Consider the following 57,671-nt stretch of genomic DNA (forward strand, 5'->3'; position numbering starts at 1 on the left):
GCCGTCTCGGCATAGCCCTGGCGGCTCAGCAGATCGGTCATGCGCTGGGCGTCATAGACGTTCATCTGGCAGCCGAAAGACTGCACGAAGAGCTTTCGCCCGTGCGCGGGGGGCGCCGTCTCATCGGGATGTTCGCCGCTTGCGCGCGCCTGCCCCGACTCCAACTTCAAATCATCCAACTGAGACATCATCCCCGCGATCTTCGAGGCCGCAGCCTCGCATGCGTATTCTAAAGGCTAATGACGCTCGAAGAAATAGGCATCCTTACCTCCTTCAAACGCCGGGTCGAACCCTACGCTTCGACCGTTCTGCTAAAACCCGGTCTTGTCAGACTTGCCCACCCAAGTCCAGCCGCATCACGAGGGCGCTCGCCGGGCTCTCGCCCTGTTTGCGGTAGTAGGCCTTGCGCTCGCCGATCTGGCGAAAGCCCGCCGCATCATAAAGCGCGCGCGCGGCGGCGTTCTGGGTGTCTACTTCGAGAAAGAGCCGCCTGATGCCAAGTTTGGTGAGGCTGGCGATATGCGTTGCAAGTAGCGTGCGGCCAACGCCGTAACGCCGCCACGCCGGGGCGACGGCTATGGTCAAGATCTCGGCTTCATCCAAGGCTGCGCGCGACAGGATGAATGCGGCGAGGGCGCGATCATCCGCCTCGATGGCGCCATTCGCGACGATCTCCTGCCCCAGCAGCAATTGTTCAAAGTCGGCTTCGGCCCAAGGATAGGCGAAACTGCCGGCGTGGATCAATGCGCACTCCGCGCTGCGCTCGGCGCCGATTGGACGATAGGCCGGCGCCGATCCTTTGACGAACAGGCTGAACATGGGTCAAAGGCCCAATTTATCGAGGCTCATGGGGCGTCAGTCGGCAAAAACACGCTCCCCGCCTGGGGCTTCGCGTCGGCGGCTTTGAGATAGAGCGGCCGCGCGGGCGCCAGCGCCGGATCGGCGAAAAGCCCAAGTCTCGCAACAAAAGCAATATCGGGAACGAGATTTTCAGCGATAAGTTCGACATTCAGGCCAAGTTTTTCCGCCTCGGCCGCGAGAAGCGGCGCGCCGGAGCCGGCAAGCCGGACATCGCCGGGGCCAAGCGAATGGGCCGCCTCCAGAGCCGACGCGATACGGGGCGCCAGCAAAGCTCGCCCGTCCGGACCGAAAGCAGCGAAGAAAATATTGCCGTGACGGGCGTCGATCGCGACCGCGACGACGCCAGGCTTCTGCGCCACGATCAAGGGCGCCGCGAGAGCCGCCAGCGTCGAAACGCCGACGACGGGGATTTCGCAGGCGATGCCGATGGCGCGGGCGGCGGCGATCCCGATGCGCAATCCCGTAAACGAGCCGGGACCGACGGTGACCGCGACGCGGCCGAGGGCCTCGAAGCCGCCATCGACTCTCGCCATCACCCGGTCGATCAGCGGCAGCAGCGCTTCGGCATGCCCGCGCTCCATCGCGATGCTTTCGATCGCTTCGACTCCGCCCTCATCGTCCAGCACGCAGGCCGAAACCGCCGGAAGCGCGGTGTCGATCGCAAGGATTTTCAAGGGCGAACTCCGCCGGTCGCTTGCTTCGGCGCATCGTCGTCAGACGAAGCGGGATCTGCTTGGCGCAAGGCGGCTTGAAACGGCGATTTCGCTTCAGATCTGTTCGACGGCGCGTACATCCGGCACATAATGTTTGAGCAAGTTCTGAATTCCATGCTTGAGGGTCGCAGTAGAGGAGGGGCAGCCCGAACACGAACCCTTCATGGCGAGATAGACGGTTCCGTCGCGAAAACCGCGAAATTTGATGTCGCCGCCGTCATTGGCGACGGCGGGCCGCACATGGGATTCGATGAGTTGTTTGATCGTCGCGACGGTCTCGGAGTCGTCCGCGGCAAAAAATTCGTCCTCGCCTTGCAGTCCGTCGCCATGCTGCGCCGCCGCCTCCGCGTTGAGCAGCGGGGCGCCCGAGACGAAGTGCTCCATGATGGCGCCGAGAACGGTCGGCTTCAGTTCCTGCCAGTCGGCGCCTGAATTGGTGACCGAGATGAAATCGGACCCGAAAAAGACGCCGGAGACGCCGTCGAGCGCGAACAGCGCTTCCGCGAGCGGCGATTGCTGCGCGCCGGCGGCTTCGCGGATATCGAGCGTGCCGGCGCCCATGACGGTGCGGCCTGGCAGGAATTTCAATGTCGAAGGATTCGGCGTCGTTTCAGTCTGGATGAACATGGCTCTCTCCCAAACGTCCGGTTCAAGGCCGGAGCTGGATGCGGCGAATGAAGGCGACGGCGCGCTGCTGCGGCCGCCGTCCCACAAATAAATAAGCGTTCCGGATCAATATGGCGAGCGTGATATTTCGTCGAGCCCAAGCTTGCTGCGCGGCTTGCCTGCGGCGTCCTTTTGATGAGGATCGGCCGAGGGCCCAAGCGGCGTGGGCCGCGCCCGGCCGTTCCGTGTGACTTTCAGGGCATTTCGGCTCAGCAAGGGGCGGCTCGTCGAAAATTCTTTGATCGCGGCTGAAGGGCTCAGCGCGCGATCGTTCCCACGGCATCGCCGTCGCGCAGACGAAGATGGCCGGTCATCGCCCGCGCGCCATCGCTCGCATTGTCGTCCGCGTTGACGCGCATTGCGCCTCTATTGGCGGAGCCCGCGTCCGGCGACACGCCGCTTCGGCCGAAGCCGACGCGCAAATGGCCGCCGACCCATACGCAGCTTTCGCCGTTTTCGCTCGCGGTGAATCCCGGGCCATAGGCGGCGTCGCATTTGACCTGCGGGGAGGGTAAATCATCCGCCCGCGCGCCCGCGCCAAGGGCCAGGAGACCGGCGCCGACGCTTGAAAGAAACCAGACGGCCTTGGCGCGTAAGATCATGAAGAATCCCGAATCTTCGCTTCCCGACGAATCGCCATTGGAGTGACTTTATAATGGGGCGATTTAATGGTCGATTAACGAAAGCTGCGCCAATCTCCAAGACTGGCCTGGATCAGCGCCAGCGCCGCGACAGCCGCCGTATCGGCGCGCAGGATTCGGGGGCCGAGCGACAGGCGTAGCGCCTGCGGCATGGCAAGGAGTAATTGCCGCTCGTCCTCATCGAAGCCGCCTTCCGGGCCGATCAGAACGGCGAGCGGCCGAGGCCCGGCGCCGGGGACGGCGCGCAGCGCGTCTATGGGGTCCTGCACTGGCGCGTCTTCATCGCAGAAGATCAGCAGGCGCTCCGGGCTCCAGCCTTCGAGCAAAGCGCCGAGCCGGGCCGGAGGAAAAATCTCGGCGATCGACAGGATGCCGCATTGTTCCGCGGCCTCGATCGCGTTCGCGCGCATGCGCTCGAGATTGATTCGCTCGGCCTGCGTGCGCCGGGTGAGGACGGGGCGAAGCTGTCCCGCCCCCATTTCGACCGCTTTTTGCACCATATAGTCGAGCCGGGCATGTTTCAGCGGGGCGAACAGATAGTGCAGATCGAAGGGCGGATGCTGGGCGCGCGTCTGTTCATGCGCGATAAGCGCCGGCGATTTGCGGTTCGCCGCGTCGAGGCGCGCGCGCCATTCGCCGTCGCTTCCGTTGAAGACAAGAATTTCGGCGCCATCGTTCAGCCGCAGGACATTGCGCAGATAGTTCGCCCGTGGGGGGTCGAGAGCGACGCGCGCCTTCGGCGTCAGCGGCGCGTCGACGTAAAGGCGATGGGAGGTGAAATCAATGCGGGGCATTTCGTGCTCGACAAACGCAGGACGGGCGGCGCGCTTGCTTGATCGGGCGCGTTTTTGCTATGGAAACCGCTTAACGAACGGCAAACGCCGTTGAAAGGCTCGGACCATGATGGCGAATAGTCTTATCCTTGGCGTGCGTAAAGCCGCGGCGTTTGGCGCGCTGGCGATTTGCTTTGGTTTCGGCGGCGTCGCGCATGCCCTTGACTGCAACGAAGACATCGCATCGCTGACAAAGAAGCGCCAGGTCGTTATCGATGACTTGAATCGTCTCGCCAAGGGTTCAAAGAACCAGCTCGATCCCGTCGCCTCATGTCCTAAACTCAAGGCGCTGGTCGGCGCCGAGCGTGAGCTTCTCGCCTATCTCACCAAAAATAAGGAATGGTGTTCGGTTCCGGACAATGCGCTGGAAAACATCACCCTCAGCGCACAAAAGTCCGGCTCGGTAGCGGCGCAGGCCTGCAAGATCGCCGCGCAAGTGACGCAGATGAAAAAAGCGCAGGAGCAGGGCGGCGGCCTGCCGCAAGGCCAGAAGCTCCCGGCCGGCCCCCTGTGACGAAGACGGCGTCCGCGGTCCCTCGCTCAGGCGGCACGGCGCGTGAGGCGCCAGCGGACCCGTTGCGTCTGCCCGACGCTGACCAAAGGTCTTTGCTCTTCCGCCTGGCGCCGAAATCATGGGCGCCTTTTCTCCAGCTCGCCCGGATCGACCGCCCGATCGGCTGGTGGCTGCTCGTCTTGCCGTGCTGGCAATCGAGCGCGCTTGCGAGCGTTCATCAGGGCGTCCTGCCGCACGGCCGCGATCTCCTCCTGTTTCTGATAGGGTCCATCGCCATGCGCGGCGCGGGCTCGACCTATAACGACATTGTCGACCGCGGCATCGACGCGAAAGTCGAGCGCACGAGAGGCCGGCCGCTTCCCTCCGGCCGCGTCGGCGCGCCCGCCGCCGTCGTCTTTCTCGCCGTCCAGTGTCTCATCGGCCTCGCCGTTCTCTTGAGCTTCAATCGCTTCGCCATCCTGCTTGGCCTTTCGTCGCTCGGGTTCGTCGGCATTTACCCCTTCATGAAGCGGATCACGTCCTGGCCGCAGGCCGTTCTCGGGGCCGCCTTCGCCTGGGGCGGACTGATGGGCTGGGCGGCGGCGCTCGGATCGCTGGAACCCGCGCCCGTGCTTCTGTATGCGGGCGCGATATTCTGGACCATCGGCTATGACACGATCTATGCGATGATGGACGTCAAGGATGACGCTATCGTCGGCATAGGCTCGACCGCGCGGTTTTTCGGGCGCCGCGTGCGCGCCGGCGTGGCGTGCCTCTATGCCGTCTCGATCGCCTGCGTCGCAGCCGCCATATTCGCCGCAGGGGCGGGCGGCCTGGCGCTGGCGGGACTCGCTGGCTTTGCCGCCCATCTTGCCTGGCAGGTCGCTCATCTTCCCGCGCCCGCCGAAAGCCTGGATGAAGATGCGACCCCCGCCCTGCGTCTGTTCCGTTCGAACCGTGACGCGGGGCTTATTCTCTGCGCGGGTCTTTGCGGCGAGGCGGTTCGGCTGGCTTTGGGCTAGAGCGCTTTCCGATCGAATGGAGTCATTCGATCGAGAAATCGCTCCAGATTCAAAAGCTTGAGCATATTCTTGTCAATCAGATCGAACCCGATCTGATCGGAATATGCTCTAGGGCGTCATGCCCTAAAAAAAGCTCTCGAGGGAAATTGGCGCGTAGCCGGCGCGCTCCATTTCGATCACGAATGCGACGCTGCGGGCGATCAGGCGATCGCGCCTGCTGATGCCGGCGACCTCCGCGCCGGGGGATGGGACGATCTCCGCGACGTCAGCGCCTTTTGCGACCGCCACGCCATCGCGCGCCAGCCCGCGCAAGCGGCCAGAGACCGGCGCGAGGATGGCGGTTTCGCCGATGGAGCCGACGATGTCGCTTTTGGCGATCCGCTCGCCGAGCCGTTTTGCGCCGTGAAAGAGCCCATGATGGGGAGCGGCGATCATTCTGCCGTCGGCAAAGCGCTCTTCGTCGCGAGAATCCTGGCGCGTGATTGATCCGTTCCGCAGCACCGCGCCAGGATCGCGCGCTCCAATGTCGATCACAACGTCGCAATGCTCGCCAGCGACGAAGCCGCGGCCGAGTCCGATAGTGAACTCACTGAGATGACGCAATTTCTCAGGCGCGGCGCCGGTCCCGGCGCGCGCATCGACGATGACGTCCCAGGGCCAGCGCGTCGCCACATCCTCAAACGGATGCCAGAGCACTGGAATCGACGCGCCGCTTTTGAGCGAGTCGAGAAAATCCCGGGTCTTGTCAGCGCGGCGGGCTTCGACTCCTTCGAAACTGAAGGCGCCATCGGTCCAGGCGTCGACGAAAGCCATGCGCCGCCGGATGGTTCGAGGCGGCGTCGGCTGATGGATGGCGACGGCATAGCCGGAAAGATGAAGCTTGCGGGCGATCGCGGACGCCAGTTCGTCCATGCCGAGCACAAGAATGGAGGTTTCATCGCTCATCGCGCCGATCTCATCAAAGAAAAGCGCGGCGACTGTGTCAGCTTGGCGTCAAAAAGACAAGATGTCTCGAATATGCCTGAAGACCTTCGAATTGGGTCAACCCACTGCCCGAAGGTCGTTCGCCGCCATCCAGGCGTCAAGATCGCGAGACCCGCGGGCGCTGATCGCCGCCTTTTTCAGCGCGCCCTTCTCGGCGCCGCGCACGCGCCTGCCTTCCGGCGCGGCGAGCTTTTCCGTCAGGGGCGGAAACAGCCCGAAGTTGACGTTCATCGGCTGAAAAGAGGGGGGGCCTGCGTCGATCGTCTCGATATGTCCCGCCGTAATATGATTAATAAGTGAGCCGATCGCGGTCGTCGCGGGCAAAGGCGGGAACGCCTCGCCCTTTTCATCGGCCGCGGCCATGCGTCCTGCGATCAGCCCGATCGCCGCGCTTTCGACATAACCCTCGCATCCCGTGATCTGGCCGGCAAAGCGAAGTCTCGGGTCCGCCTTGAGGCGGAAGGCGCGGTCCAGCACTTTCGGGGAATTCAGGAACGTGTTGCGATGCAAGCCGCCGAGCCGCGCGAAATTCGCCTGCTCCAGCCCCGGAATGGCGCGAAACACCCCGACCTGCGCGCCATGCTTCAGCTTGGTCTGGAAGCCGACCATATTATAAAGCGTGCCGAGGGCGTTGTCCTGCCGCAGTTGCACGACGGCATAGGCCTTGACGCCGGGATTATGCGGATTGGTGAGGCCGAAGGGCTTCATCGGACCGTGGCGCAGGGTTTCGGCGCCGCGCTCGGCCATAATCTCGATCGGCAGGCAGCCGTTGAAATAGGGCGTATCCTCGAATTCCTTGAATTCGATTTTTTCCGCCCGGTTGAGCGCGTCGATGAAGGCGTAATACTGGTCTTTGTCGAGCGGACAATTGATGTAATCCGCGCCCGTGCCGCCCGGGCCCGCCTTGTCATAGCGCGACTGCATCCAGGCCTTGCTCATATCGATCGAGTCTCGATGCACCACAGGCGCGATCGCGTCGTAGAAAGCCAGATCGCGCTCGCCGGTGAGCGCGCCGATCGCCGCCGCGAGAGCCGGCGAGGTCAGAGGGCCGGTGGCGATGATGACGTTTTGCCAGTCGGCAGGCGGCAATCCCTCGATTTCCTCGCGGAAAATTTCGATCAGGGGATGGTTCGAAATCTGCGCCGTGATGTGAGCCGAAAATCCATTCCGGTCGACGGCGAGCGCGCCGCCCGCCGGCAGCTTGTGAGCGTCGGCAGCGCTCATGATGAGCGAACCCAGCGCGCGCATTTCCCGGTGCAGCATGCCGATGGCGCTGGTTTCGGGGTCGTCCGCCCGGAAGGAATTGGAGCAGACGAGTTCGGCGAGATCGCCGGAGCGATGCGCCGGCGTCTGTCGCACGGGTCGCATTTCATGCAGCGCGACGGGAATGTTCCGGCTGGCGATCTGCCAGGCGGCTTCCGCTCCGGCGAGGCCGCCGCCGATGACGTGGATGAGGGAGGAATTCTGGTTGGGCATGAGAGGACGTTAGAGCGTCAAGCGCTTCACGTCACCAGAAACCAGGCCGAAAGACCTGTGGCCTGCCGCTCGGCGATGGCGGATTCGATGGCCCATTTGCCCGGATTGTCGGCGATGAAGGCGAGATGCTTGGTTTTTCCGGCCGGGACCAGCACGCTGTCGCGCCAATAAGGCTCCCAGCCGTCGTCGAGATCATGGAGGAGCCGCATGGAATGGCCGTGGACGTGGATGTCCTGGATGAAGGCGGATCTGTTGACGATCGCAAGGGTCACGGGAGAGCCGCGCTTTACGGAGAACAGCGGCTTCGCGGAAAACGCAGCCGCCGCGACGCCGTTGATCGTCCAATAGAGAGGCTGGGTCCCTTCCGCGGACGCCTGTTTTGCGGGTTCGATCACGAGCTCCGCGCGCTTTGCATTCTGAAGCCTGATCTCGGCCGGGAGCGAAGGATTGACTGGAAGCGAGCCGATAGCGGGCAGGCTTTTGCGCGCTTCCCCTTCCGTCCTGAAGGACAAAAGCACGCGATCTGGCTCATTGTCGCCGCGCAGGATCAAACGCGCCTGCGCCGCCGCCTCTTCCGGAAGGTCGAACATCATGTCGAAACGCGCGCCGGGTCCGACGGGAATGGTCTGCCGGACGGGCTCGAAGGCGGAATCGGCCGGCTGTCCGTCGACCGCCAGGATGAGGGGCTTCAGGCCTTCAAAGGCAATCGACATGATCCGCGCGTTGACGGCGCTCAGAAGGCGCAGCCTGACGCGCGACCCCGGCGGCATTGTCTCCGCCACGGGAACAGCCGTCGAATTCAGTGTGACCAGTGAGCCGACGCGGCCGCGCCCCGCCGCGTCCTCTTTGGCATCGAAATCGGCGATGATCGCGCCCTTGTCGTCGAGACGCCAGTCGGCGATGACGGCGAGCATGTCGCGGTCGGCCTTCGGCGGATCGGGCTCATCGACGATGAGCGCGCCATAGAGGCCGCGGCCAAACTGTTCGCCGGCAAAGGGCAAAACCGCCGGTCTGTACCCGAACAGGCCGCTGTCAGGCGGCGTAAAGCGATAGTCGAAGCTTTCGCCGGGGGCGACCGGCTTCTGGGTCAGGCCGCCGACGCCGTCCATGCCATTTACGATGCGAACGCCCGGCCACGACAGACTCGTTGGCTGCTCAAGCCCGTTGACCAGCCGGATTTTGAGTTCTTCGCCTTTCTTGCAACGCAAAAGTGGGCCGGGGACCGCGCCGTTGAAGGCAAGGACCGGCGTCGGCGCGGCGGGCTCGGGCAGGAGGCGCAGGGAGCCTGGCGCCGCCTCGAGAATCAAAGACCCGTCCTGGCCCGCGGCCGGCTCGCCGCGCGCGGAACAATCAAAAAGACTGATCGCGAGGCCCGATCCGAGGAGGCGCCGGCGGCTGATCATTTTTGCGGGCATCGGCTGGCAAGGTTCGAGAGGGGACGGGCGTCGGCGAGAGCATTGAACGACGGGGCGGCGATCCGTGGTTCAGCCGGTTTAGGCGGCAAAGGCCGAATTTGGCAAGTGGACGGACGAGCTGAGCGCCTTGGCTCCAGGGTTTCGCGCCCTTCCGGAGATCGCGGGAAACGGGTAGTGTCTCAGTTTGAAATCTTAGCAGCCCGGCGGAATGCATCAGCGTCAAGAAGGACCGGATGGAAGGGTCGGCCGACCCTGCGCACATCTCCACGTCCTATGTGGAGCGCGGCAGTCTCACCATGCGGATGCATTTGCGCCGCTTCACTCGGCTGACCAACGCCTTCTCAAAGGAGGTCGAAAACCACGCTTATGCGGTCGCGCTCCACATGATGTATTACAATTTCGCCCGGCCTCATTTCAAGCTGCGAGTCACGCCTGCGATGGCCGCTGGCGTATCGGACCGGCTTTGGGAGATTAGCGATATTGTCGCGCTGGTCGAGGCTCAGGAAAACGTAGGGCGATCGGAAACAGGAAGGCAGTGGCATGAAGGCGCTCGCACCGTTGCTGGGATTGATTTCGGCAGGGCTTTGGTTTTGGTCTGCTGCGACGGCGATCCCGGCTAAGAGCTGGGACGACTTAAAAAAATTAGAGGGCAAACTAAAACGGTCCGCCCGCATCAACGGGGCGGCCGCTCTTGCTTCTGGGCTAGCGGTTTTAGCGACTGTCTTTTCAAACTGACCCACTACCCGAAAAACGCCCGGATTTGCCATTTTGCGCGGTCAAGCCTAATTGTGCTTTTTTTTGCTGCATCGGGCGCGGGCGATTGCTATAGAGCCCCACCCGAGGCGGTGAGGCGGACGTTCCCCTATTGCTGAAGGTTGCGCGAAAGTTGGTCGCGCGGGCGTGGCGGAACTGGTAGACGCGCCGGATTTAGGTTCCGGTGGTGAAAATCGTGGGGGTTCGAGTCCCTCCGCCCGCACCAGATCTCACCATCATCAGCTCGCGGCCGCGCCTGGCCAGCCGATGCGGATCGACATTTGAAATTTAGAGCAGGCGACGAAGTCGAAAAGGTTGGTCAGACGATGCAAGTCACGGAAACCCTCTCGCAGGGCCTCAAGCGCGAATTCAAGGTGGTGCTTCCCGCGACCGATCTCGCGACCCGCCTCGATAGCCAGCTCTCCGAGATCCAGGCAAAGGCCCGCATAAACGGCTTTCGTCCGGGCAAAGTGCCGGTTGCGCATCTGAAGCGGCTCTATGGCCGCTCGATCATGGCCGAGGTGGTGCAGGAGGCCGTCAACGAAGCCCATCGCAAGATTGTCGAGGACAATGCGCTGCGGCCCGCCTCGCAGCCGAAGATCGATTTTCCCGGCGAAAAGGACGAGCTCGAGAAAGCCTTCGAGGCGAAGGCGGATTTCGCCTTCACGGTGGCGCTCGAGGTCCTGCCGAAAATCGAGGTCGGCAGCTTCGAGGGCATTGAGATCGAACGCCTCGTCGCCGAGGTCAATGACGCCGAGGTGGATGAGGTCTTGAAGCGCCTCGCCGACCAGAGCCGGACCTATTCCCCGAAAGAAGGCGAAGGCGTCGCCGCGCAAAAGGGCGATAAGGCGACCATCGATTTCATCGGCAAGATCGACGGCGAGGCTTTTGAGGGCGGCGCCGGCGAGGGGATCGATCTCGTGCTCGGCAGCGGCAGTTTCATTCCCGGCTTCGAGGAGCAGCTCGAAGGGCTCGGCGTTGGCGAAAGCCGCACGGTTTCCGTGACTTTCCCCGAGGATTATTCGGCCGAGGCGCTGGCCGGCAAGGCCGCGACCTTCGAGGTGACGCTGAAGGGGCTTGCCGCGCCCGGCGAAGTCAATATCGACGATGAATTGGCCAAGGGCTTCGGGCTCGAGGATCTTGAGAAGCTGAAAGAGTCGATCAAGGCTAATATCGCGCGCGATTACGCCGCCGCCTCACGCCGCAAATGGAAGCGTGAGCTTCTTGACGCTCTCGACAAGAAATATTCCTTCGAACTTCCCGAAGGGCTGGTGACGCAGGAGTTCGACGCGGTGTGGCGCCGGGTTGAAGCCGAGCAGAGCCAGAGCGGACGCAGTTTCGAGGATGAAGGCACGACTGAGGAGGCGGCCCGCGCCGATTACCGCACGATCGCCGAGCGGCGCGTGCGCCTCGGGCTGCTGCTGGCCGACATTGGCGACGCCGCCGGCGTCAAGGTTGCCGACGAGGAAGTGAGCCAGGCCCTGTTCGAGCGCGCGCGCTCATTCCCGGGGCAGGAAAAGCTCATCTGGGAGTATTACCAGAAAAATCCCGCCGCGCTCGCCGAGATCAGGGCGCCGCTTTACGAGGAAAAAGTCATCGACCATATCCTCAGCCTGATCAAGGTGAACGACAAGACAGTCTCGAAGGAAGATCTCCTGGCGATCGAGGATGATGAGAACGAGATCGAGCGCAAGGACAGCGAAAAGGCGGAGGACGCGGCGCTCGCCTGAGCGAGGCTTTGCGGCCGGCTATTTTCAATGAGGTCGTTGCGAACTGACGCGAAGCGCTTATCTGCTTAACATGACGATTGTTTCGTTTTATCGGCCTGATTCTTGCCCCGTGACCAGCGACGAGACCCGATTCAATCGTCGATAAAGAGGAAAAGACCCCAATGCGCGACCGCGATCCGATCGAAATTTACGCCAATTATCTTATTCCGCAGGTCATTGAGAACACCAGCCGCGGCGAGCGGGGCTTCGACATCTATTCCCGCCTCCTCCGCGAGCGGATCATCTTCCTCACCGGTCCAGTGGAAGACAATATGGCGTCGGTGATCATCGCCCAGCTGCTCTTTCTGGAAGCGGAAAATCCGAAAAAAGAAATCTCGATGTACATCAATTCGCCGGGCGGCGTCGTCACGGCGGGCCTTGCGATTTACGACACCATGCAGTTCATCCGGCCGAAAGTATCGACCCTCTGCGTCGGACAGGCGGCTTCCATGGGGTCTCTTCTCCTCGCAGCGGGAGAGGCCGGGGCGCGCTTTGCCCTGCCGAACGCGCGCATCATGGTGCACCAGCCTTCCGGCGGCTTCCAGGGGCAAGCCTCCGACATTTTGCGTCACGCGGAAGACATCATGAAGGTGAAGAAGCGCCTGAATGATATTTATGTGAAGCATACGGGTCGCGATTACGAAACGATCGAGCGGACGCTCGACCGCGACCATTTCATGTCGTCGGACGACGCCAAGGAATTCGGCATCGTCGACAACGTCATCGCGCAAAGGCCCGATGACACGCCAGGGCACGAGAAGAAGTAGGCTTTTAGTTACTTTGTCAGATGCTTGACTGATTCGCTGCGTCGCCCTGATGCAGCGAACCCTGCGAGGCGCTGGCGGCGGCGGACCGCCCTGCCGGATTGCGGGGCGACTTGACAAACGCCGCACATGGCGCGGTTATTGCTTGGAAACTCCGGCTTGTTTTTCTGGCGCCGGAGAAAAAGACCGGCGCCGGCGATCATGCTGTCATTTCAGATCACGCGGCCTTTTGACGCGGCCTTGGCGGCGGCCGTCCAGACGACGCAAACCCTTGCTTCTCCGGCGCGAACATGATTGCATTTCAGTTCGGGTCGCAGTTTGAGGGAGAACGAGGCCAGGAAGAGAAGGAAACGGCTGGTTCGTGTGCGAATCCGCCGGCCAAAGTGGCGCTAGGATCGTCCGGTTGGCGGCGTCCTACTCAAGCATGACCGAGCGTCGCACATGATCTCGGTCGTTACGGAGACTATCCATGACCAAAGTTGGCGGCGGCGACGCGAAAAACACGCTCTACTGCTCGTTCTGCGGCAAGAGCCAGCATGAGGTCCGCAAACTGATTGCTGGTCCGACCGTGTTCATCTGCGATGAATGCGTCGAGCTTTGCATGGATATTATCCGCGAAGAGAACAAGTCGTCTCTCGTCAAGAGCCGCGACGGCATCCCGACCCCGAAGGAAATCTGCAAGGTCCTTGATGATTACGTGATCGGGCAGCCGCAAGCCAAGCGGGTGCTGTCGGTCGCCGTGCACAATCATTACAAGCGGCTCAATCATGCGACGAAGCACAATGACGTCGAACTGGCGAAGTCGAACATTCTGCTGATCGGACCGACCGGGTCCGGCAAGACGCTTCTCGCCCAGACGCTCGCGCGGATCCTCGACGTGCCTTTCACGATGGCCGACGCGACGACCTTGACCGAGGCCGGCTATGTCGGCGAGGACGTCGAGAACATCATCCTGAAGCTGCTTCAGGCCTCGGATTATAATGTCGAGCGGGCGCAGCGCGGCATCGTCTACATCGACGAAATCGACAAAATTTCGCGCAAATCCGACAATCCGTCGATCACCCGCGACGTCTCGGGCGAAGGCGTGCAGCAGGCGCTCCTCAAGATCATGGAAGGCACGGTCGCTTCCGTGCCGCCGCAAGGCGGACGCAAGCATCCGCAGCAAGAATTTCTGCAGGTCGATACGACCAATATTTTGTTCATTTGCGGCGGCGCCTTTGCCGGGCTCGAGAAAATCATCTCGATGCGTGGACGGGGCACGTCGATCGGGTTCAGCGCGGCCGTGCAGGCTCCCGACGATCGCCGGACCGGAGAAATCTTCCGTAAAGTGGAGCCGGAGGACTTGCTGAAGTTCGGCCTCATTCCGGAGTTCGTCGGACGCCTGCCTGTCATTGCGACGCTCGAGGATCTCGACGAAGAGGCGCTGAAGAAAATCCTGACCGAGCCGAAGAACGCGCTCGTCAAGCAATATCAGCGTCTGTTCGAAATGGAGAACACCGAGCTGACCTTCCAGGACGAGGCGTTGAACGTGGTCGCCAAAAAGGCCATCGAGCGGCGCACGGGCGCGCGCGGCTTGCGCTCCATCATGGAGGGCATTTTGCTCGACACCATGTTCGATCTGCCTGGCCTCGACAGCGTCGAGCAGGTCGTCATCGGCCCTGACGTCGTCGAGGGCAAATCGCGACCGCTCTATATCTATGCCGAGCGTAACGAAAAAAGCGGAACCAGCGCTTAAGGGGGGCCTTGCCGGTTGGGGGGCTTGGCTCGGCTATCATGAAATCCGATGAGCGCTTGAATCCGCGAGCGCTCATTGCCATCTGTTTTTTATAAATTCTTCACGCCAACAGGCCGAAACCGCGATGGCTCATCTGCGCGAGTGGCGCATCCCCGCCGGGGACGCAAATGAATCGGGGCGCGTTTCGAGATAGGAAAAAAAATGACACAGAAGCGTGAGCCCGCTCGCCCCGGAGCGGTGGAGAGCTACCCCGTCCTTCCCTTGCGCGACATCGTGGTTTTTCCCCATATGATCGTGCCGCTGTTCGTTGGCCGCGAAAAATCGATCCGCGCGCTCGAGGAAGTGATGAAGGCCGATAGCCTCATCCTTCTCGCCACTCAGATGAACGCCTCGGACGACGATCCGGCGACGGAAGCGATCTTCACCACCGGCACGCTCGCCTCGGTTCTGCAATTGCTGAAGCTGCCCGACGGCACGGTCAAAGTGCTCGTCGAGGGACAGGTCCGCGCCAAAGTGCAGGGCTATACCCGCACCGATGATTTCTATGAGGCCGACGCCGAAGTGATCGCCGACGACGCGGTCGACAAGGTCGAGGTTGAGGCGCTCGCCCGGTCCGTCGTCTCCGAGTTCGAGGGCTACGTCAAGCTCAACAAGAAAATCTCGCCCGAAGTCGCGGCGGCGGTCACGCAGATCGAGGACTACGCAAAGCTTGCGGATACGATCGCGTCGCATCTAGCCGTGAAGATCGCCGACAAGCAGGCGGTGCTGGAAACCACCTCGATCACCAAGAGGCTGGAGAAGTGCCTTGCCTTGATGGAGAGCGAAATCTCGGTGCTGCAGGTCGAGAAGCGCATTCGCACCCGCGTCAAGCGCCAGATGGAGAAGACTCAGCGCGAATATTATCTGAATGAGCAGATGAAGGCCATTCAGAAGGAGCTTGGCGACGAGGATGGCAAGGACGATCTCGCCGAACTCGACGAGCGCATCAAGTCGACCAAATTGTCGAAAGAGGCGCGGGACAAGGCGACGGTCGAGCTGAAAAAGCTGCGACAGATGTCGCCGATGTCGGCCGAAGCGACCGTCGTGCGCAATTATCTCGACTGGCTGCTGTCGATTCCGTGGAACAAGCGTTCGAAGGTCAAGAAGGATCTCGGCATAGCCGAAGACGTTCTCGACGCGGAACATTTCGGCCTTGAGAAGGTCAAGGAGCGCATCCTCGAATATCTTGCCGTGCAAACGCGCGCCAACAAGCTCAGCGGTCCGATTCTGTGTCTCGTCGGCCCCCCTGGCGTCGGCAAGACCTCGCTCGGCAAGTCGATCGCCAAGGCCACGGGCCGTGAATTCGTGCGCATGTCGCTTGGCGGCGTGCGCGACGAGGCCGAAATCCGTGGCCACCGGCGGACCTATATCGGCTCGATGCCGGGCAAGATCATCCAGTCGATGCGCAAGGCCAAGAGCTCCAATCCCCTTTTCCTGCTCGATGAGATCGACAAGATGGGGATGGATTTCCGCGGCGATCCGTCATCGGCTCTGCTCGAGGTCCTCGATCCCGAACAGAACCAGTCCTTCAACGATCATTACCTCGAGGTCGATTACGACCTGTCGAACGTGATGTTCGTGACGACGGCGAACACGCTGAACATTCCGGCGCCGCTGATGGACCGCATGGAGATCATTCGGATCGCGGGTTACACCGAGGACGAGAAGGTCGAGATCGCGCGCCGCCATCTCATTCCCGCGGCTCTGAAGAAACACGGTCTCGGTGAATCGGAATGGTCGATCGATGACGCCGGACTGATTCTGCTCATCCGCCGCTACACGCGTGAGGCGGGCGTGCGCAACCTCGAGCGCGAGGTGTCGAAGCTCGCGCGGAAGGCGGTCAAGCAGATTCTGACAAGCGACATTAAATCCGTGCAGGTCACGGCCGAAAACGTTCCCGACTTCCTGGGCGTGCCGCGCTTCCGTTATGGCGAGGCCGAGACCGAGGATCAGGTCGGGGTCGTCACGGGGCTTGCCTGGACCGAGGTTGGCGGCGAGCTGCTGACGATCGAAGGCGTCATGATGCCCGGCAAGGGGCGCATGACCGTCACCGGCAACCTGCGCGACGTGATGAAGGAGTCGATTTCTGCGGCGGCGTCCTATGTTCGCTCTCGCGCGGTCGATTTCGGCATCGAGCCGCCGCTGTTCGATCGTCGCGACATCCACGTGCATGTTCCCGAGGGAGCGACTCCCAAGGACGGACCGTCCGCCGGCGTCGCCATGGCGACGGCGATCGTGTCGATCATCACGGGCATTCCGATCCGGCGCGACATCGCCATGACAGGCGAGATCACGCTGCGGGGCAGGATTTTGCCGATCGGGGGGCTGAAGGAGAAGCTGCTCGCGGCCTTGCGCGGCGGTCTCAAGAAGGTTCTGATCCCGGAAGAGAACGCCAAGGATTTGGTGGATATTCCGAATTCGGTGAAGAACGCGCTGGAAATCGTGCCGGTCGCGCGCATGGACGAGGTTCTGGCCCACGCGCTGATTCGCCAGCCGAAACCGATCGTCTGGGAAGAAGATCTGAAGCCGGCGCGCGCGCTTGCCTCCGAGGATGACGCTTCGAGCGCCATCGCCCATTAGGCAGGCTGAATTTCGACGGAAGGGCCGCGGCGTGAGTCGCGGCCCTTTGCGTATGCGAGCTCGGCGCGGGCGAGACATTTCCGCGCAGATCCGGGTCAGGCTCCGCCGCGCTCGCCGTTGACCGGCGCGAGAACCTGTGCAATCCCCTCGACTGCGATCCGCCAGCGCGCGGACGGGCGGTTAGCTCAGTTGGTAGAGCATCTCGTTTACACCGAGAGGGTCGGCGGTTCGAGCCCGTCACCGCCCACCAGGTTTTCCCAAATACCGTCTGCCCCTCCTCACGCCGCGAGCGGCGCTATGCGTGTCGTGGAGGCGGCTCCGTCAACCGCGCGACGCGGCCGCGGCTTGGTTTTCACAACATCTTGCCGCCTATCTTTGCGGCGCCGGAGCGTTCCCGCTTGACTTGCGCGCCCGCGTATCCTATCCGGCATCCTCTCCGGTGCGGTTGTCACGACGCCGTATCTGCGGGGGAGTAGCTCAGTTGGTTAGAGCGCCGGCCTGTCACGCCGGAGGTCGCGGGTTCAAGTCCCGTCTCTCTCGCCATTTCGGACGCCGGCCGTCGATGCCGGGGCGGTCCCTGCGCTGGCCGCGGCGCACTCTACGGTGCGACAAAATGGCAAAGCGGCCCAGCATTGTGACGGCTCCGAGACGGCTCAGCTTAGACTGGTTTAAAACATCATCTTGCGCTGCGGTTGGCGCTGGGCTACGGATCGCTGGACAGCCGTAGCAAGAGGGGCGCGCCCCTTTCAGCCGGCAAATGTTCCCGACCGTGTCGGTCCAGACCGAGCTTGCCAATGCCGAGCCTTCTCGACCAGTATCTGCCGCTTGTCGTTTTCATGGCGGTCGCCGGCGTCATCTCCGCCGCTTTGCTGATCGCGCCCTTCCTGGTGGCGTTCAAGGCGCCCGACTCCGAAAAATTGTCCGCCTATGAATGCGGCTTCAACGCCTTCGACGATGCGCGCATGCAATTCGACGTGCGCTTTTATCTCGTGTCCTTGCTGTTCATCATCTTCGATCTCGAAGTCGCCTTTCTGTTTCCCTGGGCCGTGGCCTTTCATCAGGTCGGCGTCTTCGGCTTCTGGTCGATGATGATCTTTCTAGCGATTTTGACGATCGGTTTCGTTTACGAATGGAAGAAGGGCGCGCTCGAATGGGATTGAACCCTTTGCCCCAGGACCGCATCGCGATCAGCCCGGCGGCGGACCGGCCGCTCGCTGCAAACGATCCTTATTTCCTTTCGATCAATGACCAGCTCGCCGATAAGGGATTTTTGGTCACTTCCACGGACGAACTGATCAACTGGGCCCGCACCGGCTCGCTGATGTGGATGACCTTCGGCCTCGCCTGCTGCGCCGTCGAGATGATGCAGGCGTCAATGCCGCGCTATGACGTCGAGCGCTTCGGCTTCGCGCCGCGCGGTTCGCCGCGCCAGTCCGACGTCATGATCGTCGCCGGCACGCTGACCAATAAAATGGCGCCGGCGCTGCGCAAGGTCTACGATCAGATGCCCGAGCCGCGGTATGTGATCTCGATGGGCTCCTGCGCCAATGGCGGCGGCTACTACCATTATTCCTATTCCGTCGTGCGAGGCTGTGACCGCATCGTCCCAGTCGACATCTATGTTCCAGGTTGCCCGCCTTCAGCCGAAGCGCTTCTTTACGGGGTGCTTCTCTTGCAGAAAAAAATCCGCCGAACGGGCACGATCGAGCGCTAGAGCGGGGCGGCGGAAGAGTCTAGCCAGCACGGAACGAAGCTTGCGCGCCGCGCCTTGGGTTTCGGATCGAACGGGCTCGCGAAGTTGAAGGGTTGAGATGGACGAGGATCTGAAACACCTTGGAGACGCCATTGCCGCGTCCCTGCGCGGCTGGGTTGAATCCGCTTCCGTGGCGTTCGGCGAACTCACCTTGACCGTAAGAGCGGATTGTCTGATCGAGACGGTCGCCTATCTTCGCGACGATCCGAGCTGCCTTTTCGTCTCGTTCATTGATCTCACCGCCGTCGATTATCCGACCCGCGAAAAGCGCTTCGACGTCGTCACTCATCTGCTCTCGCCGAAACATAATCGCCGCATCCGCGTCAAGATCGCAACCGACGAGGATACGCCGGTTCCTTCGCTCTCGGGGCTTTATCCCGCGGCGAACTGGTTTGAGCGCGAGGCTTACGATCTTTTTGGCGTCTATTTCTCCGGTCATCCGGACTTGCGCCGCCTGCTCACCGATTATGGCTTCGATGGCCACCCCCTTCGCAAAGATTTCCCGATGACGGGCTATGTCGAGGTTCGTTACGACGACGAGCAGAAGCGCGTCCTCTATGAGCCGGTTCAACTGACGCAGGAATTCCGCAACTTCGACTTCCTGTCGCCGTGGGAGGGGGCAATCGACTATGTGCTGCCCGGCGATGAGAAGGCCAAGAGCAATCCGAACTGAGCCGTTCGAACGAAACCGCGCGTGAAAAAATCATGAACGATCAGGTCCGTAATTTCACGATCAATTTTGGCCCGCAGCATCCCGCGGCGCATGGCGTTTTGCGGCTCGTCCTTGAACTCGACGGCGAAGTGGTCGAGCGCGTCGATCCGCATATCGGCCTGCTCCATCGCGGTACGGAAAAGCTGATGGAGGCGCGGACCTATCTGCAGAACGTGCCCTATTTCGACAGGCTCGATTATGTCGCGCCGATGAACCAGGAGCACGCTTTCTGCCTTGCGATCGAGAGACTGCTCGGCCTCGAGGTTCCGCGGCGCGGGCAACTGCTGCGCGTCCTTTTTTGCGAAATCGGTCGGATTTTATCGCATCTTCTGAACGTCACGACTCAGGCGATGGACGTCGGCGCTCTGACGCCGCCGCTGTGGGGTTTCGAAGAGCGCGAAAAGCTCATGGTTTTCTATGAGCGGGCGTCTGGCGCGCGGCTGCACGCCAATTACTTCCGTCCCGGCGGCGTCCATATGGATGTTCCGCCACAGCTGATCGACGATATTGAGGCCTGGTGCGACCCTTTCCTTAAAACCTGCGACGACCTGCAGGCGCTGTTCATCGACAACCGCATCTTCAAGCAACGCAATGTCGATATTGGCGTCGTCAGTCTCGAGGATTGCTGGCGCTGGGGATTTTCCGGGGTCATGGTGCGCGGCTCCGGCGCGGCCTGGGATTTGCGTAAGGCTCAGCCTTACGAATGCTATGAAGAGATGGACTTCGACATTCCCGTCGGACGGCACGGCGACAATTATGATCGTCAGGTCATCCGCATGGAGGAGATGCGGCAGTCGGTCAAAATCATGAAGCAATGCATCGCAAAGCTTCGCGAGCCGAACGGCAAGGGGCCGGTGCTGGCCAAAGGCAAGGTCGCGCCGCCATCCCGCGCCGAGATGAAGCGTTCGATGGAAGCGCTGATCCATCATTTCAAGCTGTTCACCGAAGGTTTCCACGTGCCGGCCGGCGAGGTCTACGCCGCGGTCGAGGCGCCCAAGGGAGAGTTCGGCGTCTATCTCGTTTCTGACGGGACGGACCGGCCCTATCGCTGCAAGATCCGCGCGCCCGGTTTCGCCCATCTCGCGGCGATGGATTTTCTCTGCCGCAAATCCATGCTGGCGGACGTCAGCGCGATCCTCGGCTCGATCGACATCGTCTTCGGCGAGGTCGACCGGTGAGGAAAGCATTCGAGCCCTTGCTCCGGCGTCCAGCCGGGCGCTTCTCCAGCTCCTCGGCCGCTACGGCCCTGATGTGTGAGTATTGTTGATATGTCCGTTCGCAGGCTCGCCGAAGTCCAGCCCGAATCCTTCGCCTTCACTCCCGAAAACGAGGCTTGGGCCGAGGGCATAATCAAGAAATACCCGGAAGGGCGGCAAGCCTCGGCTGTGATCTCGCTGCTGTGGCGCGCGCAGAAGCAGAATGATTATTGGCTGCCGCGCAAGGCGATCGAGGCCGTCGCTGAAAAGCTCGGCATGCCGTTTATCCGCGTGCTCGAAATCGCGACCTTCTACACGATGTTCAACCTCTCCCCTGTTGGCGAGCACTATGTCCAGCTCTGCGGCACGACGCCCTGCCTGCTCGCCGGATCGGACGGGATCAAAGCGGTGCTCAAGGAGCGGGTCGGCGAGCCGGGCGTCGTGACGCCGGACGGCAAATTCTCCTGGACCGAAGTCGAATGTCTCGGCGCCTGCTGCAATGCGCCGATGGTGCAGATCAACGATGATTACTTCGAGGATCTGACGCCTGAGAATTTCGCTAAATTGCTCGATGATCTGGCGGCGGGAAAACCGGTCCGCGTCGGCTCGCAGACGGGGCGCGTCACCTCCGAGCCTGTCGGCGGCCTCACGACGCTGACGTCGTTCTACGGACAAGATGGCCATAGCGGCCCCTTTTGCTCCAAAGCTGCGCGGCCCGACGCCAAATCGGCCGGTTCTGATCCGAAGCAATCGTAAGGTTAAAGCAGATGCTTGAAGACAAGGATCGCATCTTCACCAATCTTTACGGCTTCGGCGACTGGGGCCTCAAAGGCGCCCGCGCGCGCGGCGCCTGGGACAATACGAAAGGGCTTATCGAGAAAGGCAAGGACTGGATCCTTTCCGAGATGAAGGCTTCCGGCCTGCGCGGACGGGGCGGCGCGGGTTTCCCGACCGGCCTCAAATGGTCCTTCATGCCGAAAGCGGATGAAGCGCGGCCCTCCTATCTCGTCGTCAACGCGGATGAATCGGAGCCCGGCACCTGCAAGGATCGCGAGATCATGCGCAATGATCCGCATCTTTTGATCGAGGGATGCCTCATTGCTTGCGTGGCGATGGAGGCGCACGCCTGCTACATCTATGTGCGCGGCGAATACATCCTCGAAGCGGATCGGCTCGACGCCGCGATCGCGCAGGCCTATGAGGCGAACCTCGTCGGCAAGGACAATGTTCACGGCTGGCCCTTCGACATCTATGTCCATCGCGGCGCCGGCGCCTATATCTGCGGGGAAGAAACGGCGCTTCTCGAATCGCTCGAAGGCAAGAAGGGAATGCCTCGGCTGAAGCCGCCGTTCCCCGCCAATATGGGGCTCTACGGCTGCCCGACGACGGTCAACAATGTCGAATCGATCGCGGTCGCCCCGACCATCCTGCGGCGCGGGGCGGCGTGGTTTTCAAGCTTCGGCGCCAAGAATAATTCCGGCACCAAGCTGTTCTGCATCTCCGGCCATGTCAACAAGCCGTGCAATGTCGAAGAGGCGATGTCGATTCCGTTCCGGGAGCTCATCGACAAGCATTGCGGCGGCGTGCGCGGCGGCTCCGACAACCTGCTCGCGGTGATTCCCGGCGGCTCGTCGGTTCCCTGCGTGCCGGCGCATCAGATCATCGACGCCGCGATGGATTTCGACACGCTGCGCGATCTGAAGTCGGGTCTCGGCACGGCCGCTGTCATCGTCATGGATAAATCGACGGACATTATCCGCGCCATCGCGCGGCTCAGCTATTTCTACAAGCATGAGAGCTGCGGCCAATGTACGCCCTGCCGCGAGGGCACGGGCTGGCTTTGGCGCGTCGTCTCGCGCATGGCCGAAGGGCGCGCGCAAAAGCGCGAGATTGACATGCTGCTTGAAGTGACGACGCAAATCGAGGGCCACACCATCTGCGCGCTTGGCGACGCGGCGGCCTGGCCGGTGCAGGGCCTTATTCGACATTTTCGTCCGGAGATCGAAAAGCGCATTGACCAATATGCCGCGAACCCGCATTCCGAGCCGGCGAGCGGCTATCATGTCGCGGCGGAGTAGGGCGGCGATGAGCGCTTGGGAAAAGGCCGCGATCGCGTCAGGTCGCCGCATTTCGGACCGCCGCATTGAGGACAGGGCATGAGCAAGCTGATCGTTGACGGAGTCGAAATCGACGTTCCGCCCGAATACACTCTGCTGCAGGCTTGCGAGCAGGCGGGCGCCGAGATTCCGCGCTTTTGCTTCCATGAGCGGCTGTCGATCGCAGGCAATTGCCGCATGTGCCTCGTCGAGGTGAAGGGCGGTCCGCCGAAGCCTTCGGCGTCCTGCGCCGTCGCGGTGCGCGATCTGCGCCCTGGCCCCAATGGCGAGCCGCCGGTGGTGCTCACCAATTCGCCGATGGTGAAAAAGGCGCGCGAAGGCGTGATGGAATTCCTGCTCATCAACCATCCGCTCGATTGCCCGATCTGCGATCAGGGCGGCGAATGCGATCTGCAGGATCAGGCGATGGCTTTTGGCTTCGCCTCCTCCCGCTACGCCGAGAACAAGCGCGCCGTCGAAGATAAATATATCGGCCCGCTGGTGCGGACCTCGATGAATCGCTGCATTCATTGCACGCGCTGCGTCCGCTTCACCGCTGAGGTCGCCGGCACGGGCGACATGGGCGCGATCGGACGCGGCGAAGATATGGAGATTACGACCTATCTCGAGACGGCGATGAGCTCCGAGCTGCAGGGCAATGTCGCCGATCTCTGCCCTGTCGGCGCCCTGCTGCCGAAGCCCTATTCCTTCAAGGCGCGGTCCTGGGAGCTGGTCAAGACCGAATCGATCGACGTCATGGATGCGCTGGGTTCAGCCATTCGCATAGATACGCGCGGACGCGAAGTGATGCGCATCCTGCCGCGCACCAATGACCGCGTGAATGAAGAGTGGATCTCCGACAAGGCCCGGCAGATCGTCGATGGCCTGAAGACGAAGCGGCTTGATCGCCCCTATGTGCGCGAAGGCGGCAAGTTGCGCCCAGCGTCCTGGGGCGAGGCCTTCGCGCTGATCGCCGCCAAGATCAAGGCGACGACTCCCGCGCGCATCGGGGCTATCGCCGGCGATCTCGCCGCCGTCGAGGAGATGTTCGCGCTGCAATCGCTGGTCGAGAGCCTCGGCTCCGCCTCGCTCGATTGCCGGCAGGATGGCGTCAAGCTCGATCCGAAATTCGGCCGCGCCAGCTATATCTTCAATCCGAGCATCGCCGCCATTGAGGAGGCCGACGGCCTCATGATCATCGGCTCCAATCCGCGCCGGGAGGCTCCTGTCCTCAACGCGCGCATCCGCAAGCGCTGGCTGAAGGGCGGCTTCAAGATCGGCGTCATCGGCGAGAAAGCCGACCTGACCTACGACTACGCCTATCTCGGCGCGGGGCCCGACACGCTCGCGAGCTTCTCCGAGCACCAGAAGGCCAAGATGGAAAAGCCGATGTTCATCATCGGGCAGGGCGCGCTGGCGCGCGAGGACGGCCTCGCCGTGCTGGCGCTCGCGGCCAAAGCGGCAGGCTCGCTCGGCGTCATAAAGGATGGCTGGAACGGCTTTGCGGTTCTCCATACCGCGGCGGCCCGCGTCGGAGGACTCGACCTCGGTTTTGTGCCGCGACAGGGTGGGCTTGACGCCCTCGCCATGTCGAAGGCTGGCGCGCTTGACGTTCTCTTCAATCTCGGCGCCGACGAGATCGACATCGCGCCCGGCGCTTTCGTCGTCTATCAGGGCTCGCATGGCGATCGCGGCGCCGCCCGCGCCGACGTCATCCTGCCGGGCGCGGCCTACACGGAAAAATCCGGGATCTACGTGAACACCGAAGGGCGCGCGCAGCTGTCGGATCGCGCCAATTTCCCGCCGGGCGACGCGCGCGAGGATTGGGCCATCATTCGCGCGCTTTCGGACGTGCTTGGCCACCGCCTGCCGTTTGACTCGCTGAAAGCTTTGCGCGCGCGCCTCATCGCCGCCTATCCGCACTTCGGCGCCGTCGACGAAATCGCGGCCGGCGCTTCGTTCGACGCAGGGCAGCTCATCGCCGCCGGCGGCGCCTGCGGCAATGCGCCCTTCGTCTCGCCCGTCGCCGATTTTTATCTGACAAATCCAATTGCCCGCGCGTCGGCGGTGATGGCGGAATGTTCCGCCATGCGCCTCGATCTCGCGCGGCAGGCTGCGGAGTAAGGCCATGGAAGAGACTGGCTGGTTCCTGCCCTTGCTTCTGACGCTCGTGAAGAGCGTCGTGCTGCTCGTCGTTTTGCTGATCTTTATTGCGTATATTCTCTACGCCGATCGCAAGATCTGGGCGGCGGTGCAGCTGCGGCGCGGTCCGAACGTCGTCGGTCCCTGGGGGCTGTTCCAGAGCTTCGCGGACATGTTGAAGTTCGTCTTCAAGGAGCCGATCATCCCCGACGGATCGAACAAGGGGATCTTTCTCCTTGCGCCTTTCGTCATGGGCCTTTTGTCGCTCGCGGCCTGGGCGGTGATTCCGGTCGCCAAGGGCTGGGCGATCGCCGACATCAACGTCGGCATTCTCTATATTCTCGCGATCTCCTCTCTCAGCGTCTATGGCATCATCATGGGCGGCTGGGCGTCGAACTCGAAATATCCGTTCCTTTCGGCGCTCCGCTCCGCAGCGCAGATGATTTCCTATGAAGTCTCGATCGGCTTCGTCATCATCACCGTGCTGCTCTGCGTCGGCTCGCTCAACTTGACCGACATCGTGATGGCGCAGGATACGCGCTTTGGCATGCTCGGCTGGTATTGGCTGCCGCTGTTCCCGATGTTTGTCATTTTCTTCATCTCGGCGCTTGCCGAGACGAACCGCCCGCCCTTCGATCTCGTCGAGGCGGAATCAGAACTCGTCGCCGGCTTCATGGTCGAATATTCGTCAACCCCCTACATGCTGTTCATGCTCGCCGAATATGTGGCGATCATCACCATGTGCGCGCTGATGACCATTCTGTTCCTTGGCGGCTGGCTGTCGCCGATCCCCTTCGCGCCGTTCACGCTGGTTCCCGGCGTGATCTGGTTCGTTTTGAAGGTCTGCGCGGTTTTCTTCATGATCGCCATGGTGAAAGCCTTCGTGCCGCGCTATCGCTACGATCAGCTGATGCGCCTCGGCTGGAAGGTGTTTCTGCCGATCTCCCTTTTCATGGTCGTCCTTGTCGCCGTCGTGCTGCAGTTGACGGGCTGGGGCGCGGGGATGGCGCAATGAAGTTCCCGCAGCAAATCCTGCCGCAGATCTTGGTTCGAAAGGGCAAAGCATGAAACTCGACCAGGGCGCCAAGGCGCTGTTCCTGACAGAGTTTGTCGGCGCCTTCGTGCTGTCGATGCGTTATTTCTTCAAGCCGAAGCCGACGCTGAACTACCCGCACGAAAAAAATCCGCAGTCGCCGCGCTATCGCGGCGAACATGCGCTGCGCCGCTATCCGAACGGCGAAGAACGCTGCATCGCCTGCAAGCTCTGCGAGGCGATCTGTCCGGCGCAGGCCATCACCATCGAAGCAGGTCCGCGCCGCAACGACGGCACGCGCCGCACCACGCGCTACGACATCGACATGGTGAAATGCATCTATTGCGGCTTCTGTCAGGAAGCCTGCCCGGTCGACGCCATCGTCGAAGGGCCGAACGCCGAATTCGCGGTGGAGACGCGGGAAGAACTCTATTACGACAAGAACCGTCTGCTTGAGAACGGCGATCGCTGGGAGCGCGAGATCGCTCGCAATCTTGCGCTCGACGCGCCCTACCGGTGAGGTCTGAGTTGACGATATCGTTGAGCTGCCCCTGCGCCATGGCGACTGCGGGCAAGACCGAGACGGTCGGAAGATCACGTAACGCCATAAAGCAGCTTTCAGAAGCGGCGCAGATCATCGATGGGGTTTGGCAATGATTGTCCCGGCGCTGTTCTTCTACCTCTTCTCGGCGGTCTTGATCGGCTCGGCCTTCTCAGTGATCTCGTCGCGGAATCCGGTGCATTCGGTGCTCTTCCTGATCCTCGCCTTTTTCAACGCAGCGGGTCTTTTTCTTCTGCTCGGGGCTGAGTTTCTGGCGATGCTGCTCGTTGTCGTTTACGTTGGAGCGGTGGCGGTGCTGTTTCTTTTCGTCGTCATGATGCTCGACGTCGATTTCGCTGAATTCAAGCAGGGATTCCTGAAATATCTGCCGATTGGCGGAACGATCGGCGCCATCGTCCTGCTCGAGCTGATCCTCGTCGTCGGCGGCTGGAAGATCGACGCCGCCACGCTCGCCAATGTGGCGACGCCGGCGCCGCCCGGCATGAGCAACACGCTGGCGCTCGGCCGCGTGCTCTACACGCAATACGCCTATCTCTTTATCGGCGCGGGCTTTGTGCTCCTCACCGCCATGATCGGCGCGATCATTCTCACCCTGCATCATAAGGTCGGCGTCAAACGCCAGGACGTCGCCGCGCAAAACGCCCGAACGCCCGCTGAGGCGGTCGAGCTTCGCAAGAAGCCGTTCCGCCAGGGCGTATGAGGCGAAGGCTCGAATGAAACATTTGCACCTCTCCGCGGCCGGGAAAAATCCATGACGCTTTCGCTCACCCATTTTCTGGTTGTCGCGGCGATCCTTTTCACCATCGGGCTCGCCGGCATCATCCTCAATCGCAAGAACATCATCGTGGTTTTGATGTCGGTCGAACTCATCCTGCTCTCGGTCAACATCAACCTCGTCGCATTCTCCAACTTTCTCGGCGACCTGACCGGCCAGGTGTTCTCGCTTTTCATTCTGACCGTGGCCGCCGCCGAAGCCGCCATCGGCCTTGCGATCCTCGTCGCCTACTATCGCAACCGCGGCTCGATCGCGGTCGAAGACATCAACATGATGAAGGGTTGAGCCGACATGTATGCGGCAATCGTCTTCCTACCGCTCCTCGGATTTTTGATCGCGGGACTGTTCGGGCGGCTGATCGGCGCGCGCGCGTCTGAACTCGTCACGACGAGCCTCCTGTTCGTGGCCGCGGCGCTGTCCTGGGTTACGTTCGTCAATGTGGCGATGGGCGATGCGCCGGCGACCGTCTCGCTTCTCGGCGAGTGGTTCTCATCGGGCGCGCTCAAGGCGGAATGGTCACTGCGGATCGACAGTCTGACGGCCGTCATGCTGATCGTCGTGACGACGGTCTCGGCGCTCGTCCATCTCTACTCGATCGGCTATATGGAAGACGACCCCTCGCAGTCGCGCTTCTTTTCCTATCTGTCCCTGTTCACCTTCGCCATGCTGGCGCTGGTGACGGCGGACAATCTCTTGCAGATGTTCTTCGGTTGGGAAGGCGTCGGCCTCGCCTCTTATCTCCTGATCGGCTTCTGGTACCAAAAGCCGTCCGCCAACGCCGCCGCGATCAAGGCCTTCGTCGTCAACCGTGTCGGCGACTTCGGCTTCCTGCTCGGCATCTTCATGGTGTTCCTGCTCACGCGGTCGATCGGCTTCGACCAGATCTTCGCCGCGGCGCCTGGTCTCGCCAACACAAGGATCCATGTGTTTGGCGCCGATTTCGACGCGATGACGATCACCTGCCTGCTGCTCTTCATGGGCGCGATGGGCAAGTCAGCGCAGTTCCTGCTCCACACCTGGCTGCCTGACGCCATGGAGGGCCCGACCCCGGTTTCCGCTCTCATCCATGCGGCGACGATGGTCACCGCCGGCGTCTTCATGGTGGCTCGCCTGTCGCCGCTGTTCGAACAGGCGCCGGTTGCTCTCTCATTTGTCATTTTCATCGGCGCGACCACGGCCTTTTTCGCCGCGACCGTCGGTCTCGTCCAGAACGACATCAAGCGCGTCATCGCCTATTCGACCTGCTCGCAGCTCGGCTATATGTTCGTCGCGCTCGGCGTCGGCGGCTATTCCATCGGCATCTTCCATCTTTTCACGCACGCCTTTTTCAAGGCGCTTCTGTTCCTGGGGGCGGGCGCCGTCATCGTCGCCATGCATCACGAGCAGGACATGCGCCGCATGGGCGGTCTGTGGCGCAAGATTCCATTCACATTCGCCATGATGACGGTCGGCACCCTGGCGCTGACGGGCTTTCCGCTGACGTCCGGCTATTTCTCCAAGGACGCCATCATCGACGCCGCCTTCGCCTCGCATCGGCCGATGGCCTTTTACGGATACCTGATGACCGTCATAGCCGCCGCATTGACCTCCTTTTATTCCTGGCGGCTGGTGTTTCTGACTTTCTTCGGCAAGGCTCAATGGGCCGCGGACGCGCATGGCGCGGCGGGCCACGGCCACGGCGTCGACGCCCACGCGGCCGGTCACGCGGATGATGATCATGACGCTCATGGTCATGGCGATCATCAGCTTGATCCGCATGAGGCGCCGGTCGTCATGCTGATCCCTCTTGCCGCGCTCGCTGTCGGCGCTCTGTTCGCGGGCGCTTATTTCCGCGCCGATTTCATCGGGGAGGGCGTCGCCGAGTTCTGGAAGAACGCGCTCTACTTCGGCGCAAACAATCATATACTGGCGCAGATGGAGGAAGTTCCCTTCATCGCCTCGATCGCCCCGACCGTCATGATGGTCCTCGGATTTCTCGTCGCGCTCTACATCTACATTCTGGCGCCGGGAACGGCGGCGCGCCTCGCCGAGGCGATGCCTGCGCTCTACCGATTCCTCCTCAACAAATGGTACTTCGACGAACTCTATGACAAGATTTTCGTTCGGCCGGCGTTCTGGCTCGGCCGGTTGTTCTGGAAGGGCGGCGATGGCGCCATTATCGACCGGCTGGGGCCGGACGGCGTCGCAGCGTGGGTCGTTGACGTAACGGGAAGAGTCGTGAAACTGCAGAGCGGCTACATTTATCATTATGCTTTCGCCATGCTGATCGGCCTCGCCGCCATCACAACCTGGTATCTCGTCGGGGGACTGCGCTGATGTTTGGCTTCGGCATCCTGTCAGGCATCGTGTTTTTGCCGCTCGTCGGCGTGGCGTTTATTCTTGCGCTGCGCGGCGATGATGAAGCCACGTTGAACAATGCGCGCTGGGCGGCGCTGGCGACGACGCTGATCGTCTTCGCGCTGTCGGTTTACGCCTACATCCAATTTGACGCCTCGTCGGCGGCTTTCCAGCTCGTCGAACAGAAAAGCTGGTTCGGCTCGGGGCTTGTCTACAAGCTCGGCGTCGACGGCATGTCGATGCCTTTCCTGCTTCTCACCGCTTTCCTCATGCCGTTCTGCATCGCCGCCTCGTGGAAATCGATCACCTATCGCGTCAAGGATTATATGATCGCCTTCCTGGTGCTCGAGACCTTGATGCTTGGCGTCTTCTCGGCGCTCGACCTCGTGCTTTTCTATCTGTTCTTCGAGGGCGGCCTCATTCCGATGTTTCTCATCATCGGCATCTGGGGCGGCAAGCGGCGCGTCTATGCGAGCTTCAAATTCTTCCTTTACACGCTCGTCGGGTCGCTCTTGATGCTGCTCGCCATCATGGCGATGTATGGGGTCGCTGGGACAACGGACATCACCGTCCTTCTCAAGACCGACTTCCCCGCCTCGATGCAGAAGTGGCTGTTCCTCGCCTTCTTCGCCTCGCTCGCGGTCAAGATGCCGATGTGGCCGGTGCATACATGGCTGCCGGACGCGCACGTTGAAGCGCCGACCGCGGGGTCGGTCATTCTTGCCGGCATTTTGCTGAAGATGGGCGGGTACGGCTTCATCCGTTTCTCCTTGCCGATGTTCCCCGACGCCTCGGCCTATTTCGCTCCTCTGGTCTTCGCGCTTTCCATTATCGCGATCATCTACACATCGTTGGTCGCGCTGGTGCAGGAGGACATGAAGAAGCTGATCGCCTATTCATCCGTGGCGCATATGGGCTTCGTCACGATGGGTCTTTTCAGCATGACCGAGCAGGGCGTGCAGGGCGCAATGTTCCAGATGATCTCGCATGGACTTGTGTCCGGCGCGCTCTTCCTCTGCGTCGGCGTCGTCTATGACCGCATGCATACGCGCGATATCGCGGCCTATGGCGGCCTCGTCGCCCGCATGCCGCTCTATGCCGTGGCGTTCATGATTTTCACCATGGCGAATGTGGGCCTGCCGGGGACGTCCGGCTTCATCGGCGAATTCCTCAGCCTGCTCGGCGGATTCCGCGTGAACAGCTGGGTTGGATTCTTTGCGACGACGGGCGTCATTCTGTCCGCCGCCTATGCGCTCTATCTCTACCGCCGCGTGATATTCGGCGTTCTCGACAAGCCGAGCCTCCAGAACATACTCGATCTCTCCCGCCGGGAGGTCGCAATCCTTGCTCCTCTCGTCGTGCTGACGATCTACTTCGGCTTTCATCCCGGCCCCGTCCTCGACAGCTCCTCGGCCTCTATCGCGGCGCTGATCAAGGATTATGATTCGGCGCTGGCGGCGACCAAAACCGCCGCGCTCGCTTTCCACTAGGGCGCGATCGGATCGCGATCGCGCTCTCAAGATCGTTCCTATGCATGATCCGCTTGGATCCGCGCTTTAAAGGCTGATTTACATGGCGCCGTTGTCCTTCGCCCTCGCGCATACCCTGCCGGAATTGATTCTGGCCGTCGGCGTTCTGGTCCTCGTGCTCATCGGCGCCATCCGCGGCAAGGATTCGGATGGGCCGGTCACCGAGATCGCCGTCGGCCTGCTCGGCGCGGCAATTCTCGTGATTCTTCTCGGGGCCAAGACGCAGGCGGTGGTCTTTGACGGCGCCGTCATTGATGATGGCTTTGGCCGCTTCATGAAGGTTCTGGCGTTGCTGGGGTCGCTCGCGACGCTGGTGATGGGTCAGGATTTTCTCGCACGTGAACGCATCGACAAGTTCGAGTTTCCGATTCTCGTCATTCTCGCCACGATCGGGATGCTGGTCCTGATTTCGGCGCAAAACCTCATCGCGCTTTATCTCGGGCTCGAATTGATGTCGCTGGCGCTCTACGTCATCGCCGCCTTCAATCGCGACAATGTGCGGGCCTCCGAGGCCGGCCTCAAATATTTCGTGCTGGGCGCGCTTTCGTCCGGGATGCTGCTTTACGGCGCCTCGCTGATCTACGGCTTTGCCGGAACCGTATCCTTCGCGGGCATCGCTGGAGCCGTGCACGGCAAAGCTTCGATCGGGATTGTGTTCGGCCTCGTCTTCCTGATGACGGGCCTTGCATTCAAGATGTCGGCGGCGCCGTTCCATATGTGGACGCCGGACGTCTATGAAGGCGCGCCGACGCCCGTCACCGCCTTCTTCGCCTCCGCCGTGAAGATGGCGGCCGTGGCGATCACGGTACGCGTGGTGATGACGGCATTTCCCGGCGTCGCGCCGCAATGGCGGCAGATCATTGTCTTTATTTCCATTCTCTCGATGGCGCTCGGCGCTTTCGCCGCGATCGGCCAGTCAAACATCAAACGGCTGATGGCCTATTCCGCCATCGGCCATGTCGGTTTCGCCCTCGTAGGGCTCGCCGCTGGCACGGAAGCAGGCGTTTTTGGCGTCCTCGCCTATATGTCGATCTATCTCGTCATGACCCTCGGCGCTTTCGCCGTAATCCTGTCAATGAGAGTCGCAGGCCACGCCGTCGAGCAGATTTCAGATCTCGCGGGGCTTGGCAAGACCGATCCTTTCATGGCTTTCTGTTTCGCGATGCTGATGTTTTCGCTGGCGGGCATTCCGCCGCTGGCGGGTTTCTTCGCCAAATGGTATGTCTTTAACGCCGCCATTCAGGCCCATCTCTATCCGCTGGCGGTCATTGGCGTGCTTTCCAGCGCGGTGGCGGCCTATTACTATTTGCGCATTGTCAAAGTCATGTATTTTGACGAGGCGGCGCCCGCTTTCGATAAACCCGCCCCGGCTTTGCGCCTTGTGCTTGCGGTGACAAGCCTTCTTGTGCTGTTCTTGTTCGCCTATCCGGGCTTTTTCATCGACGCCACGACGGCGGCGGCGAAGTCCCTGTTCTAAGAAACTCCGAATGGTGGTTGTCCCCTGGCGCAACTTGCAGGATCGCTTCAAGCTCAAGGATTCCGGTTGGCCGAGCATGGCGAACTGGTTTCGACCAATGATACGGCTTTAGACAGCGCGCGCGCCGGCGATCCTGGCCGGCTCTGGATTACTGCCGCGAGCCAGACCGGCGGGCGGGGCCGCAACGGACGCAGTTGGACGTCTCACCCCGGCAATCTCTTCGCGAGCCTTTTGCTGATCGATCCCGCGCCGCCACGCCGTGCGCCGGAGCTCGGTTTTGTCGCCAGCATTGCGCTTGCTCAGGCCTTGCGCGAGGTTCTCGGCGATGGTCCGGCCGTCAAAATAAAATGGCCGAACGATATTCTCGGTAACGGCGCCAAGGTCGCGGGCATTCTTCTCGAGAGCGCGCCTGTGGCGCAGGGCCTTGCCTGCGTCGCCGGAATTGGCGTCAATTGCGCCTCCCACCCCGATGGACCGCTGCTTTACAAAACGAATGATCTCAGCGCGATCGCCGGGCGCGAAGTGACGCCCGGCATGGTTCTTGAGCCGCTGGCGGCGTTCATGGCGCACTGGCTCGGCGTCTGGTCGCAACCGGCGGGATTTGAGACGATCCGCGCGGAATGGCTCACGCTCGCCGCCGGTCAGGGCGAGAAAATCAGAGTGACGCGGCCAAAGGACGCTGTTGAGGGCGTTTTCAAGACCATCGACGCCACCGGCCGTCTGCTCCTCCAGCAGGACCTGAACGAAATTGCAATAGACGCGGGGGATGTGTTTTTGCTCCCCCCCGGCGCAGCGCCCCAATTGATGAGAACGAACTAAACGGAAGAGAAACAGAAAGGTCCATATATATGAACGCGGCAAATGACGAGCTCGTCTTCGTGCCGCTCGGAGGCTTGGGCGAGATCGGGATGAACCTCGCCCTTTACGGTTTCGGCCCGAAAGGGCGCATGAAATGGCTGATGGTCGATTGCGGCATCGCTTTCGCCGGGCCGGAGCTCGTCGGGATTGACGTGATCATCCCCGACATCAGCTTCATCGAGAAAATGCGTCAGGATCTGGTCGGACTCGTCATCACGCATGCGCATGAGGACCATATCGGCGCGGTCGCCGATGTCTGGCCAAAACTTGGGTGCCAGCTCTACGCCACGCGTTTCGCCGCTGAGCTGTTGCTGACCAAGCGGCTTTCCGAGCCTGGAGCGCCCGAGGTGCCGATCAAGGTCGTCCCCCAGGGCGGCAAGATCGAGGCCGGTCCGTTCTCGGTTGAATTCATAGCCATGGCGCATTCCATCCCGGAAAGCTGCGCCCTCGCCATAAGGACGCCACTCGGCGTCATCGTTCATTCCGGCGACTGGAAAATCGACGCGGAGCCGGGCCTTGGCGCGCCGACAGACGAAAGGCGGCTGGCCGCGATCGGAGACGAAGGCGTTCTGGCGCTGATTTGCGATTCGACCAACATTCTGCGCGAGGGAATAAGTCCGTCGGAGGGCGAGGTCGCAAGAAATCTGCGCGACATCATCGCCAAAGCGTCGGGGCGGGTCATCGTCACGACATTCGCCTCGAACGTCGCCCGCATCCGCGCCGTCGCCGAAGCCGCCAGCGCGGCGGGGCGCAGCGTCGTGCTGGCCGGGCGCGCTATGGAGCGGGTCGTCGCCGTCGCGCGCGAATGCGGTTATCTCGACGGCATTGCAGACTTTCTGGGAGTCGACGCTTTCGCCCATTTGCCGCGCGACAGGGTTGTTCTCGTGGCGACAGGCAGTCAGGGCGAAAGCCGCGCGGCGATCGCACGGATCTCGGAAGGCGAACATCCGGCCGTGACGCTCAGCGCCGGCGACAAGGTCATTTTTTCTTCCCGCACGATCCCGGGCAATGAACGGGAAGTCGGCCGCATCATCAACAATCTCATCCGTTCGGGCGTCGACGTGGTCACCGATCGCACGGCGCTCGTCCATGCCTCCGGCCACCCGCGCCGGGGGGAGGTTTCTCAACTTTATGCCTGGACGCGGCCGCAGATTGCAATCCCGGCGCATGGCGAAGACCTGCATCTCGCCGAACATGCGGCCTTTGCCAAAGCGCAGGGCGTGCCGCATGTGCTCAGCGCCCGAAACGGGGATATCGCCGTCCTCGCCCCCGGCCAGCCGGGAATCGTCGGGGAGGCGCCCCATGGGCGTTTGCTGAAGGACGGAAATATCTTCGTGTCCCAAGCGGACGAAGCGCCGCGGATGCGCCAGAAGCTGGCGGTCTCAGGCATCATCACTATCGCGCTCGCGGTGACTTCAAAGGGGGATCTGGCTGGCGTTCCCGACGTGATGACGGCGGGCATTCCGGCGCGCGTCCGGGACGGCGCGGCGATGGATGCGATCGTCGATGATGCGATGTTCCAAACCTTCGACCATTTGCCGCGGCAGAAGCGGCGCGACGCCGATGTCGTATCGACCGCGATCGAAAAGGCGGTGCGCAACGCGGTCGCCGCGGCTTGGGGAAAGCGCCCCGCCGTCCATGTGCTCGTGGTTGAAGTGTGAGCCATCAAAAAGAGATTTGATCCAAACCGGGGCGAGTCGCGTCGCCATTCGCGGTAACGCCGCCTCCTTGACTGAAGATAGGCCCGCGGCTCGCAGGTGAGCGCCCGCGCCGTGGGCGGAACGCGGCTTCAGCGATCACCCTTTCCCACTGCGAGGATCGAAGCCGCCGGGCCGCTTGGCGCGGCGCCCATTACTGCTTCGCTTTCAAGGAAAGGGGCAACCCTCCGCCGGCTGCCCGGGCGGGCGTTCGAATGTTCTTGCATGATCGAACATAGTGTGAACAAATGCGGATCAATGACGGTTCCGCGGGGAAAACTTGTTGATGCGACTCCTTGCAGGTTGCGCGCGATTCGAAAACAATCCACATTGGTTGCGCTCGTATAGGTAGAGTGATTCGCAAAGATGCACGGAATAATGAATCGCCTTTTCGCATCCATCCGCGAACGCGCTGAAAGGCGCGCCATCGCTGCAGCGGAGGCCGAGCGGCTCATTGCGACATATCGCGATCGCGCCTATTACGAGGCGCGAGATCGGGTGAGGGGCCGCTGCGTCGATGGCGCCGGCTCGGCGCGCTATTGGACGAGGGTGAAGCTCGAAATCGCGAAGCGTCAGGGAATTTCCATCGGTCTCAGCGGCGCCGACATGCGCGCATGAAAGCGCCGTACGTTCGCGTCCTCCGGTGAGGGCTCTGCGGCCTGCTGCAGCGCGGGCGGAAAAGCGAGCGCAATCATCCTGGTCGATCGCCCGGCGCGTTAGCTTCAATGCCAAGAATTCCAAGAATTCAATGCCAAGAATTCAATGTTCGACGGCTTCGCTTTCGACGGTGAGCGCAACCTCTCGGGAAACGGCTGGATAGCCGGCCGTCATTCCAAACGCCAGCCGATCTATGGTCGCCTTCGCAGTGAAGGCGATGCGCGCGCGCGGCTTTGCGGGCTGCGGGCGGACGGCAACCTCAACGGCCAGCGGCTTTGTCACGCCATGCATCGTCAATTCGCCCGCGACGCGAACCCGATGCTCGTCGATCTTTTCAATCGTCTTCGACACGAAGTCGATCATGGCGAAGCGCGGGGCGTCGAAGAAGGCGTCGCCACGCAGGACGTCGCTGAGCAAGGGGGATCCAGCGTCGACCGACTGAGCCTGCACATGGAAACTGACGCTGCTCAGCGCAGGATGCTCGAAGTCGATCGCGATGCGTCCGTCAAAAGCGCGGAACTCGCCTTCAGTGCGGGGAAAGCCGACCGCATCGACGGAAAAGGAGATGTGAGTCTGAGCCGGATCAATCAACCATTTGTCGACCCCCGCGGCGCCGGGGGCGGCGATCATGGGAACCAGCGGCAGCGCGGCAATCACCCATCGCAAATGTCCTGCCGCGAGGGCCGCTCGTTTGTTGGCGTGCATCACAAAACGAAAAAGCATGCGCGCCGATCTTGAATGTTACGCGGGGAGACGCTGACACCCAAGCTTCGCACAGCTGCGCGGCGCGCGCATGTCACTTGTCTGTCAGCGCCCTTCCCGGGAACGCGCGCTCGTCTCTGGGGCGATGCCGATCTACGCCAGAGGTGAGCGGCACCGCTGCAAAGAAGGCTCGCAACAGATGTCGAGCGCCGGCGTGGCCGCTTGTCAATTAAACGAAAAGCGCTACCTGTGCGCTGCGGGAATGGCCTTGCCCGATCTGCCGAAGAGAAGCTTTTGAATGTAGCGTTTCTTATACAGCACGATGCTGAATACGATGGCCGAAATTGCTGCCTCAATCACGCGAAAAGAGGCGACGCCGACCGCTCCCAGAGAGGAAGCCCAAATATATGTCAAAATCAAACTAGCGCATTCGCCTAAGATGACGCCCGCGAGGAAACTGACGTCGAGCCTCAAAGGCAGCATGATATAGAGTCCGAGCGCCTGGTTGATCGCCACCAGCGGGAAAGTAAATGCAAGAATCTGCAAGATCTGGATCGAGGGCGTATATTGCGGGCCGGCAAATACGGCTATAAGAATATGCGCCGTAAAGTATATAGATGTCGTAATGATGATGCTGGCGATAAGAAGTATTATTGACATATAACGGGACGCTGTAAATATAGAATCTGAACCGTCAGTAGCCGCTCGATTGAACAAATAGGGCATCACCGCTTGTGCGGCGGGATAGAACGAGGCGACGATTGCTCCGGCGAATCTGTCCGCGGCGTTGAAATATCCAACCTGAACCGGACCAGCCATCGCTCCGAGAATCAACACGATCGCCGCGGAATGGGCGGCCATCGCTATCTTCTTGACGAACAATGGGCCGCCGGATTTTACCTGCTCAATCACTTTGACCCAGTCGACCGAGAAACGCTTAAGGCTCGTGAAGATGATTCCGTGCGCGATAAGGACGAGAACGGCTTGAGAACCGAGTTGGCAAATCAGGACCAGATTGACGTCTGAGGGGGAGCGCACCAGAAAAAACGCGGGGATGAACCACATTAACGCCCCGAGTCCGTCTATGACGGCAGACACCGACGCGCGGCCAACGCCGAGAAAATACCAGCCGAGATTGAAGGCCTGCACTCCGCCCAGCAAGACGACCAAGCCGAGATCAGCGGGAAAATGGGAGATCGGAGGGAAAAAGAGCTTTAGCGCGCCGAGAGTGAGCCCCGCCACGCCCCATAACACAAGCTTTGCCGTCGTGACGCCGATGACAATTCCGCCGCGATCGTCAGGTTTGGCCGCGGAAATCTCCCGCAACGCCGATACGCTGAACCCATATTCAACCCAGATCGAGACCACCATCACCATGGATGTCGCAATGGCGAGGTGTCCGAGCCCCACCGGACCCAGCTCTCGCGCCAGAAAGGGCAGCGAGAAAAACGAGGTCAGATAACGCGCCGCATAGGCGCAATAGAGGGCGAAAAATGCTTTTTTCAATGGCGCGGACCATGTCGGCGGGCGGCGAGAAGTCTGGTCTCGAGCGATGGGCACCCCGCGGCTGATGCGGCGGGCAGTACGTGAAGTCCCTTGTGAGGAGAAGCCGTGGCGTCGACGTCGTTGCATGTGTTAGCCGGGCGATCGAGGTCATGCAGTCCGTAGCCAGTCACGTGCGAGAATTTCGCCAGACAACGAGCCGCCCCATAGCTGCATCCTCCAACAGACGACTGATAGAGCGGCAGGAGGTGAGCGAAAGGCTCATTGACGAACGCTATCTTCATCATTCTCTGACTCATCATTGTTGTCTCGCGCCTGTTGCGCCGAATATCCGGCCACGCAAGCGTCGCCGCGACAACCAAGTTCAAGCCACGAGCGCGATTTGCGAAGGTGGACCGGGAGATGCCGTCTCTCGCTTACGGGTTGGCTCGACGGTTGGTCATAAGATCAATCAATAATTTCAAAGCTTCAGCATGCAGAACGGCATTCGGTACAGGCGGGGGCGACCTTATTCGGTCCGCGAAAAACGGACGGCCTTTTGAAATGCAGCCCTATCAAAGTTGAATCTGGAGGCTGCTCAGACACTTCCATCCGGCGTCTCTCAACCGTCTCCGAACCGGAGGTGACGCAAGGCCAACGAGGTCCAGCCCGAATCTCATCAACTGCAGCGGTCTTGCTTCTGAAAGAAAAAGATAGCTCAAGGTTTGAGCCGGAGAGACTGCCCGCCTGTGTCTAAGCGCAATTTCGATCAGATGATTGAGATGGCGGATGTGCTCTAAGGAATATTTATTGCTGGCGCTCGTATCCTGCCAAGCTACGCGGGCGAGAGTGTCGCTCATATTGATGGAGCGGTCCTTATGCTCCCGATTGTATAAAGTGGCTTCCGGCACATGGACATATGATCCGAGAAGCGCAATTTCCGCGAGCAGGGCGTGGTCAGATCCGTAGTAACCGCGTTGCAAAGTGCTGCGTTTGAGGACGTCTCTCCGAAAGAGGCCGAAGATTTCATAACATGTTCCGAGCTCGGTGAGCACTTTGTAGAATCGGAGGGCGGGTCCTGCCCCGGTCATGTCAGGCGCCATGGAGCCGACCAAATCGATCTGGGCGCCATCCTCGTCGACGCTCCTCGTTGTGGCGTAAGCGACGGCGGCGTCTTGGCGCTGGTCGAGCGCCGCCACGCAGCTTTCCAGAAAATTTGGACTGAGGTAGTCGTCGCAGGCGCACCACTTGAAATACTCGCCGGTGCTCAATTCGAAGCCAAGGTTGTAGTTTGGGCCTGCGCCGAGATTGCGCGGATTGCGGACGTAATTCACGCGGCTGTCAAGCTCGGCGAATTTGCGGCATATCCCCTCCGTTCCATCCGTTGATGCATTGTCGGTGATGGTAAGTCGAAAGTCCTCATATCCTTGATCGAGGATTGACTCCACTGCTTTGGCGACATACCGCGCGCCATTATACACCGGGAGAGCCAGCGAAACGCGAGGCGTCGTGGATCTTGAATTCATACGGTTCTCCTTGGCTATGAAGCCCCGCTCCAGAATATCTCGCCGTCAGCTGAAGGCTCAGCACCGCGAGTTTATCCGTCGCATCAATTACTGGGTCGGACCCGGAACAATCTACGGCGGCATCCCTTGGATGGTTGAGTCACAGCAATATCGCAAGACTCGGCAAATACGGACAATAAACGAAGCGCGCGCCCGGAACTTGTCGAGCCGAGAAGCTTCCATCTTCGATCGCCGCGAATAGGCTAATGAGTTGGCGGAATCGACCCAGCCTAGCGCATGGATCGAAGGCCAGCCAAATCGCCGCTACAGTGTAGATCCGCACAGAAAAAAAAGCGCCGAACTCGACCTTTGAGCGAGCAGAGAGCCGGGAGCGCCGCCCATTCGACTGGTCTTTCGGACTCATTCGACTATGTCAACGAAACCACCACCGTCGGGCTTCGTATTTTCCGTGCCTTGCCTCGCTTCCAGCTCTAGGGCAAAACCGATTGTGGTTCGGTCAAGGCAACGATCATGGAGCGCATGAAGGCATTGTGGCGGCGGTTCAAAGTGCAGCCATACCATCTTAGGATCAACAAGCCTGGAAAGATCCACAATGGTCATTCTGATGGCTGCCGCAGCCCTTCTGGGAGTGTTCCTCGGACGCTTTTTCAAAGCTTCATCGTTGTTTCCAACCTGTTTTCTCATCGTTGTCTTCACGCTAGCTGGAACACCGCTCCCCATGCTCGATTCGGCGCTCAGGGCCATTGCGCTGATCGTTATCCTGCAATTTGCCTACGCCATCGGCTTAGCGTCCACCGATATTCCTACAATTTGTAGAGTTTGGCGGGAGGTTCCGGGTAGCAATTCACGCAGGCGAATGTGTCTGCTTTCTCGTCTGCGAACGCGGCCGCCGGCAATCGTCTCCAAAGACACGTCAAGCGGCCGAGACGACGCCAACGAAACGTCCGCGGGGACTTCGCCAGCCCCTATATTGCATGCCGATAAGAGGAGATTGAATTGATGCAGCGGAGCCGTAACGGGGCAATTGATTTTGTTGCATCAGATAGCCAGCCGGAAGGGCGACGGCTTTCAATCGGCGGAAACCGTGTGTTTTTTGATCACAGTCGAGGTCTGGTGCGCTCATGAACTCTCCCACTTTCCCAACTGATTTCGAAGGGCGAAAACCCGATGAAGCGGACGCCGCCAAAGCTTTGCCATGCCCATGTTGTGGCGGCGGATCTACGGCAGCTCTCTACCATGTGCCGTCAATACCGGTGCATAGCTGCGTCCTTCTGAATTCCGCCGAAGAAGCCCGCGCATTTCCTCGCCGCGATCTGCAGCTGGCTTTTTGCGATTCATGTGGATTTCTATTCAATCAGATTTTTGACGAAGCGGTGATGAGCTATTCTGGCGACTTCGAGGAGTCGCAGCATTTTTCTGATACGTTTTCCGCGTTCGCCAAGGAATTAGCTCGCGAGATCGCGCAGGCGTGCTCGGCTCATGGAAAGCATGTCCTCGAGATCGGCTGTGGCAAAGGCGAGTTTCTTCGTGAGCTTTGCCGGATCAGCGGCGCCACGGGACTTGGCATCGATCCTGGCTATCGAACAGACGCCGGACGCGACGAAGAAGACGACAGGGTTCAATTCATAACTGACTTCTACAAGCCAAGCGGCCAATTTGATGCGGATATCATTCTCTGCCGTCATACGCTGGAGCATATCGCGTCGGTTCAGAAATTCGTCCGATCGATCCGTGAGGGCATTGGGTCTCGCACCGATCCCTGGGTTGTTTTTGAAACCCCGGATGCAAAGCGAGTGCTTGCAGAAGGGGCCTTTTGGGACATCTATTATGAGCACTGTTCCTACTTCAGTCCAGGCGCGCACGCGCGCCTGTTCCGGGCGGAAGGATTCGACGTCACAGACCTCCGTCTGCGATACGGTGATCAATATATCGTTCAATACGCGAGGCCTATAGCAACGGGACCCTCGCGGCCGCGCCTGGATCTTGAAGACGACCTCGCGGAAATGCAGGGTCTCGCGAAAAGCTTCCCGTCCAGAGTCAGGATCGTCCAAGACGAATGGCGTGAGCGCGTTCGTTCGGCCTCGGCCGAAGGCAAGCGCATCGTGGTCTGGGGGGGTGGATCGAAGGGCGTCTCCTTCCTTACGACGCTGGGTCTCGACACGGAGATATCAGCGGTCGTCGATGTCAACCCGTATAAGCAGGGGAAGTTTATGCCCGGCGCAGGGCACCGGGTGATAGCGCCGAGCGCTCTTGTCGCCGAGCCGCCGGACCTCGTGATCGTCATGAATCCGATTTACCGTGCGGAGATTGCGAAGACGCTCAATGCGCTGGGACTGAAGCCGGAGATCTCCGCGGTAGGATGAGGCTGCGCCGCGGATCATGGGGAAAGCCGGCTGGCGCTTTCCGCCATTGCGCGCGAAACAGCAGCGCGACGCAAAAAGGTGGCTTTCGGCGGCTATCAAGGGCGAGACGATGCTCGTCTCGCATCACGCTTCGGCGAGGCCGGTTGATGCAGGCGGCTACAGGCTGCCCCACCGCAATAATCTGCCCTCAAAGAGCGGGCGGCGATCAGGCGATAACGACGGGATCGCCAAAGCGGGTTTGAATCGCGGCGATCGCGCCATTTCGTTGGCATTCCATAAATCCGATACTCTCACACGCGCCGTTGAGACGGATCCGAGGCAGGCTTGTGTTGTGCTCAAGGTGCGCTGGAAATAACCCGCCAAGTCGCGTCGTAGTTGCGCTGCGAAAGCCCAATTCTTTGCAAAGAGCGAACTCGCGTGCGCCACAGCTTTTGACGTCGCCATACGGATAAGCAAAATGGCGCACCGCACTGTTGGTAATATCCGCAAGACAGGAAGCGTTCGCCAAGATTTCGGCGCGGGCGGCGTCAAGGCTTAGTTGCGCGAGGTGTGGGTGGCTATCCGTATGGCCGCCGATTTCAACCAGGGGCTCCGCACTTAGCTCCTGCAACTCGGCGCTGTTTAACGCGTCTGCGTCCAACACCTGCTGAGCGCTAATATTCTTATGACGCGCAAGCTGATGGATTTCTCCGACATCGATTTCGCCTTTTTCGATACATCGAAGGATGTGCCGAAATGCGACTGTTTTGTGCTTGGATGTCGAGGTGCGGAAAACCTTTCCGCCCAGACCAAGACGGTCCTGGTCATGGCCGCGAATAATCTCTCTCAAGGCCCCCAACCAGTGATCTATTCGTCGTTCCAGAAATGCGGTGGTGACGTAAATCGTCAACGGCTTATTGTATTTTCTGAATAATGGGAGCGCTACCGTTAAATTATTGCGATAACCGTCGTCAAAAGTGAAGGAAACGAATTGTTTTGTATTTCCCGTGCTGAGGCGCTCAATCGCTGCATCCAGTGAAATTATATCAATGTCATTTTCGATGTAATATTTAATAATGCGTTCGAGAAAGCCCCTACTTATTTGAATGCCCGGATCGACCAGATCCGCTCGGTCTTGGACCACGCTGTGGCCCATGATGATTGCTCCGACTCCCTTGTATTGGCGGCCGATTAACGCATCAGCGCCTATTTTATGAAGAGCCTCCGAGGCGCCTCTTAAGACCGAATAATTCACGCGATTGCTCCTCATAAGGATTTTGCGCGCCAAATTTCGGGGCGCATGCGCGCGCCCTTCGCGTAAACGGCTTTGGATCTCTAGTTGTTTTGTGCGATCATTATACGTGTCAGGGCATCCCCCGAACGTCAAGCTAAAGCAAAGAAAATTTATCAGCGCAACTCGTCAAAGTCGAATATTAACGTGAACGTTGCATTATTTCGAGTGGCTAATTATCAGAAATTATAATCAGCAAAAGGTTACTCTCGTTGTGTAAGCTGATAGAAGCTTAGGCGAGACAGACATAGATGTATGACAAACGTCGCCGCGCCTTGTGTGCAGCGCAGACGGAATATAATCGATGAGCGCCGGGTGCGTAATCTCCGGTACTTGATTAACATTCCGCGTGGCGCCTTTCTAATCCGAATTATAATCGGATTGCCAAGCATATTATAAAAAAATATTTATTGGAGGATCGGGGGATGCGAATCGTTTTTATGTGCGATTTTATCGCCCCAAAAGGCGGCGCCGCTAAGGTTGGCGTTGATCTTGTTCAGTTGCTGGCGGCGCAAAGCATTCCCGTTAAAGTTCTTGCAGGGGAACCGTACGAAGGCGGTTTAGCGGATGACATTTCTGTCGTTTCCCTGAATCAACAAAAGCTTCTTCTCACCGATCCGAGAATCGGCGTTTTCCGGGGGTTGTTTAACACGGCGGCGCATGCCGCGGTCACCAAACTGATCGACCAAACTGACACGCCAGACACCGTTTATATTATTAACTCATGGTCTCAAATCCTTTCACCTTCAATTTTCGCGGCGCTTCGACGAGTATCGAGACGCGTCCTCGTCTATGCTCACGACTATTTTCTCGCCTGCCCAAATGGAGGCTATTTCGATTTTGGCCATGGAGAACCCTGCGAGCGCGCGCCGCTGTCGCTGTCTTGCTTTGCAACGCAATGCGACAAAAGAAATTATATGCAAAAAATCTGGCGAACCGGCATGGGCGCGATGCGGCGGTTGAATTGGAACGTTGACCTCAACGGCTCCCGCATCATCGTCGTCCATGAAGGAATGGTCGAATATCTGGCCAAGGGGGGCATAGCTGAGCAATTCATCAGCGTTGTGCGCAACCCTTCCAAGCCGTTCACAGCGGTCCCGGTCAAAGCCGAACATAATCGCGAGATTCTCTATGTAGGAACCTTGACGACCGAGAAGGGCGTCGATGTCCTTGTCGACGCCCTTCGCGAGCGCCCATGGACTTTGAATATGTTCGGCGAGGGGGAGATCCGTTTCCCGCCGGCGCCGAACATCATCGCGCACGGGTTCCAGTCCCATGAAACAATCGGCCGGGCGGCGGAGAGATCTCGCCTGCTGATCATGCCGTCAAGGGTCCGCGAAACCTTCGGTCTGTCGGCCTTGGAGGCGCTAGGCGCTGGCGTCCCTGTCGTTATAAGCAGTCAAGCTCAGGTGGCCGCCGACATCAGAACCCATCAATGCGGAGTGGTCCTGCCGGCCGTCGACAAGGCCTCTATCCTCAAGGCAGTCGACGATCTATACGCTGACGACGGCCGGACCGCGGAACTGAGCCGGCGGGCGTCGCGGGCCCATGCAATGATTTCTCCATCTTTCGACGAATGGACGGCGCAGATTCTGCGCATCTGTCAATCGATGCTGAAATCGCATTGAATTTTCAATACCTCGCGTCGCCCGCGCTCCTTCGATCTCCGAGACGCATGAGCCTCTCGGCGGTCTCAACGCCGACGATCTGCGTAGAAAATCGCGAAAGCTGCTCCGTCCCGATCTCATCAGCGCCTGTGCTTGTGGGCGGCCCGAGGAGCGATTGCGGATGAATCAGTTCGTGTCAGGGCTCTGAGGCGCGGCAAGGGCGAAACGTATCAAATCGGCGAATGTCTTCGCCCCCAGCTTTTTCATGACGGCCGCGCGGTGACTTTCAACCGTACGCTGGCCAATCCCGAGACGATTGGCGATAACCTTGTTGGCGTGTCCGGATACGACGAGATCCATCACCGCGCGTTGCCTCTTGGACAGACGGGCGACATTCCTGGCCGCGGTGGCGCATTGCGACATATGATCTTGAGAGTTGGTAGCCGCCCGGAGAGCGCGTTCGACGCTGGCGCGCAACGCATCGGCGTCCACGGGCTTTTCGATGAAGTCGAATGCGCCGGCTTTCATAGCTTTTACTGCTGTTTGGACGTCGCCATGACCCGTGATCATTATCGCCGGTGGATGAATGCTCCTCTTCGTGATGTTGGCAAGGACAGAAAAACCGTCCATGCCTGGCATGCGCGCGTCGAGAATGAGACAGCTGCCCGAATTTGCGCCTTTGGATTCGATAAAGAGTTGACCGCTTGCATAGGTCGCGACCCTGTGACCGTAGCTTTCTAAAAGCTGCTGAATAGAGTCGCGCACGCAGGCATCGTCATCAACGACGACAATGGTTTCAGCGGATGCGCTATCTGCCGGCGTGTCGAGCTCCGAGCCCGGCGGCGATATCGGCCGGGCAGGCGGCGTCCTTGTCTGCAATCGATGGATTGTGTCCAAGAGTTCGTCGGCTCGCACAGGTTTGGCGAGATGGATGGCGGAGCGCGTCGCGATCTTGGCGAAGGTCGCGGAAGAAATATCACCTGTCAACACCACGGCGGGGATTTGCTGACCGAGGATGGCGCGAACTTCGTCAATGACGTCGAGGCCCGACATACCGCCCGGGATGCTATAATCAACAACGATGATCTCCGGTCGAAACGTGCCGTAACTGACCAATCTCACTGCCTCCCCGCCGCTCGTGGCGGAAGCAATAAAATGTCCCTCATCGGCAAAGAGCAGCTCCAGGCTTTCGCGGACGCAGGGTTCGTCTTCAACGACGAGGATACGGACGCCGCGCTGCCTGGCGACAGCCCTATGGCCGCCGTCCAGCACAACAGGGTCTCCATTTGATTGAGCGCCAATCGGCACGAGAACGGAGAAGCATGAACCCTTGCCCACATGCGAGACGACCTTGATTTCATGTCCGAGGATCTCGGACAGGTTTCTCACAATGGCGAGGCCAAGACCCAACCCTTCATCAGTCCCCGGCGGAGTCGCTTCGCCCTTATGGAAAAAATCAAACATTTTCTCAATATCGGCGTCCGGAATGCCGGGCCCTGAATCCCACACTTCCAAGCTGACTTTGTCGCCGCGCCGGCGGCAGCCAACGACGAGTTTGCCGGAAGCGGTGAACTTGATTGCATTGTTGACCAAATTGCGCAGAATCTGCATGAGCAATCGTGGATCGCTTCGCAGGTTGCGATTGCAACTCGCGACCCACCACCTCAGCCCTTTTGCCTGCACCAGAACGTTGAATTCAGAGTGAAGTTTATTGAGCAGCATATTCGCGGGAAAGCTCTGCATTATCGGTCGAATGGCGCCCGCTTCCAGCTGATTGATGTCGAGGATCGCATTGACGACGCCGATCATCGAGTCGATCGTCTCGCCGCATTTTGCATTTAGCTTGAGAGCTTCTTCGTCATCCAGCTTGCGCTGGAGGATCGCGGATAGCAGGCGCAGACTCTGAAGCGGTTGGCGCAGATCGTGACTCGCGGCGGCCAGAAATTGGGATTTGATCAGATTGGCTTGCTCCGATCCCTCTTTGGCGGCCATCAACCCATGTTCGACCCGTTCCTTTTCCGTGACATCTTCTAAAACGAGGAGGATCATTCCCGCAGCCGACGTGTTGCCGCCGATTCCGCGCGTCGTCATCCTGAGCGTCAGGCGACCTCTCGGCGGAATGTCGATCTCGATGCGGTAATTTTCGACATGCCCATAGCCATCACGTTCGGCGTCAAGGATATTTTGCATGAGCGGCGCGAGCTGGCGCGCCGGCGTATCAGCCAAAGCGAGGCCGATGAATTGCCGAGCGTCCGCGCCAAATAGGTCGCGAAGAGCCTTGTTGACAACGCTCACGGCGAGCATTTTGTCGAGTACGATCAGTGGTTCGCGGACGGTCTCGACCACGCTTTCGGCGAAGGCGTGGGCGGCGCGGATATCGCGCTCGACGAGCTTAACTTCCGTGATGTCGGCGAAGGTGATCACGACGCCCTCCGCTCGACCTTCGTCGGTGCGGTAAGGTGTAATCTTTCGTAGATACCAGTGACCGTCCTCGGTGAGAATCTCGCGTTTGCTTGGCAGCAAATTGGCGAGCACGGATCGCGCGTTGTCAAGAAGGCGGTCGTCGGTGAAGCGGCGCGCAAGATCCGCGAGCGGCCGTCCGAGGTCGGAAGCGATCAGGCCGAAGAGCGCCCTCGCGGGAGGGGTGAAGAAGCGAATATTGAATTTGCCATCGAGGAAAAGCGTCGCGACGTCGGAGCTATTCAATATGTTGCGCAGATCGATCGCGCTGCTTCTCTGCTGCTCCGCTGTGTCCTGGAGCTGCTGATTGAGGATCATCAGCTCCTCGTTGAGCGATTGCATTTCTTCTTTGGACGCCTCGAGCTCCTCGTTCATCGACTGGAGCTCCTCGTTGACGGACATCGCCTCCTGGTTTGCAATGAGCAGCTCTTCGTTCGTGAGCTCCAGGTCGCGGATCGTTATCTCAAGCCTTTTGCGTGTCGAAACGAGCTCTTCTTCAAGCTGGATGTTCAGAAGTGACTGTTGCTCTTCTGCGGGCGCGAGTTGATCACCGCATTGCTCGTCTGATTTGTCGCTGAAAGTGACGAGGAGCAATTCCTTGCCGTCTATTGGGACCGGTTGCGCCGATATAACGACCGAGACCGATCGCCCGTCCCGCTCCACTTTTGCGCCGAGAAGAGTCGAGGCGCCTCCCTGGTGGATCGCGCGCCGCAGGGCGGCCTGGACATTCGGGAGGACGCCGTCCTGCAGAACGGAGGCCAGTTCGCAGCCCGCCTCGGGATGGCGGATTTTCAAGTACCGCTCGATCGGTCCGGTATAGTCAAGGATCTCGTATCGGTGGTTGACCATAATCGAAGCCGGGGCGTAGGTCTGAAGCAATAGCTGTTGCGTCGTTTCACGAAGAACAGTTGTGGAAATCTCGCGTTCGAGTCTCGCCGGCATTATTTGAGGGCCCTCCATGGTGCGTCTAAGCGGCAACAGCAGGGGGCGCCTTTGCTGACCGCCAGTGCGCTCAAAGATCCGATGGGCGTAGGAGACGGGCTTGAAACCGCTGCCGTAGGCGCCGATCGTATCGGCGACTCCCACGAAAAAAATCCCGCGCTCCCTCAGCCCGAAATGGAACAGCGATAAAATCGTTTCCTGTATTTCCCTCCGCATGTAGATCAGCACATTGCGGCAAATGATCATGTCGAGCCGCGAGAAGGGCGCGTCGGTCATCAGATCGTGGACAGTGAAGAGGATCGATTCGCGAAGCCGCGGGATCACGCGATAGCCGTCGGCTTCCTTGCTGAAGAAGCGCCTGAGGCGCGGACCCGATACCTGATGTCGGATGGAGTGAGAGTAAAGACCGGCGCGGCCGCGCGCGATAGCCTCCTCACTGGCGTCAGAAGCGAAGATCTGCAATTTCAAATCCCGCTTCGTTCGCAATATCTCCTCGAAAAAAAGAATGGCGATGGAGTAGGCTTCCTCGCCGGTGCTGCAGCCTGCGACCCAGATCCGAATAGGATCGGTTCGCGGATGCTGGCGGACAAGCTTTGGAATGACCGTCTTCGCCAGGAAGTCGTACGATATGGGATCGCGGAAGAAACTGGTGACGTGGATCAGCATGTCCTTCGCCAACAGATGCAGTTCGTCTGACGGCCCTTTAAGGGACCCGAGATAGCGGGTCAGATCCGTGATGCCGAGCGTTGTCATGCGCCGAAACACACGGCGCAACAAAATGGCGTCCTTGTAGGACTGAATATTACGCCGGGTGGTCCCGCTCAAATGGCGGAAGATCTGCGCAAGGGGATGCGTCCCCACGGCCGAAGGGCCGAGGCCGCGACGTTTGTTCGCCACGCTCAGCCAGAGAAGAAGGTCGGGAATTCGCTCGACTGGCAACACCAGATCTGCTGCGCACCCGGCGTCTGCGCGATGAGACGGTCCATTGTTCCCAAGGCGACAATGGTCCTGTGAGACGACGAGGCAGCCTCTCTCACTGACCGCGCTTGATCCGGCGCCTGTGTCATCGCTCATGCCGCTCAGAATGACGGCAATCGAGCGCACGCCATATTCACTGGCGAGGGCGCAAAGGAAATAGTCAAACGGCGAACCGAGCTTATGCGACGGATCGCGGGGCTCGACATGAAACGCCGCGTGGCGGAGCCCCACATAGACGTCAGCCGGGGCAACATAAATGTGATTGCTCCGAAGCAGCATGTCATCTGCGATTTCAACCACCGGGGTCGAGACGCGCCGCTCGAGAAGGGCGATGATGTCGTCGCTCCTCTCGTAACGATGGATCAGCACGAAGCACATTCCGTCTATGTTCGGCGCGACGGAGAGAAGATGCAGGAGTGCGTCGAGATCGCCGACGCCCGCGCCAACGCCGACTACAATCAGGCCCTCATCTGCCTCCGCCGGCGCCACAGAAATAAGCGGCAACGTTACATTCGTCCGTAAGGGCTCCATCTTAATCGACGCCCTCCATCTGTAATTGAAGACTTGCCATGAAAGTTATCAGTACTGATAACTTTCAATAATTATTATTTTTGCTGCTATGCAATATTCAATTTGTACACAAAATTCGTATTCACCGCTAGCCAATTATTCAGGGGGGCGCGTTCTGCCGTCTGCCGGAAAATACGGATCATATCGGTAAGTACTAATTGGGGCGAGAGCGCCAGTATTGTCTGTATCAATACGTATTTTCCGCGACGGCTCGCCGTCCTACAGAACTCAGCATATTCCGACACTTGATTAAAGCGGCGTTATCCGACGACATAAGCCATGCCAAAACATCTTGAACGTAGCATTGGCGGGTAAGCTTTTTGCCCGCGCTTTGAGCGACAACCGAGAGGTGAACGCGTGAAGGTCGCAATTCTCGCGGGCGGGGCCGGAACCCGATTAGCTGAAGAAACGGATGTTCGACCGAAACCCATGGTCGAAATCGGCGGGATGCCGATTTTGTGGCACATCATGATGCACTACTATCACTACGGCCATCGCGAGTTCGCCATCGCTCTTGGCTACAAGGGTGAGTACATCAAGCGGTGGTTCGCAGACTATTGTTCGCTGAACGGCAGCATGACCCTGCATGTTCAGACGGGCGGCGTAAAGCGGCATGACACCTCTGCGCCTCCCTGGTCAGTCGATCTCGTGGAAACGGGGCAGACTACGCTTACCGGCGGCCGCATCAAGCGGCTGATTGCCTGGATGGGCGGCGGGCCTTTCATGCTCACGTGGGGAGACGGCCTTTCGGACGTCAACCTCCACAAGCTTCTCGCCTTCCATAAGTCTCACGGCAAGCTTGCGACAATGACCGCGGTGCGCCCCCCCGCGCGTTACGGGCATATCGAGTTCGATGGCGACCGCGTGGTGGAATTCACCGAAAAACCACAGACGGCGGAGGGCTGGATCAACGGCGCCTTCTTCGTTCTCGAACCGGGCGTCGACGATTACATTGATGGCGACGATGTCATGTTCGAGCATGCGCCGCTCCAGCGGCTCGCGGCGGATGGACAACTGATGGCGTTCCGTCACGAGTCGTTCTGGCAGTGCATGGACACGCTGAGGGAAAAACACATTTTGCAAAAGATTTGGGACAGCGGGCAGGCGCCCTGGAAAATGTGGAGTGAGCGATGAAGGTCCTGCTCTCTGGCCATCGAGGCTACATCGGAGCCGTGTTGACTCCATACCTGCTCGAGCGGGGTCACGACGTGACCGGGCTGGACAGCGATATCTATCGCGCCTGCACCTTCGCCGGCGATCTCGCGGAAATCCCCACGATCGAGAAGGATATTCGCGACGTCGGTAAAGACGATATGATCGGTTTTGACGCGATCATTCATCTCGCCGGTCTTTCCAACGATCCCCTCGGCGACTACCGTCCCGAACTGACCAATGAGATCAATTTCAAGGCGTCCGTCGATTTGGCCGCGCTCGCCAAGCAGGCTGGCGTGCCGCGTTTTCTTTACGCTTCGTCTTGCAGCACATATGGGGCCTCCGGCTCCGAGTTTTTGGACGAAAGCGCGCCGTTCAATCCGGTGACGCCCTATGGCGCGTCAAAGGTAAACGTCGAGCGCGCCGTGTCCCTCATGGCCGACGAGACGTTCAGCCCGACCTTCTTGCGGGCGTCGACCGCTTACGGCCTGTCGCCGCGCCTGCGCTTCGATCTTGTCCTTAACAACCTGACGGCGTGGGCCTTCACCACGGGCCAAGTCTATCTGAAGAGCGACGGCACGCCGTGGCGTCCGATAGTTCATGTTGAGGATATCGCGGCGGCCTACACTGCCGCGCTGGAGGCTGACCGCTCACTGATCCACAACAAGGCGTTCAATGTCGGCTCGACAACAGAAAACTACCAGATGGTCGAAATAGCGGATATAGTGAGCTCTGTGGTTCCCAATTGCCAGGTTGAATTTGCGCCGGACGCGGGGCCGGACACGCGATGCTATCGCGTCGATTGCAACCACATTGCCAGGCATTTGCATTCGTTCAAGCCGCAATGGACGGCGCGGCGCGGCGTCGAACAGCTCTACGACGCCTATTGCTCGTCGGGCCTCAGCCTGGATGATTTCGAAGGAGAGCGCTTTAAACGAATCGCACATGTCAAAAAACTGATCCGCGTCGGCGAACTGGGCGAAGACCTCCGCCGCTTGCCCGCTATGTCGCGCGCGATTGCCTGAACTCATACCGAAATGGAGCGGTAATGACTGACGTGAGCCAGCGCTCGCTGACCGAGCATGCCTGCCGATCTTGCGGCGGAAATAAGCTTGAGACATTTCTCGACCTCGGCGAAACGCCGCTCGCGGATCGTCTCCTTACGAAGGCGGATCAAGATCAGCCCGAGCTTTATTTCCCGCTGTCCGTGGCATTTTGCGAGGACTGCAGCCTCGTGCAAATTACCGAAACCGTCGACCCCGCAATTCTTTTCGCCGATTCCTATCCTTACTATTCTTCATTCTCGCCGGCGCTGCTGGAGCATTCTCGCCAGAACGCCGTCGATCTGATCCAAAGCCGTTCCCTCGGACCGGACAACTTCGTTCTCGAATTGGCGAGCAATGATGGCTATTTGTTGAGGAACTATGTCGAGGCGGGCATTCCGGTTCTTGGAATCGATCCCGCTGACGGGCCGGCCGCCGCCGCGGAGAAGATCGGCGTGCCGACGCGTTGCGCATTCTTCACCCGGGATCTGGCGGACGCTCTGCGGCAAGAGGGCGTGCAAGCGGATGTGATCCACGCTAATAACGTGCTTGCCCATGTCGCCGACACCAATGGCTTCGTCGCGGCGATGGCTCGGCTGCTCAAGGAAGATGGCGTCGCCGTTATCGAAGTGCCTTATGTCTGGTCGCTGACCGAGCATTGTGAGTTCGACACTATCTACCATGAGCATCTGTGTTACTTCTCCGTCACGGCGCTGGACCGGCTGTTCCGCCGCCACGGGCTTTATCTTAACGAAATAAAGCAGCTTGCAATTCATGGCGGCTCATTGCGTCTTTACGTGGAAAAGGAGGAGCGTGTAGGGCAATCGGTGCGCGGGCAACTGACGTACGAAAAAACACGTGGCGTCGATTCGGTCGACTATTTTCGCGGATTTTCGAACAAGGTTGACGTGTTGAAACGCGATCTTCTGGCGCTTCTGAATGATGTAAAGTCGAAGGGCGCCACGATCGCGGCGTATGGGGCCGCGGCCAAGGGCGCGACCCTGATAAACACCGTCGGCATCGGACGAAATCTCGTCGACTTCGTGGTAGACCGGAACATCCATAAACATGGAAAATATATGCCGGGGCAATGGCTGCCGATCAAGCCGGTGGAAGCCCTTACGGAACTTCGTCCCGACTACGTGTTGTTGCTCGCCTGGAACTTTGCCGACGAGATCCTCTCTCAACAGAAGGCTTATCGCTCGCTCGGGGGCAAATTCATTATCCCAATCCCCACACCGCGAATCGTATAAGCCGTCGGCTTGAACGGTCCATTGCGACGGGCGTATTCCAGACGGTAGGAAGAACGAGCTGGTGAATCGATGTCGAGCGGAACGAGTTCACGCGGATTGATCGAACTTTCCCTCACCGTCGAACAGCGCCCGGTCGGCGGAGCGGGAAAGCGTGGCCTGGATATTTTCCTCGCGACGATCGGACTTATTCTGCTATCTCCGATATTGCTGCTGTGTGCAATCACTATACTGGCCGTGTCGCGCGACAAGATTCTCTTCCGCCATCGTCGACTGGGTCTTCATGGTGAATCATTCGATTGTCTCAAATTTCAGACGATGGTGCGTGACGGAGATCGCGTGCTTCGTGACTATCTGGAAACGCATCCCGAGGCGCGCGCTGAATGGGAGTCGACGCGGAAGTTGCGTAACGACCCGCGGGTCACCGCCTTTGGAAAAGTGCTGCGAAAGACCAGTGTCGATGAATTGCCTCAACTCATCAATGTCCTGAAGGGGGAGATGAGCATTATCGGACCACGGCCGATTGTCGAACAGGAGCTCACGAAATATGGCGTCCGGCGCCAAGCCTATCTGATTTGCCGCCCGGGAATCACCGGGCTTTGGCAGATCAGCGGGAGAAGCAACACAACCTATCGGAGACGCGTGGCTTGCGACGCTTGTTATGCGAAGCATTGGTCGCTTGCGTTGGACGCACAGATACTGATACGCACCCTGCCCGTTGTTTTTGGTTCCAGCGGCGCATACTAATATCAATTGCATACCTATGATCAGCCTGCCGGCCGGCAGCCGCGGGCCGCTCCATATTTCGCAGCATGCCGGCCATCGCGTGGCGAATACGCCTTTGAGCTTCTCAGCGCGGCGAGCGAATTGATCCGCTTGTGCTATGGCGCTTTCGAAGCGCCAATATCAAAGGCCGGAGAATGAAGAGCCCTGTTCCCAACGTTTCGCGCTGTGCGCAAGGGCGTCGACCGCAGCGATGAGAGTGCGGGCGCTAGCCGACCAGCTGTAGCGGGCGCAGCGCATCATTATGTCTCGCTTTATCGACGAGAGAGGGGGAGCGCTGTCCGAGGCGCGGGAAAAGGCTTGGGCGATAGACGCGACGTCGAGGGGATTGAAATAGATTGCCGAGTCTTCGCAAACCTCGCGAACGGCGGGAATATCGGCGGCTAGAACGGGGCATCCGTGCAACATCGCTTCGAGCGGAGGAATGCCGAAGCCCTCGTAAAGGCTGGGAAAGATAAGCGCGATGGCTTCACGATAAAGCGTTGAAAGTTCCGCGTCTGAAAGATAGCCGGCCAGTATGACCCTTGCGGGAATATCGCCTAAGCCTTCCGCAAAAACAGTTGCTTTTGACGCGCCGACTATCACCAGCAGACGACGATCGTCAGGAAGTGATGCGAAGGCCTGAATAGTACGTGTGAGATTTTTATTTGGTGATGGCGATCCCACAAAAAGAAAATACTGTCCGGGCTTGACGCCGAGGCGGAGGAGGGCGTCGGGATCGGCCTCGATCCGACCGAGGTGTTCGCATCCGTTGGGGATGAGAAAAATGCGGCCCTGATCGAGGCCAAGCACGTCGGCGAGTTCACGCCGCGAAAATTCCGAGACCGTCCCAATCTGGGAGCGTTTGGCGAGCATACGGTCGAGCGCCCGGTGGAATAGACGATAGGCCGGGGAAAAATTATTTGGCGTCCGGAACACCATTGCGTCATGAAGAATGGTGAGCGATCTCCTATGAAGCACAGCGCCATTATTCGCCAGACTGACCGCGAGCCCTGAACGAGCGAAGAACGGGAAAACAAGCTGATCCCAGAGATGACCATCTCCCGCCCCAACCCGGCGAAGCTCGATTGTGTGCAGTGGTAAATCATCCGTGGCCATCTTCGGAGCCAGGAGCACCCACTGACGACAGGCGTGCGTTTTGCTCAATTCGGCGTCGAGAGCCATCACCAGTTCGCGTGCGAATCTCTGCACTCCGGACGTACGCTGGGTCAGGAACCGACCGTTGATGTAGACGATCTCGGATGTCTGCGTCACCTCATGCCCCGCGGTGCGCCGTCCCTGGGTATCCGACCAATATCTCGAATATGATATATGGATCTACGCCCTTCGAACGATGTCGATGATCGGCGGGGGAGTTACGCACGAGCGTGCGTTCGCCCTGGCAAAATCATCAGGAGCGGCGGACATCGTAAAAGCATTATGCGCGACTCCACGGTGATAAGGATCAAGATCTAAACCGATCAAGAAGTCCAATCGAACGATCCGAATGTCGCGAAACGCGTCGGGGGGTGCAAGTGGCGGAAAACACGCATGCTGCGCCATTCTCGAGTGCGATGAGGTCAGGTGAGGACATATAGCTGCCCTTTCCATGCAATCGTGAGCTCATGGCGCGCCTTTGGCGCGTCTGCGGCGAGCTGGCGGTAGTCCCTCAAGGCGCGGATTACCGCCGGCGTGAGTGTAAAACATGACTCTGGTTTCTAAGCGGCTACCCCAGGTCATCCAGGCAGGCCATCTGTTTCGTGTTGTCGAATTGAAGCGTTCAGCGGGAATCTCTATGCCAAAGCTGCGCAGACGGCGCGGCTGCCTGCGAAGAAGGATGTGTCCGTACTTTCCGGCGCTTGTCCGAGTCCACGCAGGATGGCGAAATAATCGAGCCGCATGCTGGGCCTGCGCCGCGGCCAAGCCGCCGGTCCTCAATGGGCCGAAGGCGCGAAGCAATAGAACAGACAGGAGGGTGACCGGTCATGGAGTTCTCATAGTGCGGCTCGGATTGTCTTGCTGGTCTCCTTATCGCGCCAGCGCGGTCTCCGGAATATGCAAGCGCCGGACATGCGAGGCCGTGCCGGAGGAAAACGCATTATCGTGACGTCGGGCGCGCTCACGCACTGCTATTTTTGCGTAAACAAATTGTAGTTCGTAGTTGGCCATGGACATCTTTATGACGTGTTCTTTGAGGCTTGCGGTGGGAATTGCGACGGCGGGGCGCACCGCCATTTTGAATGATATGCTGCGCGGGCTCGCTCGCCAGGCGCGCCAGCCTGACAAGGTGTTCGTTTGTCCTGCCTCCGAGCAGGATTTCGATATGACGCAGGCGGCCACGCTGCCTTACCCGATTGAACGCGTGCGCGGGCTGCGGGGATCGTGCGCCCAGCGAAACGCGATTATCGACGTATCGAAAGGGTTTGATGTTCTGGTTTTCTTTGACGATGACTTTTTCGCTTCTCGCGACTTCCTCGCGGAGGTTGAGCGTTGTTTCCTGACACAGCCGACCACGGTTGCGGCAAGCGGGCGGGTGATAGCCGATGGCATTAAGGGACCAGGCCTTGACGTCGCCGCGGCGCACGCCGCGCTCGCGTCCCACGAGAGTCTACGCTCCGGCGCGGGATCCGTGGAGCAGTACAACGCTTATGGTTGCAATATGGCCGTGCGGCTTGCGGCGGTCCACGCCCTAAACTTGCGGTTTGATGAGAATTTGCCGCTGTATGGTTGGCTAGAAGACGTTGATTTCTGCCGGCGGCTGGCGTGCCGTGGCCGCATCATCAAGAATGAACATATGATCGGCGTTCATCTTGGCCATAAAGGCGGTCGCTCGACGGGGCTGCGGCTCGGATATTCTCAGATCGCGAATCCAATTTACCTTTGGCGCAAGGGGACATTCAGGCTCGATCTTGCCTTGCGCCAGATGGGAATGAATCTCGCCGCGAATTTCGGCAAGGTCCTTCGGCCGGAACCTTGGATCGACCGGCGCGGGCGAGTGCGCGGTAATGTGCTTGCCCTGATCGACCTCATGCGGGGGCGCCTCGATCCGCGTCGCGTTCTCTATCTCAGCTGAATCCAAATCGAACAGAAGGGTGGCGGCTTTGACGAACGTCGGTGGATCCTGGGGTGAGATCGCCTCGTTGTTGGATCAGACAGCCGCAATTCGGCCGCAGGCCATGGCAAATGCCTTCCCGAAATATAGGATGAATGCGACCGGCCACGCAAAAGCCGCGGGCATTGTCGATCCTCACTCATCGGTTGGAGCGGGCGAAATCCCCTCGCATCCTGGCGCGATGACGTTGATTGCGGCTTTCGCACGTCATGTGCCGAGGCTGGCAGGCTGGCGTCTTCGCATGGCCGCCTTAAGGTCAGCGCGCGGTCAAACTCGGCTCGTCGCGGATGAGCTTAGACCATGGAAAAGCGAAACGCCCCTTTCGCTCCAGCGAGACCGAGGCCATGGGCTATCCTAGCATAGTCATGCTCATCATTCTGCTGATTGGCTTCATCTCCAGGGGCCGACTCCTGTTTTATCTCTTTTTCGCATTGAGTGCGTTCTCATCATTGTCCTTGCTGCCACCAGATCACTTCGGCGGCTTCAACGTTCAATCCCAGACTCTCGCCGCCCTTGGCCTATTTGCAAAGGCCATTCAGAGACCCGGCGCAGTCAGACACGCGATCCGGCTTATCGATGACATGAACAGGCTCGGACTTTTATTCTTCTTCCTTGTTGTCAGTATCCTGGTGTCAGTCATCTCGCCAAATCTGTTTGCCAGCACAATAACAATCGTTCCGGTACGCCTTGAAGGGGAGTTTCAAACCGCCTTACTGTCGCCGACGGGGACGAACCTGTCACAATGTGTTTATCTCGCAGTATCTATCTTGACCGCGCTGACCTTCGCGCTGCTCGCAACGCGCCCGAATTTTATCAATAACTTTGTCGCGTCGCTTCTTTTCGGCGGGATCGTCGTGGTCGTATCCGGGATAGCCGACATGATT

The 57,671-nt window shown here is 59.9% G+C and carries 48 protein-coding genes, 3 tRNA genes and 1 pseudogene (2 of these 52 only partly in view); 35 read left to right on the plus strand and 17 right to left on the minus strand.

What is annotated here, in order from left to right; genetic code table 11:
* The 6 genes from miaB to MPC4_RS01435 all read right to left on the minus strand — a co-directional run.
* A protein-coding gene (miaB, locus tag MPC4_RS01410; RefSeq protein WP_174511088.1) for a tRNA (N6-isopentenyl adenosine(37)-C2)-methylthiotransferase MiaB crosses the window boundary here: on the minus strand, positions 1-188 show its 5' end (the start). 1,291 nt of this gene lie to the left of the window's left edge; 188 of the gene's 1,479 nt are visible here — the first part of the coding sequence; it begins with the start codon at positions 186-188; its stop codon lies off the left edge, out of view.
* Between the two features lie 139 nt (positions 189-327).
* A complete protein-coding gene (gene rimI, locus MPC4_RS01415) occupies positions 328-819 on the minus strand; it encodes a ribosomal protein S18-alanine N-acetyltransferase (RefSeq protein WP_174510948.1) in 492 nt (163 codons plus the stop codon).
* Positions 820-845: 26 nt separating this feature from the next.
* Positions 846-1,535 (minus strand): tRNA (adenosine(37)-N6)-threonylcarbamoyltransferase complex dimerization subunit type 1 TsaB, encoded by a 690-nt coding sequence (gene tsaB / locus MPC4_RS01420; RefSeq protein WP_134489700.1) that lies wholly within the window; start codon positions 1,533-1,535, stop codon positions 846-848.
* 93 nt (positions 1,536-1,628) lie between these two features.
* On the minus strand, positions 1,629-2,201 hold the full coding sequence (locus MPC4_RS01425; protein ID WP_174510949.1) for a NifU family protein: 573 nt from the start codon (positions 2,199-2,201) through the stop codon (positions 1,629-1,631).
* A gap of 296 nt (positions 2,202-2,497) precedes the next feature.
* Positions 2,498-2,842 carry a hypothetical protein gene (locus MPC4_RS01430; protein WP_174510950.1) on the minus strand — a complete coding sequence of 115 codons (345 nt, stop codon included), beginning with the start codon at positions 2,840-2,842 and terminating at the stop codon, positions 2,498-2,500.
* 74 nt (positions 2,843-2,916) lie between these two features.
* Entirely contained in the window at positions 2,917-3,675 is a 759-nt protein-coding gene (locus MPC4_RS01435) for a 16S rRNA (uracil(1498)-N(3))-methyltransferase (protein ID WP_174510951.1), read from the minus strand.
* A 109-nt stretch (positions 3,676-3,784) separates the two neighbouring features.
* On the opposite strand from MPC4_RS01435, the gene MPC4_RS01440 reads away from it, so the two are divergent.
* Together MPC4_RS01440 and ubiA are read left to right on the plus strand one after the other, a co-directional pair.
* The gene (locus MPC4_RS01440) at positions 3,785-4,228 is read left to right on the plus strand and encodes a hypothetical protein (RefSeq protein WP_244605795.1); all 444 of its coding nucleotides are present in this window, start codon (positions 3,785-3,787) and stop codon (positions 4,226-4,228) included.
* Positions 4,225-5,229, plus strand: coding sequence for a 4-hydroxybenzoate octaprenyltransferase (gene ubiA, locus MPC4_RS01445; RefSeq protein WP_425312410.1), 1,005 nt, complete (start codon positions 4,225-4,227; stop codon positions 5,227-5,229). Before MPC4_RS01440 ends, ubiA begins: the two co-directional genes overlap by 4 nt.
* Before the next feature lie 123 nt (positions 5,230-5,352).
* Here ubiA and MPC4_RS01450 read toward each other — a convergent pair whose 3' ends face one another.
* The 3 genes from MPC4_RS01450 to MPC4_RS01460 all read right to left on the minus strand — a co-directional run bounded on the left by MPC4_RS01450 (position 5,353) and on the right by MPC4_RS01460 (position 9,092).
* Positions 5,353-6,174, minus strand: coding sequence for a hypothetical protein (locus MPC4_RS01450; RefSeq protein WP_174510952.1), 822 nt, complete (start codon positions 6,172-6,174; stop codon positions 5,353-5,355).
* A gap of 96 nt (positions 6,175-6,270) precedes the next feature.
* Positions 6,271-7,689 (minus strand): methylenetetrahydrofolate--tRNA-(uracil(54)-C(5))-methyltransferase (FADH(2)-oxidizing) TrmFO, encoded by a 1,419-nt coding sequence (trmFO, locus tag MPC4_RS01455; protein ID WP_174510953.1) that lies wholly within the window; start codon positions 7,687-7,689, stop codon positions 6,271-6,273.
* A gap of 26 nt (positions 7,690-7,715) precedes the next feature.
* A complete protein-coding gene (locus tag MPC4_RS01460; protein ID WP_244628775.1) occupies positions 7,716-9,092 on the minus strand; it encodes a multicopper oxidase family protein in 1,377 nt (458 codons plus the stop codon).
* A gap of 209 nt (positions 9,093-9,301) precedes the next feature.
* Between MPC4_RS01460 and MPC4_RS01465 the strand changes: the two are divergent.
* The 25 genes and pseudogenes from MPC4_RS01465 to MPC4_RS01585 form a co-directional block, all read left to right on the plus strand.
* Positions 9,302-9,724, plus strand: a pseudogene (locus MPC4_RS01465) (hypothetical protein); the annotation flags it as partial.
* A gap of 274 nt (positions 9,725-9,998) precedes the next feature.
* Positions 9,999-10,083, plus strand: a tRNA-Leu gene (locus tag MPC4_RS01470).
* Between the two features lie 100 nt (positions 10,084-10,183).
* Complete coding sequence (tig, locus tag MPC4_RS01475; RefSeq protein ID WP_174511090.1) at positions 10,184-11,587, plus strand: trigger factor; 1,404 nt, start codon at positions 10,184-10,186, stop codon at positions 11,585-11,587.
* A 161-nt stretch (positions 11,588-11,748) separates the two neighbouring features.
* A complete protein-coding gene (gene clpP, locus MPC4_RS01480) occupies positions 11,749-12,393 on the plus strand; it encodes an ATP-dependent Clp endopeptidase proteolytic subunit ClpP (RefSeq protein ID WP_174510955.1) in 645 nt (214 codons plus the stop codon).
* Positions 12,394-12,859: 466 nt separating this feature from the next.
* Positions 12,860-14,125, plus strand: coding sequence for an ATP-dependent Clp protease ATP-binding subunit ClpX (gene clpX, locus MPC4_RS01485; RefSeq protein WP_134489679.1), 1,266 nt, complete (start codon positions 12,860-12,862; stop codon positions 14,123-14,125).
* 201 nt (positions 14,126-14,326) lie between these two features.
* Positions 14,327-16,744, plus strand: coding sequence for an endopeptidase La (lon, locus tag MPC4_RS01490; protein ID WP_134489677.1), 2,418 nt, complete (start codon positions 14,327-14,329; stop codon positions 16,742-16,744).
* 174 nt (positions 16,745-16,918) lie between these two features.
* Positions 16,919-16,994, plus strand: a tRNA-Val gene (locus MPC4_RS01495).
* 216 nt (positions 16,995-17,210) lie between these two features.
* Positions 17,211-17,287: transfer RNA gene (locus MPC4_RS01500), tRNA-Asp, on the plus strand.
* A gap of 251 nt (positions 17,288-17,538) precedes the next feature.
* Positions 17,539-17,904 carry an NADH-quinone oxidoreductase subunit A gene (locus tag MPC4_RS01505; RefSeq protein ID WP_134489675.1) on the plus strand — a complete coding sequence of 122 codons (366 nt, stop codon included), beginning with the start codon at positions 17,539-17,541 and terminating at the stop codon, positions 17,902-17,904.
* Positions 17,874-18,458: a NuoB/complex I 20 kDa subunit family protein gene (locus MPC4_RS01510; RefSeq protein WP_174510956.1), complete on the plus strand. Its 585-nt coding sequence runs from the start codon at positions 17,874-17,876 to the stop codon at positions 18,456-18,458. The genes MPC4_RS01505 and MPC4_RS01510 overlap by 31 nt, the downstream gene beginning before the upstream one ends.
* A gap of 97 nt (positions 18,459-18,555) precedes the next feature.
* On the plus strand, positions 18,556-19,170 hold the full coding sequence (locus MPC4_RS01515; RefSeq protein ID WP_134489671.1) for an NADH-quinone oxidoreductase subunit C: 615 nt from the start codon (positions 18,556-18,558) through the stop codon (positions 19,168-19,170).
* A 32-nt stretch (positions 19,171-19,202) separates the two neighbouring features.
* Positions 19,203-20,387, plus strand: a complete 1,185-nt coding sequence (locus tag MPC4_RS01520; RefSeq protein ID WP_174510957.1) for an NADH-quinone oxidoreductase subunit D — start codon at positions 19,203-19,205, stop codon at positions 20,385-20,387.
* A gap of 90 nt (positions 20,388-20,477) precedes the next feature.
* A complete protein-coding gene (gene nuoE, locus MPC4_RS01525) occupies positions 20,478-21,161 on the plus strand; it encodes an NADH-quinone oxidoreductase subunit NuoE (RefSeq protein ID WP_174510958.1) in 684 nt (227 codons plus the stop codon).
* 11 nt (positions 21,162-21,172) lie between these two features.
* Entirely contained in the window at positions 21,173-22,483 is a 1,311-nt protein-coding gene (gene nuoF, locus MPC4_RS01530) for an NADH-quinone oxidoreductase subunit NuoF (protein WP_174510959.1), read from the plus strand.
* A gap of 78 nt (positions 22,484-22,561) precedes the next feature.
* Positions 22,562-24,625 (plus strand): NADH-quinone oxidoreductase subunit NuoG, encoded by a 2,064-nt coding sequence (nuoG, locus tag MPC4_RS01535; RefSeq protein ID WP_174510960.1) that lies wholly within the window; start codon positions 22,562-22,564, stop codon positions 24,623-24,625.
* A gap of 4 nt (positions 24,626-24,629) precedes the next feature.
* The gene (nuoH, locus tag MPC4_RS01540) at positions 24,630-25,658 is read left to right on the plus strand and encodes an NADH-quinone oxidoreductase subunit NuoH (protein ID WP_174510961.1); all 1,029 of its coding nucleotides are present in this window, start codon (positions 24,630-24,632) and stop codon (positions 25,656-25,658) included.
* Between the two features lie 49 nt (positions 25,659-25,707).
* The gene (gene nuoI, locus MPC4_RS01545) at positions 25,708-26,196 is read left to right on the plus strand and encodes an NADH-quinone oxidoreductase subunit NuoI (RefSeq protein ID WP_134489659.1); all 489 of its coding nucleotides are present in this window, start codon (positions 25,708-25,710) and stop codon (positions 26,194-26,196) included.
* Positions 26,197-26,329: 133 nt separating this feature from the next.
* On the plus strand, positions 26,330-26,938 hold the full coding sequence (locus tag MPC4_RS01550) for an NADH-quinone oxidoreductase subunit J (protein ID WP_134492487.1): 609 nt from the start codon (positions 26,330-26,332) through the stop codon (positions 26,936-26,938).
* Between the two features lie 51 nt (positions 26,939-26,989).
* The gene (gene nuoK / locus MPC4_RS01555; protein ID WP_134489657.1) at positions 26,990-27,298 is read left to right on the plus strand and encodes an NADH-quinone oxidoreductase subunit NuoK; all 309 of its coding nucleotides are present in this window, start codon (positions 26,990-26,992) and stop codon (positions 27,296-27,298) included.
* Between the two features lie 6 nt (positions 27,299-27,304).
* Positions 27,305-29,329, plus strand: coding sequence for an NADH-quinone oxidoreductase subunit L (nuoL, locus tag MPC4_RS01560; protein ID WP_174510962.1), 2,025 nt, complete (start codon positions 27,305-27,307; stop codon positions 29,327-29,329).
* Positions 29,329-30,840: an NADH-quinone oxidoreductase subunit M gene (locus MPC4_RS01565; protein WP_174510963.1), complete on the plus strand. Its 1,512-nt coding sequence runs from the start codon at positions 29,329-29,331 to the stop codon at positions 30,838-30,840. Before nuoL ends, MPC4_RS01565 begins: the two co-directional genes overlap by 1 nt.
* Before the next feature lie 82 nt (positions 30,841-30,922).
* Entirely contained in the window at positions 30,923-32,356 is a 1,434-nt protein-coding gene (nuoN, locus tag MPC4_RS01570; protein ID WP_174510964.1) for an NADH-quinone oxidoreductase subunit NuoN, read from the plus strand.
* Positions 32,357-32,422: 66 nt separating this feature from the next.
* Complete coding sequence (locus MPC4_RS01575; RefSeq protein WP_244628777.1) at positions 32,423-33,175, plus strand: biotin--[acetyl-CoA-carboxylase] ligase; 753 nt, start codon at positions 32,423-32,425, stop codon at positions 33,173-33,175.
* 29 nt (positions 33,176-33,204) lie between these two features.
* On the plus strand, positions 33,205-34,875 hold the full coding sequence (locus tag MPC4_RS01580) for a ribonuclease J (protein ID WP_174510965.1): 1,671 nt from the start codon (positions 33,205-33,207) through the stop codon (positions 34,873-34,875).
* 414 nt (positions 34,876-35,289) lie between these two features.
* Positions 35,290-35,529 carry a hypothetical protein gene (locus tag MPC4_RS01585; RefSeq protein ID WP_134489645.1) on the plus strand — a complete coding sequence of 80 codons (240 nt, stop codon included), beginning with the start codon at positions 35,290-35,292 and terminating at the stop codon, positions 35,527-35,529.
* Between the two features lie 141 nt (positions 35,530-35,670).
* Here the strand turns inward: MPC4_RS01585 and MPC4_RS01590 are convergent, their stop codons facing one another.
* The 5 genes from MPC4_RS01590 to MPC4_RS01610 form a co-directional block, all read right to left on the minus strand.
* On the minus strand, positions 35,671-36,291 hold the full coding sequence (locus MPC4_RS01590) for a YceI family protein (protein WP_174510966.1): 621 nt from the start codon (positions 36,289-36,291) through the stop codon (positions 35,671-35,673).
* Positions 36,292-36,513: 222 nt separating this feature from the next.
* On the minus strand, positions 36,514-37,776 hold the full coding sequence (locus MPC4_RS01595; RefSeq protein ID WP_174510967.1) for an oligosaccharide flippase family protein: 1,263 nt from the start codon (positions 37,774-37,776) through the stop codon (positions 36,514-36,516).
* Positions 37,773-38,060: a hypothetical protein gene (locus MPC4_RS01600; RefSeq protein WP_174510968.1), complete on the minus strand. Its 288-nt coding sequence runs from the start codon at positions 38,058-38,060 to the stop codon at positions 37,773-37,775. Before MPC4_RS01600 ends, MPC4_RS01595 begins: the two co-directional genes overlap by 4 nt.
* A 267-nt stretch (positions 38,061-38,327) precedes the next feature.
* Positions 38,328-39,278 carry a glycosyltransferase family 2 protein gene (locus MPC4_RS01605; protein WP_174510969.1) on the minus strand — a complete coding sequence of 317 codons (951 nt, stop codon included), beginning with the start codon at positions 39,276-39,278 and terminating at the stop codon, positions 38,328-38,330.
* Between the two features lie 399 nt (positions 39,279-39,677).
* The gene (locus MPC4_RS01610; protein WP_174510970.1) at positions 39,678-40,022 is read right to left on the minus strand and encodes a hypothetical protein; all 345 of its coding nucleotides are present in this window, start codon (positions 40,020-40,022) and stop codon (positions 39,678-39,680) included.
* 632 nt (positions 40,023-40,654) lie between these two features.
* Here MPC4_RS01610 and MPC4_RS01615 point away from each other — a divergent pair.
* Entirely contained in the window at positions 40,655-41,641 is a 987-nt protein-coding gene (locus MPC4_RS01615; protein WP_174510971.1) for a class I SAM-dependent methyltransferase, read from the plus strand.
* A 205-nt stretch (positions 41,642-41,846) separates the two neighbouring features.
* Here the strand turns inward: MPC4_RS01615 and MPC4_RS01620 are convergent, their stop codons facing one another.
* Entirely contained in the window at positions 41,847-42,875 is a 1,029-nt protein-coding gene (locus MPC4_RS01620) for a polysaccharide deacetylase family protein (RefSeq protein ID WP_174510972.1), read from the minus strand.
* Between the two features lie 953 nt (positions 42,876-43,828).
* Between MPC4_RS01620 and MPC4_RS01625 the strand changes: the two genes are divergently transcribed.
* Positions 43,829-44,539, plus strand: a complete 711-nt coding sequence (locus MPC4_RS01625; protein WP_174510973.1) for a glycosyltransferase family 4 protein — start codon at positions 43,829-43,831, stop codon at positions 44,537-44,539.
* A gap of 165 nt (positions 44,540-44,704) precedes the next feature.
* Here MPC4_RS01625 and MPC4_RS01630 read toward each other — a convergent pair whose 3' ends face one another.
* Complete coding sequence (locus MPC4_RS01630; RefSeq protein ID WP_174510974.1) at positions 44,705-49,402, minus strand: CheR family methyltransferase; 4,698 nt, start codon at positions 49,400-49,402, stop codon at positions 44,705-44,707.
* Between the two features lie 423 nt (positions 49,403-49,825).
* Here MPC4_RS01630 and rfbF point away from each other — a divergent pair, with 423 nt between their 5' ends.
* The 4 genes from rfbF (at position 49,826) to MPC4_RS01650 (ending at position 53,660) form a co-directional block, all read left to right on the plus strand.
* Positions 49,826-50,602, plus strand: a complete 777-nt coding sequence (gene rfbF / locus MPC4_RS01635; RefSeq protein WP_174510975.1) for a glucose-1-phosphate cytidylyltransferase — start codon at positions 49,826-49,828, stop codon at positions 50,600-50,602.
* The gene (locus MPC4_RS01640) at positions 50,599-51,645 is read left to right on the plus strand and encodes an NAD-dependent epimerase/dehydratase family protein (RefSeq protein WP_174510976.1); all 1,047 of its coding nucleotides are present in this window, start codon (positions 50,599-50,601) and stop codon (positions 51,643-51,645) included. Before rfbF ends, MPC4_RS01640 begins: the two co-directional genes overlap by 4 nt.
* Positions 51,646-51,668: 23 nt before the next feature.
* Entirely contained in the window at positions 51,669-52,916 is a 1,248-nt protein-coding gene (locus MPC4_RS01645; protein WP_174510977.1) for a class I SAM-dependent methyltransferase, read from the plus strand.
* Between the two features lie 96 nt (positions 52,917-53,012).
* Entirely contained in the window at positions 53,013-53,660 is a 648-nt protein-coding gene (locus MPC4_RS01650; RefSeq protein ID WP_244605789.1) for a sugar transferase, read from the plus strand.
* Positions 53,661-53,819: 159 nt separating this feature from the next.
* Here the strand turns inward: MPC4_RS01650 and MPC4_RS01655 are convergent, their stop codons facing one another.
* The gene (locus MPC4_RS01655; protein WP_174510978.1) at positions 53,820-54,950 is read right to left on the minus strand and encodes a glycosyltransferase family 4 protein; all 1,131 of its coding nucleotides are present in this window, start codon (positions 54,948-54,950) and stop codon (positions 53,820-53,822) included.
* A gap of 904 nt (positions 54,951-55,854) precedes the next feature.
* Here MPC4_RS01655 and MPC4_RS01660 point away from each other — a divergent pair.
* Complete coding sequence (locus MPC4_RS01660; RefSeq protein WP_244628778.1) at positions 55,855-56,748, plus strand: glycosyltransferase family 2 protein; 894 nt, start codon at positions 55,855-55,857, stop codon at positions 56,746-56,748.
* A gap of 326 nt (positions 56,749-57,074) precedes the next feature.
* On the plus strand, positions 57,075-57,671 hold the beginning of the coding sequence (locus tag MPC4_RS01665; protein WP_174510980.1) for a hypothetical protein. 999 nt of this gene lie beyond the right edge of the window; the window shows 597 of its 1,596 coding nt (coding positions 1-597); its start codon is at positions 57,075-57,077; the stop codon falls past the right edge of the window.

Source organism: Methylocella tundrae, assembly GCF_901905185.1.
GTDB lineage: Bacteria > Pseudomonadota > Alphaproteobacteria > Rhizobiales > Beijerinckiaceae > Methylocapsa > Methylocapsa tundrae.

Bases quoted from the DNA above. Each gene is read 5' to 3' on its own strand.
- rimI (WP_174510948.1), bottom strand. From the start codon at position 819: ATGTTCAGCCTGTTCGTCAAAGGATCGGCGCCGGCCTATCGTCCAATC.
- MPC4_RS01425 (WP_174510949.1), bottom strand. From the start codon at position 2,201: ATGTTCATCCAGACTGAAACGACGCCGAATCCTTCGACATTGAAATTC.
- MPC4_RS01430 (WP_174510950.1), bottom strand. From the start codon at position 2,842: ATGATCTTACGCGCCAAGGCCGTCTGGTTTCTTTCAAGCGTCGGCGCC.
- MPC4_RS01435 (WP_174510951.1), bottom strand. From the start codon at position 3,675: ATGCCCCGCATTGATTTCACCTCCCATCGCCTTTACGTCGACGCGCCG.
- MPC4_RS01440 (WP_244605795.1), top strand. From the start codon at position 3,785: ATGGCGAATAGTCTTATCCTTGGCGTGCGTAAAGCCGCGGCGTTTGGC.
- MPC4_RS01450 (WP_174510952.1), bottom strand. From the start codon at position 6,174: ATGAGCGATGAAACCTCCATTCTTGTGCTCGGCATGGACGAACTGGCG.
- trmFO (WP_174510953.1), bottom strand. From the start codon at position 7,689: ATGCCCAACCAGAATTCCTCCCTCATCCACGTCATCGGCGGCGGCCTC.
- MPC4_RS01460 (WP_244628775.1), bottom strand. From the start codon at position 9,092: ATGATCAGCCGCCGGCGCCTCCTCGGATCGGGCCTCGCGATCAGTCTT.
- tig (WP_174511090.1), top strand. From the start codon at position 10,184: ATGCAAGTCACGGAAACCCTCTCGCAGGGCCTCAAGCGCGAATTCAAG.
- clpP (WP_174510955.1), top strand. From the start codon at position 11,749: ATGCGCGACCGCGATCCGATCGAAATTTACGCCAATTATCTTATTCCG.
- clpX (WP_134489679.1), top strand. From the start codon at position 12,860: ATGACCAAAGTTGGCGGCGGCGACGCGAAAAACACGCTCTACTGCTCG.
- lon (WP_134489677.1), top strand. From the start codon at position 14,327: ATGACACAGAAGCGTGAGCCCGCTCGCCCCGGAGCGGTGGAGAGCTAC.
- MPC4_RS01505 (WP_134489675.1), top strand. From the start codon at position 17,539: ATGCCGAGCCTTCTCGACCAGTATCTGCCGCTTGTCGTTTTCATGGCG.
- MPC4_RS01510 (WP_174510956.1), top strand. From the start codon at position 17,874: ATGGAAGAAGGGCGCGCTCGAATGGGATTGAACCCTTTGCCCCAGGAC.
- MPC4_RS01515 (WP_134489671.1), top strand. From the start codon at position 18,556: ATGGACGAGGATCTGAAACACCTTGGAGACGCCATTGCCGCGTCCCTG.
- MPC4_RS01520 (WP_174510957.1), top strand. From the start codon at position 19,203: ATGAACGATCAGGTCCGTAATTTCACGATCAATTTTGGCCCGCAGCAT.
- nuoE (WP_174510958.1), top strand. From the start codon at position 20,478: ATGTCCGTTCGCAGGCTCGCCGAAGTCCAGCCCGAATCCTTCGCCTTC.
- nuoF (WP_174510959.1), top strand. From the start codon at position 21,173: ATGCTTGAAGACAAGGATCGCATCTTCACCAATCTTTACGGCTTCGGC.
- nuoG (WP_174510960.1), top strand. From the start codon at position 22,562: ATGAGCAAGCTGATCGTTGACGGAGTCGAAATCGACGTTCCGCCCGAA.
- nuoH (WP_174510961.1), top strand. From the start codon at position 24,630: ATGGAAGAGACTGGCTGGTTCCTGCCCTTGCTTCTGACGCTCGTGAAG.
- nuoI (WP_134489659.1), top strand. From the start codon at position 25,708: ATGAAACTCGACCAGGGCGCCAAGGCGCTGTTCCTGACAGAGTTTGTC.
- MPC4_RS01550 (WP_134492487.1), top strand. From the start codon at position 26,330: ATGATTGTCCCGGCGCTGTTCTTCTACCTCTTCTCGGCGGTCTTGATC.
- nuoK (WP_134489657.1), top strand. From the start codon at position 26,990: ATGACGCTTTCGCTCACCCATTTTCTGGTTGTCGCGGCGATCCTTTTC.
- nuoL (WP_174510962.1), top strand. From the start codon at position 27,305: ATGTATGCGGCAATCGTCTTCCTACCGCTCCTCGGATTTTTGATCGCG.
- MPC4_RS01565 (WP_174510963.1), top strand. From the start codon at position 29,329: ATGTTTGGCTTCGGCATCCTGTCAGGCATCGTGTTTTTGCCGCTCGTC.
- nuoN (WP_174510964.1), top strand. From the start codon at position 30,923: ATGGCGCCGTTGTCCTTCGCCCTCGCGCATACCCTGCCGGAATTGATT.
- MPC4_RS01580 (WP_174510965.1), top strand. From the start codon at position 33,205: ATGAACGCGGCAAATGACGAGCTCGTCTTCGTGCCGCTCGGAGGCTTG.
- MPC4_RS01585 (WP_134489645.1), top strand. From the start codon at position 35,290: ATGAATCGCCTTTTCGCATCCATCCGCGAACGCGCTGAAAGGCGCGCC.
- MPC4_RS01590 (WP_174510966.1), bottom strand. From the start codon at position 36,291: ATGCTTTTTCGTTTTGTGATGCACGCCAACAAACGAGCGGCCCTCGCG.
- MPC4_RS01600 (WP_174510968.1), bottom strand. From the start codon at position 38,060: ATGATGAAGATAGCGTTCGTCAATGAGCCTTTCGCTCACCTCCTGCCG.
- MPC4_RS01605 (WP_174510969.1), bottom strand. From the start codon at position 39,278: ATGAATTCAAGATCCACGACGCCTCGCGTTTCGCTGGCTCTCCCGGTG.
- MPC4_RS01610 (WP_174510970.1), bottom strand. From the start codon at position 40,022: ATGGCCCTGAGCGCCGAATCGAGCATGGGGAGCGGTGTTCCAGCTAGC.
- MPC4_RS01615 (WP_174510971.1), top strand. From the start codon at position 40,655: ATGAGCTATTCTGGCGACTTCGAGGAGTCGCAGCATTTTTCTGATACG.
- MPC4_RS01625 (WP_174510973.1), top strand. From the start codon at position 43,829: ATGCAAAAAATCTGGCGAACCGGCATGGGCGCGATGCGGCGGTTGAAT.
- MPC4_RS01640 (WP_174510976.1), top strand. From the start codon at position 50,599: ATGAAGGTCCTGCTCTCTGGCCATCGAGGCTACATCGGAGCCGTGTTG.
- MPC4_RS01645 (WP_174510977.1), top strand. From the start codon at position 51,669: ATGACTGACGTGAGCCAGCGCTCGCTGACCGAGCATGCCTGCCGATCT.
- MPC4_RS01660 (WP_244628778.1), top strand. From the start codon at position 55,855: ATGACGTGTTCTTTGAGGCTTGCGGTGGGAATTGCGACGGCGGGGCGC.